Genomic DNA, 57,671 nt, shown 5'->3' on the forward strand with positions numbered 1-57,671 from the left:
AGGCCACCAACCGCGACCGGCTGGCTAGGGACGTGCGGCTCTTTCTGGACCGTTTCGCGGATCTGCTCGAGCCGGACGAGGCCGGCGCGGCGCGGGGCCGCTCGGTGAATGTGGTGGTTTCGGTGCTCGATCCCGGCGCGGATGAGCAGGAAGTATTGGCGGCGGTCAGCGAGGCGCTGCGGCAATCACAGGATTGATACTTAGTTTCTTGACTTGAAACTAAGTTCCATTACTCTTGAGTAGGAAACCAGATGATCCGAACTCAGGAGCGTTGCCCATGTCCACCACCACCGAATTCGACTTCCCGACCGGCGTCGTGGAACCCGAGTATGACCTTTGGGCCGACGAGGTCGATATCGACCCGACGCGCATCTTCGCCAACCTTTCCGAGGCCGACAGCCAGTGGCGTCAGCGCGCCCGCGATTTTGTTGTCTCCGAGGTCAAGCCGGTGGCGCACGACCTGTGGGAACGCGCCGAATACCCGTTGGAACTGGTGCGCTCCATGGGCAGCGCCGGGCTGCTGCGCGATGGACTGAACTTCGGGGAGCACCCCGAGATGAGCATGCTGGCCGCAGGGCTGGTCAACATGGAAATGGCCCGCGGCGACGGCTCGGTCGCCACCATCCTCGGCGTGCAGGCCGGGTTGGCCCTGCGATCGGTGCTGATGTGCGGCAGCGAGGAGCAGATCGCGCGCTACGCCGAACCGATGAGCGCCGGCACCCTGCCCGGCGCCTTCGCGCTGACCGAACCCACGCACGGTTCGGACTCGGTCAGCCTCGAGACCCGCGCGCACCGCGTCGCCGACGGCTATGTGCTCAACGGCGAGAAGAAGTGGATCGGCAACGGCTCGGTCGGCGGGCTGACCGTCGTCTGGGCACGCGACGACGAGGGGCAGGTCCGCGGTTTCCTGGTGGAGCAGGACTCCCCCGGCTACCAAGCCACCACCATCGGCAATAAGCTTTCGCTGCGCGCGATTTGGCAGGCGCACATTCGCCTCGAGAACGTCTTCGTGCCGGACAGCCAGGTGATGCCCGGGGCACGTAGCTTCAAGGACACCTCCAAGGTCTTATTCGCCACCCGGCTCGGGGTGGCGTGGGCCGCCGTCGGACATGCCACCGCCTGCTATGAGTCGGCGGTGCTGTACGCCAAGGCCCGCACCCAGTTTGGTCGACCGCTCGCCGCCAGCCAGATCATCCAGGAGCGTCTGGCCCGCATGCAGTCCGAGCTGGCCACCATCCAGCTGCTGGTGATGCAGTGCGGTCAGCTCGAGGCCGCGGGAGACCTGACCGGGGCGCAGGCCTCGCTGGCGAAGTTCACCGCGACGCGCACCGCACGCACCATCGCGGCCAATGCCCGCGACCTGCTCGGCGGCAACGGCATCCTGACCAATAATCGCGTGGCGCGGCACTTCGCCGACCTCGAGGCGATTCACACCTATGAGGGCACCGAAACCGTGCAGGCGTTGCTGATTGGGCGCTCGATCACCGGAATTTCGGCCTTCGCCTAAGCACTAATTACGACGATGGGCCCGCGCCTTACGGCACGGGCCCATCGCCAGCAGGTGCGCCACTTGGGGGATTGCGCACCCGCCGGATGTCCACGATCTTGGGGGACTCGTGGCCATCCCCGATTCGTCTGCGACATTGGGGGATTCGCAGGCGGATCGGACCCTTGGCTCCCGGCGCGAACGTCGAAAACCAAGAATTCTTCGCTGGGGTTCTCGCGGTGCCCAAGATCACCACAACCCACTGGTATACCGTATCGCATAATTGGCCGATTGACGAAAACGTCCCTGCCCACATCCGCGTCACGGTGCCGGCGACAAAGTTTGTCACGATCGCGTCATATCCCGCAGACGCTACCTATGGCGGGCTCTAGGGTGTTGACTAGGACGCGCAAGCCAGCAGACGAGGAGTTTGACGATGACCGAACCGTTGGGCGTAGCCCTGGTGCAATACCCGCCAAATCCCGTGCTCGGCGATCTTCTGGCCTTCCTCCGCGCGCAGGTGCCGCTGAAGCCGCATATGCGCCTGTGGGTCTTCCCCGAACTCCACCTGGGCCCGCGCGTCGAGCAGGCACCGCATCAGGCCGCACGCGCCCTGACGGATCCGGAACTCGGGCAGCTGGGCCAGGTGGCCGCCGAACTAGGGATCTGGCTGATCCCCGGCAGCATCTACGAGCGCGGGGCCAACGGGACCGTCTATAACACCGCGCTGGTGTATGCACCCGATGGTACCCGGGTCAGCAGCTACCGAAAGATCTTCCCGTGGCGGCCTCTGGAAACCTCCGTCCCGGGCACCGAATTTGAGGTGTTCGAGATCCCCGGGCACGGCACCATCGGCCTCTCGATCTGCTACGACATCTGGTTCCCGGAACACACCCGACAGCTAGCCTGGCTCGGGGCCGATATGGTCATCAACATGGTGCAGACCGGAACCTCGGAGCGCAGCCAAGAACAGGCCATCGTGACCGGCAATGCGGTGATGAACCAGCTCTGGGTGGCCTCGGTTAATACCGCGTCCCCGGTGGGCCGCGGCCGGTCGCTGATCGTCGACCCGGAAGGGGTACGACGGGCCGAACTGCCCGGGGCCGAACCTGGAATCCTGACCTGCATGGTGGATCTGGGGCAGACGCGCACGGTGCGCAACTACGGCACCGCGGGTGTGTCCAGCCCCTTCAAGCAGTTCTATGCCAACGATGTGCCGATCCACCTGCCGATGTACGACGGCTATCTCACCGGCGCCTCCATGGCCGCGGCCCTGGGCGAGCCGACCCCGCCGGCGGCACCCGGCCCGCAGACCGCCGCGGAGGCACAGTCCATGGCCATTTTCGGGGCGCCGGCCGCCGCGGCCGATCCCACCGTCTCCGAACTACCGCTGGAAGGCCCCGAGGACGGAGACTTCCTGGCCGATTACTCCCCCACCCCGAGCGGTGAACCGGGCTCTGGTCTGCCGCTGGTACCCGAGGCGGGTGCCTAGGAGCGCAGCCGGCGGTTGGTGAGTTTGGTCGGTTCGTGACTCATGGGGTCCTCGGGCCACGGATGCTTGGGATAGCGTCCACGCATTTCGGCGCGCACCTGACGGTACGGACCGGAGAAAAAGCTCGGCACGTCCTCGGTCACCGCCAGGGGACGCCCGGCCGGTGATAACAGGTGGAACTGCACCGGTAGCTGCCCGCGGACGAGCCGAACCGGCTCGGTCATCGAAAAGCATTCCTGCAGCTTGACCGCCACCACCGCCGGCCCCTGCTCGTCGACCGGCGGGTAGCTAATTTGAATGCGCGAGCCGGAGGGCACCTGCAGCTCGGTGGGCACCAACTCGTCGAAATCGTGGGCGTGTTCCCAAGGAATCAGCGCGCGCAGGGCCTCGCGCAGATCGACGTTGCCCGCCGGGGTGCCACCGGCCACCGCCTCAAGCACACCGCCGAGCCACTGGTCTGCGGCCGCGATCAACGACGACTCGTCCATCGGCCGGAAAGGCTCACCCAATAGGCGGTGAGCCACGGCCAGCCGACGACGCAAGGCCTCAAACTGCGGCTGCTCCCCGAAGAGTCCGAGCCGCTGCTCCGCCAACGCCGCCTGCACCGCCGGTACGGCCAGCTCCTTGGTCACCGGCACCGGGTGGCTGGCCAGTTCGATGGCCCCAAAACGCTCGATGCGCCGGGCGCTGAGCTTTCCGGCGCGGAAGGTGGCCGTTTCGGCGCGGGTGTGCAGTTGTGGTTCGAGGTGCAGCACCTGTTCGAGGTCGGTGGCCGCGGCGAGCCGGATCAGGGTGCGCGGCCCGCTGCGCTGGACTTCGCCGATGGCGAGGTACTCGTGTTGCTGCAGCGGGCTGCCGGGCGGAAGCTGGGCCCGGGTGCCAGAGGCCAAGAGGTACTCCCCCGGTGCCATCCGGCGGGCGACCCACTGCGGGTACGCCAGAATCATCACCGTTGCCAGCGCCTCGTTCAGCGAGCCAGCGTGGGTGGATTCGGCCGACCCCGGGGAAGATGCCGGGCCATGGGACGCGTTGAGCAAGGCTTCGAAACGGCGTACGTCGGCGGCGTAGCTTTTCTTCTCGCGATGTTCTCCACGCTCGAGGGCCTGCGCGAGCGCCAACGCGTCCGCGCCCTCGGCCCGGTACCCTCCGGTCAGCACGGCGGTGGCCCGCGCGATCCGGTCCGCGCTGCAGTGTGCTGCCCCGTCGAGCAAGGCCCGCGCCGTGCGTGGATCGGCCGGAATCTGCAGCATTCGCCGACCGGCGGCGGTGATCTTGCCTTCTGCGTCTACGGCTCCCAGGGAACGCAGCACCTGCTCGTCGCCGCGCATGGCCTCGGCCGGGGGCTGTTGCCACAGTTCAAGACCCTCGCCGCGCGGGGTCCCCCACGCGGCCAGATAGAGCCCGGCCTGCACGAGGTCCGCGGTGCGGATCTCGGCGGTGGTCGCCGGGTCGGCGGCGGCGAAGGAGCGTTCATCGAGGGTACGCACCACGGTGCCGGGCACCAGACGTCCGGCACGCCCGGCGCGTTGCGTAGCCGCCGCCCGGCTGGCCACGACGGTCATTAGCCCGCTCACCCCACGCACCGTGTCGCGGCGCGGTTCGCGGGCATAACCTGCGTCGATTACTAGGTTCACGCGCGGAACGGTCAGCGACGATTCGGCGATAGACGTGGCCACGATGATCCGCGGCGGCGTGCCAACCGCGGGCACACTGAGAATCTCATCTTGGGCGCGGGGCGGAATTTGGCCGTGGAGCACCAGCGCCTGACCGCCCAAGGTGCCGATGCGACCGGCGACGGTTTCGGCTTCGCGCACCCCGGGCACAAATACGAGGGTGTCATAGACATCGTCCTGCGCATTATTGGCCCGTGTTTCCTGCACCGCGACCTTCGCTACGTGCTCTAGGTAGTCGGTGCGCAACCCATAGTCATTGGTTCTGGCACCACTGAAGCTCTCGAAGCGTTCTTGGACCGGGTGCTGGGCCGTATGCCCGTGCACCTCACGCACCGGACCGGCCGCTTGGAGCAGTCGCCGAAGATCACCCGCCTCGAGCGTCGCGCTCATCACCACGAGGGTGAGGTCGCCGCGCAGTTCGGCCACCTGGACAAGCATGGCCAGCAGCAGATCCGTGTCGATCGAGCGCTCATGCACCTCATCGAGCACCACGGCCGATACCCCGCTCATTTCCGGGTCTGCGAGCAGTCGGCGCAAGAGCAGTCCCGCGGTGACAAACTCGATGCGCGTCTCGCCCGAGACTTTCCGTTCCCCGCGCACCGCGTACCCCACACGCTGGCCGAGCGGCTCACCGATCAGCGAGCTGAGCCGCCGGGCCGCGGCTCGGGCGGCCACCCGGCGCGGCTGGGTCACGATCACTTTGCCCGCACCCACCGCATTGGCGGTCACCGGCGGCACGATGGTGGTCTTGCCCGAGCCCGGTGGGGCCTGCACAATTACCGGTGCCCCCGGCCGCTGGCTCAGGTAGTCGGCAAGCTCTTCGCGGCTGCCACCAAAAGCCAGCGCGGCGGCGATCGGTTCGAGATCGAAGTCTTCGCTCATGCCCTCGAGCTCCAGAAATTCGTGACGGCCTCGACCACCGGCTCAATGGGAAAGAGCGTCGACCCATGGGTACGTCCGGGCAGCGCGACCAGTCGGGCCTGCGGCATGATGCGGGCCATGGTTTTGTTGTGCTCGAAGCGCGGCATGTCGCGGGTGCCGACCATGAGCAAGGTCGGGACCTGGATGCGCGCGAGGTCGGCCTCGTCCAGATTCTGCAATCCCTCGGCCGCTTCATAGTAGGCGGCGAGCGCCAGCGGGTCGTTGTGCATGAAGGCCAACCGTGTGGCCGGGTCGAGCCGCCCGTTGCGTACTTGCCCCCGCACGAAACCTTCGATATCACCATCGCGCAGCACCTGCAGGTACCCGGGGAAGAACAGCTGGTCGATCTCCCCTTCTTCGATGCGATAGGTGCCGCCGAGCATGATCAGGCTGAGTAGGCGCTCGGGGTGCACGCTGGCCAAATGTAGACCGGCCCGCGCACCGAAGGAGTACCCCATGAGATGTACCCGCTCGAGCTGTAGGTGATCGAGCACCGCGCGGATATCGGATCCGACCTTGGCCATGGTGTAGTCGTCGACGCTGTGCAATTTTCCCGAACGGCCGTGGCCACGCAGGTCTAGGCGAATATTGCGGTGCCCCGCCCCAAGTGTTTTGGTGTAGCCCAGACCGCGCCAGATGGAACGCGACAGGGCCGAACCATGGAGGTACAGAATGGGCTCGCCTGTGGCTTCGTCGTCGTCGAAGAAGATTTCGGTGCCATCGTGGGGATTGACGATCTGGGGCATGGAACGATTATTTCGCGTGGGGTCACGGATGCCGAAATCCGCGAGTGCTCGACAAAGCTCGAGGACCCGGGCAGACTGAAACTACGGGCCTGCCGGGCTCACTGCATCTATGGAAGGGAGCGGTCATGAGCGAACAACCCGAACATGGCGAAGCCACCGAAGAAGAGATCGCCGAAGCCAAGCAACATCAGCATGACGATGAGAAGGTCGATGAGTGGGAGGAAGAATCCTTCCCCGCCTCTGACCCTCCGGCTAACTACTAAAAGCACGGATATCATGCACGTAGCTTCCAGCTAATCATCAGACTCGACTCTTAGAGTGGAACTACCTTCTCAAGGTGCGAGTGATCTAGAAAACCGGTCCCGCAGGCGTTACCTCCTTGGCCCTGCGAGACCGGTTTTTCAATGCCCGGCGGCGGGGGTCACCAGCGCGAGCGGTAGCCCGGTCAGCACGTTGATATCCACCCGCTGCTGCGTGCCATCGGGATTCGGCAGCTGATGCCCGTGCAGGTTTTCGCCCTCCCAGCCGCGCACCAACCGGGCGCCACAGGCTAGTTGGGCGCTGGCCGAGGCCAGCACCTTGCCATGCGCGTTGATGACCGTCGCCCGCGGGTTGATCTGCGCAAGCACCCGTGACATCGGCTCTTCAAAGTCGGCCACGAGCAAGTCAAAGCCGACCACGCCCACGACCTGCCCAGCGATTTCCACCGGCGCGGTGAAGGTCAATGTGAAGTCATCGGTACATAGGAAGTCAACGTAGGGTCCGGCGATGTGCACCCGGTGCTCGGTGATGGGAATCGAGAACCATTCACGGCGGGTGTAAATATCGCCCGCGGTTTCCATGGCCACAAGCAGGCGTCGGGCCAACTCGGGCCCTTGCCACCACGCCATATGCCAGCGGGCGTCCGCTAGATAATCTTCGACGGCCACGAATCCGGCACCGCTGAGGGGCAGTCGAATACGCTGGCGTAGTTGTTGAATACTCTCCTGCACCAGCTCATCGAGGGGCTCCGACTCAGGATGTTCGCCCAGCGCAGGCAAGTGCCCCTCGAGACGGCCACGGAGCGTTTCGAGGTGCTCAAGGAGTTCGCCAAAATATGATTCGACGGCGCGTTGCTCATTCGAGCCGGGCGCCGACGCGGTGCTCTGATTCATGGAAGGCCCTTCGTGGATAGCGAGTGCGATGATGAACTTCCCGAGGCATGGTAGTCGACCAGCCAGGCCACCGCGGCGCGCACATAGCGCATCACTGCGGCCCGCGCGGCCTCGGCATCCGCAGCGCGCAACGCGGCCAGTAGTTCGGCACAGCGACGCAGCCCCTCGTCATCGAAGGCGGCGTCCTCGTGGGCCAGGGACATCAACGCTCCGAAACCGCTATGCAGCCTGACGTACTCACGGGTCAGTGCCGCCGACTGGCTGAGCGCCGCCACTTCGAGCAGGAAGTTGGCCACCTTGGCCCCGGGAAGTTGGGTCGAAGTGCTCTCTTCGTCGAGCAGGCGTTGCAGAATGTCGATTTCCTCGTCGTCGGCCCCCTCGGCGGCCAGTTCGGCGGCGGCTGCAAGGATCGCGGCATAGTGGATGCCGAGGTCTCGTAGTTGCACGCGGGAGAGTGCGGCGAGTTTTTCTCGTAACAGCTGGCGGCGTCCACCCACCGGCAAGGTCAGGAAGGTGCCCCCTTCGCGCCCCCTGCGCGTGGCCACTAGCCCCATGCCGCGTAACTGCGAGAGCGCGTCACGACAGGTCATGGTGGACGCTCCCATGCTGGCCGCCATTTCGGCTTCGCTGGGTAGCCGGTCACCGTCGGTAAGCACGCCCATGCTGATACCGGAAAGAATGCGCTCCATCACTTGTTCGGCGCGGGTGGCGTCGTTCAGAGGGGCAAAGACGCTACTGAGTTGGCGTTGATGGGCCGCAGGGTTTCGTGCCATAACTTTCATCTTGCCTCCTTTCCCGACATATTGCCGCTTTAGACCAGCCCACTCGAGCAATTTTTTTCGGCCCGACTCTAGCTATAACCTCTAACATCTGTTTTCATATGTTAAGCGAAAACAAAGTTGTTGGCTAGATCACACTTCGGCGAGAGGACGTGCAGCACCATGACCGGCACACGCAGCCAAACCCTAGAACCGCCCGAGCAGTCGCTACAGGCGCGACCCGCCATCTCGTTGCGCGGTATCGAAAAATCTTTCGGCACCTTCACCGCCGTACGGAACTTAGACCTCGACATCGCCAGCGGAGAATTCTTCTCCCTCCTGGGCCCCTCCGGCTCCGGGAAGACCACGGTGCTACGCATGATCGCAGGCTTTGAACGCCCCACCGCCGGCAGTATCGAGCTTGACGGCGAAATGGTGACCGACAAGGCCCCCTTCGAACGCAAGGTCAACACCGTCTTTCAGGACTACGCGCTCTTCCCGCACCTGAACGTGGCGCAGAATGTGGAATACGGGCTGAAACTACGCAAGGTCCCCCGGGCACAGCGCCAGCAGATGGTCAACGAGGCGCTGGAAATGATTCGGCTCCCCCAGGTAGCCCGGCGCCTGCCCTCCCAGTTATCTGGTGGTCAACGCCAACGAGTGGCCTTAGCCCGCGCGCTGATCCTCAAGCCGCAGGTGCTCCTGCTCGACGAACCGCTCGGGGCGCTGGATAAGCAACTGCGTGAGCAAATGCAGATTGAACTCAAACAGATTCAACGAGAGGTCGGCATCACCTTCGTCTTCGTCACCCACGATCAGGAAGAGGCCCTTTCGCTCTCCGACCGCGTCGCGGTATTCAACGACGGTCGCATCGACCAGGTAGGCTCCCCCGCCGACCTCTACGAACGTCCGGCAACCCGTTTTGTGGCCTCCTTCTTGGGACACACCAACCTCATCGAAGGCGACCTGGCCCGCCAACTGCTTGGCGCCCCAGGTCCCTTCTCGCTACGACCCGAGCATGTGCGCGTGGCCCCCTCCGCACGCGCGGCACACGACCAGCAGGCAACTTTGACCGCAACCATTCGCGAAGTGGTCTACACCGGTTCCTGCACCCGTTTCGTCGCTTCCACCCCCAGCGGCGCAGACATCATCTTCCAAGAACTCAACGGTGCATCCACGCAGCCACCGCAGCGCGGCGCCGAGGTAGTCCTCGAGTTCGACCGGCGCCATGCCGTCGCCATCTAATCATCAGCACTCAATCCGAAAGGTCTCCATCATGAAACGCACGAAACGACTCTCCCTGGCTGCCGCGGGCGCCAGCCTCGCCCTGGTTCTCGCGGGCTGTGGAAGCTCCGGCGGCGATGCCGGCGCCCAGTCCTCGGGTATCGAGGTTCCCGATTTCCCCGTGGCCGAAAGCGTCGGAGACTCCGAAGGCCAGGTCAACATCGTTGCTTGGGCCGGATTCGTCGAGGACGGTTCGACCAACCCCGACGCGGATTGGGTCACCGACTTTGAGCAACAGACCAAATGTCAGGTCAACCGCAAAGTGGGCGCCACCAGCGACGAGATGGTGCAACTGATGCGCACCGGTGAGTACGACGTGGTCTCAGCATCCGGCGATGCGTCGCTACGGCTGATCGCAGGCGGCGATGTGCAACCCCTGAACACGGACCTGATCCCCAACTTTGGCAACTTGGTCGAGGGACTCAAGGGCCAGCTCTACGACAACCTCAACGGCAAGACCTACGGTGTCCCAATCGGCCGTGGCGCCAACGTGCTGATGTATAACACCGAGAGCGTGAAGCAGGCGCCAGATTCTTGGGCCGACACATGGGAGTCCGACAGTCCCTTCAAGGGGAAGATCATGGCGTACGATTCCCCGATTTTCATTGCCGACGCGGCGTTATACCTGATGAGCACGCGGCCAGAGCTTGGCATCACCAATCCCTACGCGCTCGATGAATCTCAGCTGGCCGCCGCGGTCGAGCTGTTGAAGCAACAGAATGAAATTGCCGGCGAATACTGGAACGATGCGCTCAAGGCCGTATCGTCGATCTCGACCGGCACCGCCTCGCTTGGCACCGGCTGGCAGGTAGTGGTCAATCTGGCCACGGCGGATGGCGGCAAAGTTGCTTCGGTGCTACCCAAGGAAGGTGCCACCGGCTGGTCCGATACCTGGATGATCTCGTCGAAAACCAAGAACCAGAACTGTGCCTACAAGTGGATCGACTGGGCTTCGTCGGCTGAAGTCAACGCGCAGATCGCGCAAAACTTCGGCATGGCTCCGGCAAACAAGGAAGCCTGCGAAGGGACTAAAGAAAACGAAGCACACTGCGAGACGTTCCACGCCACAGACGAGGAGTACTACAAGCAGGTGTGGATGTGGACTACCCCGGTTGAGCAGTGCATCGACGGCCGCACTGACGTGAAGTGCACCAACTACCAGCAGTGGACCAAGGCCTGGACCGAGGTCAAGGGCTGACGCACCGTCAACGGCTGTGGCGTGGGCGGCGTTCCGCCCGCGCCACAGCCCTCGAGCCATCGCGAAGGAGGCAGCGGATCGCTCCGCGACTTAGACCCATGACTACCATCGACCAACGCCCAGCACCCACGGCAGCCCCACCGGATCCGACTCGATCGAATACGGCAACCAACCGTATTTCGCGCTACCTATATCTGCATCCGAAGGTCCGCCTAGCAAGCCTCTTGAGCCTGCCCATGGCGTGGCTCGGCGTACTGTATATCGGTTCACTGCTCCTGCTATTCGCCACCGCGTTCTGGCACACAGACCCTTTCACATCCAAGGTCATCCCCGGATTTACGCTGGAGAATTTTCAAGAGCTGGTTCTCCAAGAGGCGTATCGCAACACCGCCGTGCGCACCATTGGCATCGCGTTGGCGGTCACGATACTCTGCGCCGCGCTCGCGCTGCCGCTGGGGTTGTTCATGGCGAAGGTCGCTGGCCCGAAGCTGCGTGCCATACTCGCCATCGGAATCACCCTGCCACTGTGGGCCGGGTACCTGGTCAAGGTATTTTCCTGGCGCATCACCTTTTCACAGGGCGGGCCGTTGGACTGGTTACTGGCCCCGTTGGGCGTGGACGGAATGGGCTATGGGCAGCCGGCCGTGGTCATCACCCTCGCCTATCTCTGGTTCCCCTATATGGCAGTACCGGTGTACACGGCATTCCGGCAGATTCCGGACAATCTTTTCAATGCCTCTGCCGACCTTGGCGCGAAATCTTGGGGCACGATCCGAACCGTGGCGCTTCCCCTGTTGAAACCGGCACTGATCGCTGGATCGATTTTTACGTTCTCGTTGTCGCTCGGTGACTATATCGCGGCGCAGTTCGTGGGCGGCAAGACCCAAATGATCGGCACGGTCATCGCGCAGAACATCAACCTGAATCCGCCACTGGCCGCTGCCTTTGGTCTCGTGCCGATTCTGGTGGTGGTTGCGTATCTGTTCTTGGCCCGCAAATCCGGGGCTCTGGACGCCCTTTAAATTTTCAGGAGCACATTATGCAGCTTTCACGCACCGCCAAATTCTCGCTGGGCGCCTTCGCCATCGTGGCAATGGCCGGAATCTACCTGCCATTGCTCTTGGTAATCACCAACTCCTTCAACGCCACGACCTCGGGCGCTTTCCCGATTCAGGACTGGACCACCAAATGGTGGGTCGCAGCCTGGCATAACGAGGGCGTGCGCGAGGCGTTATGGACCTCGATCAAGGTCGCATCAATCGCCACCGTCATCGCCCTAGTGCTCGGCACGATGATCTCCTTCGCGCTGGCCCGCTATGAATTCTTCGGCAAGCACACGGTTAACCTGCTGGTCGTGTTGCCCATCGCCTTACCGGGCATTGTCACAGGCGTGGCCTTTTCGAATACCTTCAAGCATGTCTTTGAACCCCTGGGGATCGGACTTGGCATGCTCTCGGTGATCGTTGGTCATGCCACCTTCTGTGTGGTGATGGTGTTCAACAATGTTCAAGCCCGTCTCGGCCGGGTAAACCGCGGCCTGGAGGAAGCCGCCATGGATATGGGTGCCAACCTGTTTACGACGTTCTCTCAGGTGACCTTTCCCGCAATTCGCTCCGCGCTGATCGCGGGCGGACTTTTAGCCTTTGCGCTGAGTTTCGACGAGATTGTGGTGACAACCTTTACCACCGCCCCGGGCACCGAAACCCTGCCTATCTGGATCTTCAACAACATGTCCCGCCCGAATCAAGCACCGGTGGTCAATGTGATCGCAGCTGTGCTGATTGTGTTCTCGATGATTCCGGTATACCTAAGCCAAAAATTGACCGGTGATGATCGAGACTAGGCATGTCGACGCCGATCCTTACTCGGCTGACATAGGCTGGATGTAGCACGTTAGAAGCAATCGCAGAAAGGCCATTCGTGGACTACGAGCGCGTCAATTCTCTTCCCGAACTGCATCGACCATATACGGCGGCAGCCGACCGCTATGAGCACTTTGGCTATCGCCGCGTAGGAAACTCCGGACTGTTACTACCTCCGCTGTCGCTGGGCCTGTGGTGGAACTTTGGGGACAACCGTCCGTTCGATGCACAGCGCGAAGTACTACGTCACGCTTTCGACAGCGGTATCAACCATTTCGACTTGGCCAATAACTACGGTCCGCCGGCCGGCTCGGCAGAAGAGAACTTTGGGCGCATGATGCGCAAGGACTTCAAGGGCTACCGAAACGAGCTCGTGATCTCCTCAAAGGCCGGTTACGACATGTGGCCGGGCCCGTTCGGTAGCTTTGGCTCGCGCAAGTACCTGATTTCCTCGGCCGAGGCCTCCTTGCAGAAACTCGGCGTGAACTACGTGGATATCTTCTACTCGCACCGCTTCGATCCGAAGACTCCGCTGGAAGAAACCATCGGCGCACTGGACACCTTGGTGCGTCAAGGTAAGGCGCTCTACGCCGGTATTTCTTCGTACTCCGCGGAGCGCACCGCCCAAGCGGCGCAGATCGCGCGTGATTTGGGCACCCCACTGGTGATTCATCAGCCGTCGTACAACATCCTCAACCCTTGGGTTGAGCACGGCCTGCTCGACACTCTGCGTGACGAGCAGATGGGCGCCATCGCTTTCACCCCGTTGGCCCAAGGCTTGCTCACCGACAAGTACCTAAACACCACCGAGGTTCAGCGTCAGGGCGGACGTCGCTCGCTCGAGGCTCATCTGACCGAGGAGAACTTGACCAAGGTCCGCCGGTTGAACGAGGTTGCCCAGTCCCGTGGGCAGTCGTTGGCTCAAATGTCCATCGCCTGGCTGTTGCGTGACGGTGCCGCTACCTCGGTACTCATCGGTGCCTCCTCCACGGCTCAGCTCGATGAGAACCTCGGTGCACTACAAAACCTGGAATTTAGCTCGGAAGAACTTGCGCAGATCGCTGAGATTGCGCAAGGTGATGCCGGGATCGACTGGTGGAAAGCCTCAGCGATTGGCTAAAGACTTGCCCCTTGATGAAGTTGCATGGTGAGCACCTTAGACTTCATCAACCACGGCCGGTTTCGGGACTCACAAACAACGTTGTATGGGGCTCCGGACGCCGGTTTTTGCAGGAAATAGCTTCCAAGGCAGCGAGTCAGAATACTGGTTAGCTTAGGGAGCAAAGTGACGGTATGCTCATACAAGGCATTCCGTGAAGTGATTCACATTCATTTTATGGTTTCGTCGGCTACTATCTACGGATAAAGCCCACGGATACGTTAATTACAGACTCAAATAGGAGCATTGATGAGCGCCCCAACCTATAAGGTTCTGAATCCGGCCACCGGCGAGGTCGTCGAAGAGTTTGCCACGGCCACCGACGCCCAGATCGAAGAAGCGCTGGCCGGAGCCCAGAGCTCGTTCGAAGCATGGCGCGAGGTCGACATCAACGAACGTGCAAAGATCGTGAACCGCGTCGCCGAATTGTTCGCCGAGCGCGCCCAAGAGCTCGGCGAGATCATGACCATCGAAATGGGCAAGCCGCTGTCTGAAGCCATCGGCGAAGCCGAATACTGCAAGGACATCTTCGCCTACTTCGCCACCGAAGGACCGGAACTCGCAGCCGACCGCGAGATCAAGTCCTTCTCAGGCGGCAAGGCCTTTGTGCAGCACCTGCCGGTTGGCCCGCTGCTGGGCATCATGCCGTGGAACTTCCCGCTGTACCAGGTGGCACGTTTCGCCGCGCCGAACCTGATGCTGGGCAACACCATCGTGCTCAAGCACGCCGAGTCCTGCCCTCGCTCGGCTCTGGCCATCCAGTCCATCATGGACGAAGCTGGCGTGCCGGCCGGTGTCTACAACAATGTCTTCGCTACTCACGATCAGATTTCGACGATCATCGCCGATCCTCGCATTCAGGGTGTGTCCCTTACCGGTTCCGAGCGTGCCGGCGCCATCATCGGCGAGCAGGCTGGTCGCAATCTCAAGAAGGCCGTGCTGGAGCTTGGCGGTTCGGATCCGTTCGTTGTCTTGGACTCGGACAATGTTGCCGAGATCGCGCAGACCGCGTGGGGTTTCCGCATCGACAACACCGGTCAGGCTTGCAACTCCAACAAGCGCATGATCGTCATGGACAATATCTTCGACGAGTTCGTCGCTGAACTGACGAAGAAGGCCGAGGGTCTCGTACCGGGCAACCCGCTGGAAGAACAAGAAGGCACCTTCGCCCCGATGTCTTCGCGCCGCGCAGCCGAAGACCTGCACGCGCAGGTACAGGACGCAGTTTCGAAGGGTGCTACCTTGCACGCCGGCGGTGTCCTGCACGACGGTCCGTCGGCCTACTACGCACCGGCAGTACTCTCCGGCGTAACTAAGGAAATGCGCGCGTACTACGAAGAACTGTTCGGGCCGGTTGCCGTGGTCTACAAGGTCTCGAGCGATGAAGAAGCTCTCGCACTGGCCAACGACACCATCTACGGTTTGGGTGGCTCGGTGCACTCCACCGACGTGGATCGTGCCGGAAAGGTCGCGGCCGGGCTGAACGTCGGCATGGCCAACGTCAACACCGTCGCAGCTGAGGGCGCTGAAATGCCGTTTGGTGGCGTCAAGCGTTCGGGCTTCGGCCGTGAGCTCGGCCCGCTGGGCATGGACGAGTTCGTGAACAAGCGCCTGTACTACGTAGCCGACTAACGGCACGTTGAAACTACGAAAAGGTCGGGCTGCTCTTCCAACGAAGAGCAGCCCGACCTTTTCGTAGTCGTATGCGGGTGGCTAGTGGTTTATGAGGGTCACTGTTTCCTCGCTCGTACGCGGGCGATTGGGCGGTGACGGATTTCCGCGCTTACCAAACTTAGCGACGAGAGCGTCCCAACAGCCTTTCAACCAACGTTGAATCACGAGCCACGTGGCCCCAGATACAAGCACCGCATCAGCTGAGGCCATGATGCCGGAGAAGAAGGGCAACCCCATGACGATGGCAATGCCTAGATGCATCCCCAAAATAGTAATCAGAGCGATGCGGCGCGTGACGCGGTGGAACAACATAAACGGGAAAGCGATCTGCGCTATGACTGTCACGTAGGTGATCAGCACAACAACCCAGGAATTGTAGCTAATCAGCTCGCTAAGCCACGGAAATACCCCATAGTACTCGGAAGAAATGGGGTAGTACATCGCGGTGCCGGCCTGCCAAAGCGAACCCTGCACCTTGTACATACCCGCCTCGAAGTAGACGAGGCACAGTTGAGCGACCACAAGACAAAGTGCCACGTTATGCAATACGGTAACGATCTCGAATTGCCGACGCACATGCCCCTTACGGTTGCGCCGCCACGCATCAATCGACCAGACGCGGGAAAGGTCGGCAAAGATCAAATAGATCAACATGATTCTAATGAAATAGTTGCCACCGTCCGACACAGGCGTGTTCTGAGCATTAATGGCTGTATAGAAAACGAAAAGCAGCGGTGTGACGAATCGGGTTTTCCAGCCCACGGTGAACAGTATTGCCAGCAAGATAGCAACTACATACCAGAATACGAAGAAAGCCGTCCCCGTACCTTCGAGAACATTCAGTGGCCACTTGTATCCGAGTACACTCCTGTACGGCTCGAGATAGGCGGAGCCTGGTCCCCAAATCTTGTCCGCAACTGGCGCATTGAACACTAGCCAGCCTAAAATCAGCAAACCTGAAGCCATGCGCATAACGGCTAGCCCATATACAGCGTGCCGCTCTACGGTGAACCAATCGTAGAGACTGGACGCGTACTGTTGGGGAAGGCCTCTGAGATTCTTGAGCCATCGACGCACTGACGGAGCCGTTTGTAGTTCGTTCTTTAGCTCCATGATGCCACCGTGTCCTCACCGAATGCCTTGACGTCTCGCCATCCAATCAAGCGCTCCGAGCTGCTCAGTTCCTTTTCTGGTTTGTGCCGCTGGGCAAACGGAGTCACGGCGTCACGGCGCAACTTCAGTTGGACCATACTCGCAGATCCCCACTGTTCTTTGGCATACAAAGTGGCAAAACCTACGGCCACGTCTTCCATTCGCTTATAGCTTCGCATGTCTTGCAGTTCAGACGCCGGGATAGACTCCGCTGCCTCTTTCGAATCCAGGTCGTAGCCGAAGACGGGGTTCCCGAGAACGAACGGCTTAGCGATCTCATTGGCATGCTCATCGCTAAGATCATTAATCGTTGGCCATAAACGTCCATGAATGACCTTCGACTGTTTTGATCCTCGGTTGGCAAAGATGTTCCCCGACAGATGAAGCATCTCTTCCTCAGTTACATTGCGCCACTCCGAGAACTTGGCACCGCCCTTCGAACCTTTGGCGCACACGTCTGCTGTAGATAGGCAAGCTTGCACCAACAAGTATTCATCTTGCGAATAGGGACCCGGAGCAAAAAGACTCCATCCTTGGTCCAGCGGCCCCAAAAAGTAGTTACTTAATTGCGGCTCGAGAGAAGTTTTGATTGGGGTGGACGGACCGGTGAAAACAAGCGTTGCAAAAATGTGAACTGCCGCAAGCACGCCAGAAATTAAAAGCACTGCGACCGTCAAAGGTCTTGCACTCTTTCGTGATCTACTCATGAGTCTTCCTTAAAACACTGACAACACATGCTGGCTGACAATGGTGTCCTTAAATCGAAGGATGAGGGGCACCACGAAAAGTGGTGCCCCTCTCCCTAACGCAAACGCGTGTCGTTAGCTGACGCGACGCTTACGTGCAACCAACGCGCTGGCAATACCGGCTGCGATCAACAAGATCGCGCCAATTCCGATCACCATCGCACCGTTGCTACCAGTTTCGGCCAGCGAGTTTGGCTTCTTACTGCCGTTCGCGCCGTTATTGGCAGAACCATCCGAGCCATTTGCACCGTTGTTCGAATTGGTGTTGTCACCAGTGTTCGCGTCGGTGTTATCGCCCGAGTTATCAGCGGTGTTCGCGTCAGTGTTCTCTGCAGTGTTCACGTCAGTGTTCTCCGCCGAGTTATCAGCAGTGTTTTCCGCAGTGTTCACATCGGTGTTCTCCGCCGAGTTATCAGCAGTGTTTTCCGCAGTGTTCACATCGGTGTTCTCCGCCGAGTTATCAGCAGTGTTCTCGTCAGTATTCTCTGCAGTGTTTACATCGGTGTTATCAGCAGTGTTCACGTCGGTGTTATCAGCAGTGTTCACGTCGGTGTTATCACCAGTGTTCTCAGCAGTGTTTACATCGGTGTTCTCAGCAGTGTTTACATCGGTGTTCTCAGCAGTGTTTACATCGGTGTTCTCAGCAGTGTTTACATCGGTGTTCTCAGCAGTGTTTACATCGGTGTTATCAGCAGTGTTCACATCGGTGTTATCACCAGTGTTCTCAGCCGAGTTATCAGCAGTGTTCACATCGGTGTTATCACCAGTGTTCTCGGCCGAGTTATCAGCCGTGTTGTCTGCGGTCGGGTCTTCCTTCGCAACGACGGTGAAAGTGGTGAAGTCGTAGTCACCCGACTGATCTGTCGCAACGACGATGTAGTTGCCAAGCTCGAGATCAGTCGAGTCAACTTCAAAGCTGATCTCACCGTCACCATTGGCACTGACAGAGGCAGGAATGCCCTGGGCAGCAACCTGTGCGTCATTTGACGGCTGCGCGCCCAAGTACGTCATGGAAATTTGAGCTTCACTATCTGCAGTGAATTTCTTTCCGGTTACAACGCCAACCTCACCCTTTACTAGACGGTTTGGGGTGATATCAATTGCAACGTGACGCTTGGTAGCTTCCTTCTTGACCTCGAAGTACTCAGTGAACGTCTTGCCGGTCTCGTTGTCGGTTACTTCTACAACGTAGATACCTTCGTCTAGACCGTCAGTCTTGATGACTTCCTTGAAGTGTCCGTTCTCGTCCACAACAACTTCGAAGCTCGGCACCATTTCTTCGCCATCTGAGTTCTTCACCACGACTTCGACCGTGCCGTTTGGAGTGAACTTGTCACCGATTACATTGACGTCTTCGCCTGGCTCGACGCTACCGGGGACGACGGTCACCTGAGGATGTGCCGAATTATCTGCAGTATTGTCTGCAGAGTTATCAGCAGTGTTCACATCGGTGTTGTCCGCAGTGTTCACATCAGTGTTGTCGGCAGTGTTCACATCGGTGTTGTCCGCAGTGTTCGCTTCGGTGTTCTCAGCCGAGTTATCAGCAGTGTTCACGTCAGTGTTGTCCGCAGTGTTCACATCAGTGTTGTCGGCAGTGTTCACATCGGTGTTGTCCGCAGTGTTCGCTTCGGTGTTCTCAGCCGAGTTATCAGCAGTGTTCACGTCAGTGTTCTCAGCCGAGTTATCAGCAGTGTTCACCTCAGTGTTCTCACCGGTGTTGTCCGCAGTGTTCACCTCAGTGTTCTCACCGGTGTTGTCCGCAGTGTTCACCTCAGTGTTCTCACCGGTGTTGTCCGCAGTGTTCACCTCAGTGTTCTCACCGGTGTTGTCCGCAGTGTTCACCTCAGTGTTCTCACCGGTGTTATCAGCAGTGTTCACCTCAGTGTTCTCACCGGTGTTATCAGCAGTGTTCACCTCAGTGTTCTCACCGGTGTTGTCCGCAGTGTTCACCTCAGTGTTCTCACCGGTTATCAGCAGTGTTCACCTCAGTGTTGTCACCGGTGTTGTCCGCAGTGTTCACATCAGTGTTCACCGGTGTTCACCGGTGTTGTCCGCAGTGTTCACATCAGTGTTCAGTGTTGTCCGCAGTGTTCACCTCAGTGTTCTCACCGGTGTTATCAGCAGTGTTCACCTCAGTGTTCTCACCGGTGTTATCAGCAGTGTTCACCTCAGTGTTCTCACCGGTGTTGTCCGCAGTGTTCACCTCAGTGTTCTCAGCCGAGTTATCAGCAGTGTTCACCTCAGTGTTGTCACCGGTGTTGTCCGCAGTGTTCACATCAGTGTTGTCACCGGTGTTCACATCGGTGTTGTCCGCAGTGTTCACATCAGTGTTCTCAGCCGAGTTATCAGCGGTGTTCACCTCAGTGTTGTCACCGGTGTTCACATCGGTGTTGTCCGCAGTGTTCACATCGGTGTTGTCCGCAGTGTTCACGTCAGTGTTCTCTGCCGAGTTATCAGCGGTGTTCACCTCAGTGTTGTCACCGGTGTTCACCTCAGTGTTGTCACCGGTGTTCACATCGGTGTTGTCCGCAGTGTTCACGTCAGTGTTCTCTGCCGAGTTATCAGCGGTGTTCACCTCAGTGTTGTCACCGGTGTTCTCTGCAGTGTTCACATCGGTGTTCACCTCAGTGTTGTCACCGGTGTTCTCTGCAGTGTTCACATCGGTGTTCACCTCAGTGTTGTCACCGGTGTTCACATCGGTGTTGTCCGCAGTGTTCACCTCAGTGTTGTCACCGGTGTTCTCTGCAGTGTTGTCCGCAGTGTTCACATCGGTGTTGTCCGCAGTGTTCACCTCAGTGTTGTCACCGGTGTTCTCTGCAGTGTTGTCCGCAGTGTTCACATCGGTGTTCACCTCAGTGTTGTCCGCAGTGTTCACGTCGGTGTTATCACCGGTGTTGTCGGCAGTGTTCACTTCGGTGTTGTCAGCAGTGTTGTCCGCGGTGCTTTCATCGGCCACCGTGAAGTTCACTTCATCGGACGTATTACCGTCCGTTGCGGTGACGGTATGTGGGCCTGGTGCCACGTCGACAAACTCGGTGCTCCACTTGCCTTCTCCGTCTACCTGGACGGTCTGCGGCGTACCACCGTCGATTGACACCTCAATTTCGGTGTTGGGCTCGGCGGTGCCAGTTACCGGAACCGTGCTGCCGATTACCTCTTCACCCTCACCTGGGGTCAGGATATCCACTGGTGCAATGACTGGATCTTCATCCAATGCACGTACTGCCGACGTTGCTAGCGAGATCTTTGCCGCCTGCGCCGAAGGCAACAAGGTCAGAGTCAGTGCTGAGACAAAAACTCCCTCGGTGCCGGAAAGATCCTTCGCACCTTGCTCGTTCAAGGTAATCGAGAGCAACTGCGCAATGACATCATCAAGCACCGGCGCCAGCGGAGTGACCACCGAAGTCACAATGCCATCGACCGCAGGCTTCACCGCTCCAACAGCATCAGTCAGTAGCGTCCCTACAACCGGGCGCACAATATCCACTACTGCGCTAAGCAATGGTGCAACCAACGAACCGAGCCCGGATCCAATTACCTGGGGCGAGTTGCCAGTGGTTCCTGCGAAATCACCCAAGCTACCCACAACTTGGACGCCAACATTGGTAACCACGAGGCTGACATCCAAGTCAACGACCAGTTGAACCTCGTTAATGGCTGCGACAAGTTTGTCATTCAGGTCGGTAGCAACATTGCTCAGTACGGTCGTTAACTCAGTGGTGATAGCTTCGATCATCGACTGGCTCAGTAGCTGTGTATTTGGTGCTTGACCGTTGAGGTCTCCACCCACGAGCTTGGCTAGGTCGACCGACACCACACCTGTTCCCAGGTCCACGGAGACCAATCCGGTGTCCGAGGTAACGACCCCCTCCAGAACTTCAGTCTTGACGACGTTGAGAGCGTCATTCAAACCATCGATATGGATCTGCGCGGTGTCTACACCCAGGCCGACCAAATTGATGGCTTCAAGCGACCCAATCAACGAGCTAAGGACGCCACCATCACCGACTGCGGCATTAAGAGTGGTGCCAGCAACATCAACAACGTTGCCGAGTTGCGAGGTCAGTTCGCCCACAGCCGGACTGGTCAAGTTAAGCTTTGCGTCTGCAATCGTGTAGTCCCGAGTAACGGTCGTTCCGTTCTTTTCGGCACGCGATGCTAGTGCACCCAGTTCCAAGTTTGCTTCGCTCAGAATCTGATCGGTCAGCCCACTTACGTTCAGCTGGTCGAAGAGCTGAGTCAAATCCACACGAGCTGGACCGTTTCCGGAGTCCGGGCTGACGCTGATCGCACCATCCTCAGCAACCGCGCCCGCAGAGCCAATAGCATTAGTCGCGCTTGGAGTGCTCGCGAAACTATGTGCGACACCAAGCTCACCGAGTTCCAGCAGGCCACCGTTCCCGGCGTCGCTGATCAACGGCAGGTTAAGTCCTCCCCCAAGGTCAAGACTCACCGACGAATCAAGCAAGGAGAGATTCAGTGGGTTGCGAACGGGACCCGTTGCGCTCGGGTTGCCTGCCGTGCTCGAAGCAGCATCGGCGAGGTCGATATTAAGCAAGTTAGCGTCAAGGATCTGCCCAAGTGCTTCCGAGTTATCCGTAGGCGCTGCGTTTGCAGCACCTACCGCCGGCAAGGCGAAGAGACTTGTTGCCAGCGCGCCAGCAAGCACGCGGGCGCCGCGCCGTCTCTTTCTGACCTTCACGGGTGATGTTTCTACATGCACCGCTACCTCCAGAGTTCGAGTTTAAGAAGAGAGATAGACGGATTTCACAAAATCCGCCAATCCTAATTTATTGACACTGAATGCTCATTCACAGGTTTCTTTCAGCCAATTAGTTGAGATTCAGGCTAACTTTTTTAGCCGACAGGCTAGTTTGCTTAGCTGAATAGATACCTTCAATTTTTTGGCATGCTTGCGGTTGATTGAAACATTGACCAACCTGTAGTGATCACTGCGTTGCTCAATTGTTATGTCTTAATTTCCAAGAAAGTCGATGTTTCGGCGAACTCGCCACTCAGTGCGACATAAACTACGTATATAGGGCTGACCATCTCATCACTCGATTTCATCCGCCCACACGTAATCACCACCAGATCGGCGAAGAGATTAGGAAGTAACAGTTCATGGTTCGAGTCGTTCTCGCTGACAGCGACCACTTCTCGCTTGCCGCAATCAACAGATTCCTCGAGTCTGCCCTAGATATCGAGATTATCGAAACTTGTCAGACGGTAGCTGATGCCAGTAAGTGCACGGTTAAACATAAACCGGAGATACTCTTAGTTGAAGCCACCATCCTCGAACCGGACAGTGCCGAAGCCTTAGAATTAGTTCGCCATTCTTCTCCCCAAACTAAAACCGTGCTTTTGACCTCTGAAGACGTTCGAAGCCTTGCGTTTAGGGCCTACCATGCCGGGTTTTCAGGACTTTTGTCGAAGCGAACCATTAGTAAAGAACTTCCTGGGGCACTCCGCGTGATTGCAGCCGGATATAAGATCTACGCTCAACCACACAACGATCAAGAGCCAACGCCGCGTGCACAACACCGGACGATTCATAATAACTACTTCGAAGCCTTGGCCGAACGTGACCGCCAGCTGGTCACTGCGGTTGCGTCGGGATTGACTAATTCGCAAGTCGCTCGCTCCCTGCACATTAGTGAAGGTCTCGTGAAACTCAAGTTGGCCACGATTATGGATCAACTAAGAATCACTAATCGTGTACAGCTCGCGGTCATCGCAACCGAATACGGTCTCATCACGTCAGCTGAGCTCCGCTCCCACTGACGAGAGTTCTTAGACTTCTAGTACACCGTACGTAGTTGGCTAGCTGGCACCCACATCGTCTCCCCAGATCTTTCGATCTGGCGCCAAGCCCCTTGGCGAGCAATGACCACGACTGCGGTATCTGCTTGAAGGATTCGAATCAACGAATGATGATCCCCGGGTCCCCGTCTGGCATTGAGTCGAATTGTTGTCAGCGCCCGTTGGTTTGGGATGGGTATCAGGTCACCCGCTACCGGACGTTTGGGTAACTCGAGGAGATACGTGCTGGCAACCCAGCCTAGCCGTTGTCCAACCTGAACCTTGGCCCAGGCGCCATCCTGCTCTAGCAGCTTCACACCGGTCCCCTGTTCAAGGTGACACAGCACCTGGTGGGCCGTGCCTCGCCCACTGCGAAGCTTCAGGCGTGCCGTTGTCTGGTGTGTGGGTTGTTGCTGGACGAATCGTGAAGACGGTGCAACCGGGCGTTTCGCCGTAGCTTCATCAGTCTCTGCTTCTTCAACAGCCTGCGTCGGTAACGGTTCGAGGTAAATTGCCACGACCCACCCAAGGCGTCCGTCCACGTTTACATGCGCCCAGGAGCCACGAACCTCGAGCAAGACAAGCCGCTGATGCATTTCCAGCGTCGTTTGCACGAGATAGTGCGAACCGGCACCCTTGCGAAGCTTCAGTGGGGCGGTGGTGCGGTGCGTATGCGACGCTACGGAACCATCGCTCCTTGCTGGCCGCTGCCTTGCCCGATACACATCCACCTCTGACATACGAAAACTTGGAGAAGCGGTTTACCGCTTCTCCAAGTTTATTTCATATTCCGTTTGCGGTTCTCCGCAGTGTCGCTAGGCTTCCTGCGACTGACGAGCACCGAGCTCAGCATCAAGACGCAGCAAGCCGGCGCCGTTGTCACCGATCATGCGTACGCGATCGAGAATCTCTCCCACGGTTGCTTCTTCTTCAACCTGCTCATCGATGAACCAGTGCAGCAATGGCATCGAGTCGATGTCGCTCTCGGTCTGTGCCAGTCGGTACAGTTCGCGGATGGCTTCGGAGACTTTTTGCTCATGGGCCAAGGAAGCCTCGAACGCATCCGCCACGGACTTCACGTTGAGAGCCGGGGCCTGCTGCTCGCCAATCCGAGGATGCGCCGCCCGGTCCGTCATGTGGTTCATGAACTTCTCGGCATGTACGATCTCTTCGGCGGCCTGCGCCCGGAACCAACCGGCAATGCCCGGTAGGCTCTGGACATCCATCTCAACGGCCAGCTGACGGTAGACCGTCGCAGCGCTCAGTTCGAGGGTTACCTGATTATTGAAGGCTTCTGCCAACTTTCCTGTAAGTTCCATGTACTTACAGTACGACCGATCTAACACCTTGTCATCCAAGTTTGCCCATACTTAGCACGCCAAATATTAGCCGACACTAAGGCGCTGACAAGGCCTTAGTAAAGCCGATACTTACTTTGGTTAGGGTAACCGACCTACCGGCTAGCCCAGCCCGGCACGCTTGAGCGCCTCAGCCATTGCGGTGTTCGCAGTGCCTTCGCGGCGTGGCGCTTTGGGCCGAGATCGGCCGGATTTATCTGCTCCGGACCCCGTCTGTTCGCGTGTTGGACGGCCGGTGCTTGGAGCGGAGCGTGTAGGGGTCTCGGTGCCGGGCAGTTCGTCGTCCAAGCGCAGGGTGAGGGAAATACGTTTGCGCACCGGATCAACTTCGAGCACTTTGACCTTTACGATCTGCCCCGAGGTCACCACCTCGCGCGGATCTGAGATGAACTTCCTACTCATCGCCGAGACATGGATTAGCCCATCCTGATGCACCCCGAGGTCTACGAAGGCACCGAATGCCGCCACGTTGGACACCGTGCCTTCCATGATCATCCCCGGTTTCACATCTGCGAGGGTTTCCACACCGTCCTTGAGCGTAGCGGTGACGAACTCGCCGCGTGGGTCTCGTCCTGGGCGCTGCAACTCGGCAATGACGTCCCGGATCGTGGGCTCGCCAAAATTATCGGTAATGAACTCGCGAGGGTCCAACTCGTCGAGCCGTCGTCCAGAATCCGCCGAAGCATGCTGGAGCTGCTTGGCTAGCGTGTAGGCCTCGGGGTGCACGGCGGAAGCATCCAGTGGTTCGCTACCACCGGTGATGCGCAAGAATCCCGCGCACTGCTCGAATGCCTTGGCGCCAAGCCGTGGAACTTTGAGCAGGTCTTTGCGGCAAGCGAATCGCCCGTGCGCGTTGCGGTGCTCAACGATATTCCGCGACAGGAGCGGTCCTACGCCGGCGACACGGGAGAGCAAGGCTGCGGAGGCGGTGTTCACATCCACCCCCACCGCGTTGACGCAGTCTTCAACCACCGCGTCTAGCGCCCGGTCGAGCTTCGAACCCGTGACGTCGTGCTGGTACTGCCCCACTCCGATCGACTTCGGATCGATTTTCACGAGTTCAGCCAGCGGATCTTGGAGGCGTCGGGCAATCGATACCGCTCCGCGAAGGGAGACGTCGAGGTCGGGCAGTTCTTCGCTGGCGAGTTCGGAGGCTGAGTAGACCGAGGCCCCGGCCTCGGAAACGATCACCTTGCGTGCCGATGCGCCGGTCAGGGCACGGATCACCTCTGCGGCCAAACGATCGGTTTCACGTCCGGCTGTTCCATTACCCACGGCAATGAGCTCAGTGCCATAGGTTGTGGCCAGACGCGTGAGTACCGCAATGGATTCGTCCCATTTACGAGCGGGTGCGTGCGGGTAGATGGTGGCAGTTTCCACGACCTTGCCGGTCGTATCGACCACGGCAACCTTAACGCCGGTACGTAGCCCCGGGTCCAGGCCGAGCACGGCCTTGTTTCCGGCCGGCGCCGCGAGCAATACATCGCGTAGATTGGCTGCAAAAATCTTCACCGCCGCGTCTTCGGCGGCCTCGAATAAACGAGTTCGCAGGTCAGATTCGAGGCGAGTCAGCAAGCGTGCCTTCCACGCCACACGAATGGACTGGTTCAACCATTTGCCGGCTGGCTTACTCGGATCTGCCGCCACGCCCAAGGCTGAGGCAATCGCCCGCTCGTAGCCAGCGCGGGCTTCGGCCACAGCAGCCTCATCGCGCGGATCGGCCTCAGCCAACTGCAAGTTCAGCACGCCTTCACGCTCACCGCGTAGCAGCGCCAGCACCCGGTGGGATGGAAGCGAATCGAGGTCCGCGGCATAGTCCAGGTAATCCGCGTACTTTCCTTGGCCCTCGGCCGTGGCGCCCGCGCTGGCGGTAGCCCCAATCTTTCCCGAAGTCCACAAACGCTCCCGGAGCTCTCCGGCGAGAGTTACATCTTGAGCTACACGCTCGGTGAGAATCGAACGCGCACCGGAGAGTGCATCCATCGTTGTTGCAAACCCGGCGTCGGCGTTCAAGTACTGGGCGGCCAGCTGCTCCGGGTCGAGGTTCTCATCGCCCAACAGACTATCGGTCAGTGGTTCGAGCCCGGCTTCGCGTGCAATCTGCGCCTTGGTGCGACGCTTGGATTTGAAGGGAAGGTAAAGGTCTTCCAGCTCGGCCTTGCTGCCGGCGGCGGCAATGGAAGCCGCGAGGGTCTCGTCGAGTTTCCCTGCCTGTTCAATGGCCTGACGGATGGTGGCACGACGGTCCTCCAGCTCACGCAGGTAACGCAGCCGGTCCTCGAGCAAACGAAGCTGGCTATCGCTCAGTCCGCCGGTCACTTCCTTGCGATAGCGGGCGATAAAGGGCACGGTGGATCCGGAATCCAGAAGCTCTACGGCCGCGCTGACCTGCCAAGGGGCCACTGGCGACTCGACGGACAGTTCCTCGGCTAGCTGCCGGATCATTCGTTGTTCTGCACTGCTCACCGCACCATTGTGCCCCACCGAGGCCGACGCATTCATGATCAACTCGGCCGATATACAGCACATCCCAAACCTCCAGTCGTAGACTTTATTGCCATGGGGAAACTACTTCGACGCACCTGTCTTACCGCGGGATGCGTGGTGACGCTGGGGATACTGGTCACGGGATGTTCTGTGGTGGAAGATACCGCCAGCTCGGCCGCGCAGCAGCTTTCGCAAGCCGCGAGCGAGGAGCTTTTACGACAGGCCTGCGCACCAATTCAAGATGGCACAATTGATGCTAACGAGCTGAAGGTTCTAGGATCGATCGTGCAAAGTGTCAATGGAGGCGGATTGCCCGAGCCGCTGGTCGATGTGCTCCGCGAACTGGCCGAACAGGGTGATCAGGCTCCGCGCGCCCTGCAAGATAAGCTCATCAATGCGTGCGCCGATGCGGGGGTCGGAAACGGAGAATAATGCAGGACATCCCCACTAGTGGCAAGATCCGCCTCGATGCGTGGCTCTGGGCAGTGCGCATCTACAAGACTCGCTCCGCTGCCACCACCGCGTGCCGTGCAGGACACGTCAAACTCAACGGCGCCCCGGTTAAGGCATCACAACCGGTCGTGGTCGGCGACCGGTTGCGTGTACGCAAGGACGGGTTCGATCGTGAGCTTGAAGTAACGGGATTACTCGCTAAACGTGTCGGTGCCTCGGTTGCCGTCCGTTGCTATCTGGACCATAGTGAACCGCGGCAGAAACCGATCATCCCCAATGTGCCGATACGTGAACGTGGCGCAGGGCGACCCACCAAGAAAGACCGGCGCGAACTCGACCGGTTACGCGCCAGCTGGCAGGATTTGGAGCTCTAGCTCCCTGTCAACGTCAGGCTCGGCACGTCGGCGTGGAATCCAAAAATCTGTGCATAGAATGCCAGTGACGTCTCCAGCGCGGCGATAATGTTCTGTGCCTTGCGGAATCCGTGTTGTTCCCCCTCAAACAATACATATGCATACGGGATACCTCGCTCGGCGAGCGCGTCTGCCACCACCTGGGATTGGGCCGGCGGTACCACCTTGTCCTCATCTCCCTGCAACAACAGCACCGGGCACCCGATCTGCGCGACGTGGTTAATTGGTGCACGTTGCGCATATAGGTCGGCGGCTTCGGGGTAAGGGCCCACGAGCGAGTACATATAGTGCGACTCAAAGTCGTGAGTATCCTCGACAAGTCCTACCAGATCGGAGACCCCATAGCGGCTGATCCCGGCGGTGAAACGCTGCGTATTGGTCAACGCGCTCAGCACGGTCCAGCCGCCGGCGCTGCCACCTTCGATGCCGACGCGGTTGGGGTCTGCAATCCCTTGTTCAACCAGCGCGTCGATGACGGCTACGGTGTCGTCGACGTCCACCACACCCCATTGGCCACGTAAGCGATTGCGATAGGCCCGCCCATAGCCAGTGGAACCGCCGTAGTTCACATCAACCACCCCGATACCGCGCGAGGTGTAGTAGGCGATCGCAGTGGAGAGCTTGGCTTGAGCTTGAGCGGTAGGCCCACCGTGAACCATGGTGACGAAGGGCGGTAACTCGCCGTCGAGGCCGGTATACCCGGCATTACGCGGCCGGTAGAGCAGTGCGTGTACGGGCTGGCCATGGGCGTTTCGGCACTCGAACTCTTCCACGGCGGGCAGCAAGGAAGGCTCAGGCAACCGCTCAATGCTGTGCGCCAGCGGTCGGTGCTCAAGGTTTTCGAGATTGAGCAGGGTGATTTGCTCGCCAGCTGACATCGATGAGGCAGCCGCTAATAACCAATTGTCGCGAACATCTAAGGGGCGAAGGCCGGTGAACGGCAGCGGCAGTTCGTGCAGTCCGCCGGTGTCCACATGCAACCTGGCCAGTGCTCCGGTGCCGCGCCCATAGGTACACAGCAGTTCATGACGAGACTCCACCAGATACCAGCGTGTGCCGACCTGCCACAGCGGTCCGGCGAATTCGCTGTCGCGAGCAATGAGTCGCGTGGTTCGCCCGCTGGAAACATGATAGAGGTACGGGTTCCACCAGCCGGACGCGTCGGAGATGAAGCCGATTCGATCTGCGTCGACCCACTCGGGTTGCATAATCGATTCGGCCGGGCCTCCGGCGATCACGGTATCGGGAAGCACTCCCCCATCCGCCCACTCCGCTAGGTGTAGCTCGGTGCCGTCCCAGGGCATGTTCGGGTGCTCCCAGCTGATCCAGCAAATCTTTTCACCGGTGGGGTTCAGGCGTGGATAGGCTACAAATCGCGCCGGGGCGCTGAGCCTGCGTATTTGCTCGACCTGATCGGAGGCACTCCCATCCAGTGGTAGCTGAACGATATGGCGCACTGGTTCGGAAGATTGATCCTCCATGATGGCCAGCACGCTTCCGCTGGGGCCAATACTGAAGTCGGCGAATCGCAACAGTGGTTCCCCGTCGCGTCGACTCTCGGGAGTGAGCACCTGTGTGGTTCCATCGGCCAGAGAGAGACGGTAAACCCGCTGGTCAGCGAAATTACTGAAGATAACCGCGTTGGCCTCGTCAATCAGCAACCAGCTGGCGCCGCCATATTCGTGGACCCGGCTACGTACGTTGAATGGTGCGGGCACCAGTTCTTTTTCGGTGCCGCCTTCGGCCAAGGGCTGCTGCACCAGGGTGACACGCCCGCCCTCGCTGGGGCGCCCTTGTTGGATGATGGCGGAGTCTTGGTAGAAGCATGCGCCACCGAGCGGGATGGTCCCGGCAGCTACGTCGGCGGCGGTGATGGTCGATGGCCATGAGCCATATGGGCGCTGAGTGAGCATAGTCCCGATCCTAGCGAGTCTTCGGACCGTCATGGAATCTCGACAAACCCCGGGGCATCGGCTTCGATGGGACTCATGGAAAGCTATGTGGTGTTTTTGCGCGGTATTAATGTCGGTGGAGTGAAGGTTCTCATGAAAGAGCTGGCACAGCTTCTGAGCGACGGTGGTTTCCACTCGGTACGTACCGTGTTGGCCACTGGCAACGTGCTACTCGAGAGTTCACTAGCCACGGCGGCCGAGGTACAGGATCGCTGCGACCAGCTGCTGGCCGAGAAGTACGGGCGCCCGCTGGAAACTCTCGTTTTCGCAAGCTCGCAGGTGTTGGACTTGGCGTCGGACTTTCCGCTGTCGGCCGACGGCACAGAACACCGGTACTTAACCTTGTGCGCAGAAGATGCCGAAGTACTAGGCGAGTTTCTGCCCGCCGACAATAGCTGGCAGGCGAACGGACCATACTTGTACTGGCTGGCGCCCAAGGGCGGCACCACCGATGCCCCGGTGTCCAAGGCACTGACAAAGGCCGCCCGGCGTCACCTCGTCACCACCCGCAATTTCAACACTATTGAGAAACTCGCCGAACTGATCCGTCAGCAATAGGCGCAGCCACTGTCCATACATTTTCTCTTACGCCAGGATATTCAAGCATGATGATCACCATGGAACTCGTGGGCATTTTCTTCTTTGCCGTCGCGGGTTCGTTGATGGCTGCACGCCGCGGTTTCGACATTCTCGGTTCGGTATTTCTTGGAGGGGTATGCGGTCTCGGAGGCGGTGTAGTGCGCGACCTGATCCTGAATCAGGCACCGGCAACGTTTCAGAATCCGGTGTATTTCACCCCTGCTATATTGGCTGCGCTCTGCGTTTACGCACTGACACCGTCGGTACAACGGCTCCACCGTCTTATCCTCGTCTTCGATGCCGGAGGCCTGGCGCTATTCAGCATGACCGGCACCCTCAAGGCCTTAGACAATGGCGTCAATCCAGTCACGGCAATTTTGCTCGGAGTGATCACCGCCGTGGGCGGTGGACTGTTGCGAGATGTGATTTCCAATGTGACACCGGATCTTTTCAATCCCGGTGATATCTATGCGATTCCCGCGATTCTCGGAGCCGCACTCTCGGCGCTGGCTTGGCACCTTGAAATTTTTCAGCCTGCGGTGGCGATTGCCATCGGCAGCACCACATTCCTGTTGCGCCTCTGTGCCCTGCGCTTTAACTGGCGCATTCCGATGGCAGCCGGGCACTGGTATCGCCAGCAATCACCACCACCGATGGGTGGGCCGCAGCGGCACTTTTAGTCAATCTCCTGCAGGCTGGGTTCGCGCTGAGCACCCTCTGCGACATCCTCAATGGTGCGCGGCGCGTTGATCATGAGAGCCCCGGTCAGCATGACAATAATGCACAGCCCCATCATGGCAAACGCTACCGCCCAGGACCCAGTCGCCTGCTGCACAATACCGAAGAGCAGGGGGACGATTCCGGCCCCGGCGTAGCCGATACCCTGCGCGAAACCAGAAAGTACGCCGGAGCCGTAGGTGGTACGCGAGCGAAGGTTCATCATCAACAACGCAATAGCGAAAGTTCCCTGCCCAAGCCCCGCCATCACTACCCACAGCGCAGTGCCTTGTGTCGGTGAAAGGTAAATCCCAAAATGCCCGATGATCCAGCAACAGGTGAAGATCAGCACCGCAGCAAGCGGTCGCTTAAGCCGTGGTACCCACAGCGGCACGAGCAGGCTTACCGGGAGTCCAAGGATTGCGAAAAGAGCCAGCATGTTCCCGGCGGTCGCTTCGCCCACGCCCATGGTGTGCAGGTAGGGAGGTAGCCAGGTGAAATACACGTAAGTCTGTGCAGAGTTTCCCGCTAAGTAGATAGCCAGCCCCCAAGCAACCTTGTTGGTCCAGGGATTTATGCGGCGTTCCGGTGCTACCACTTGGGCGGTGCCAGCTGCTGGATTCGCGACGCGCGCGTGCTGTCGATTGGCGGCGAGTTGAATGATCCAGGGCACCAACACCATGGTCGAAAGCAACGCCCATGCTCCCACCGAATACCGCCAGTTACTGGCATCGGCCATCGGCACGGAAAATTGCGGCGCTACCCATGTCCCCACCGCAATCAGCGTGACATACCCGCTCGTGACGAGCCCAATATGGTCGGGAAAGTACTTCTTAACCAACGGTGGTAAGACGACATTGCCAATACCGTAGCCGCAGAGAGTCACAATCGACAGCGCCAGAAATGAGTACACGTCGGCCATGAATGCGCGAGCAACCTGCCCGAATACTGCTAACGCCACGGAGAGCAGCAGCGTGCGCTCAAGCCCCAGTGCCCGGATCAAACGTGGAGTCAAAAGGCCAAAGACGGCAAAGGTTAGTGGGGCCAGCATGGCCAGTAACCCGGTTGTGAACTCGGTGAATTCTAGGTCTACACCGATCCTGCCGAGCAACGGGGGAACCGAAACGACGGCCGCACGAAGGGACAGGGCCATGAGCAAGATTCCCAACAGTGCTCCGATACGCCCACGCATCTGCCCGGAAGATCTAACTGCGCTCACGTGCCACGGTCCCTTAACTAGTTGCCACGACCCAACTTTTTGAGTTCTGGGATCAACTCTAGTAACTCCCCTAGCTGCCCTTCCAAATTCTTTTGGTACCAGCCGCCCGGCATCGCGCAATGCGTATAGAGACCTTCACCAATCAGCATGACCATATTGGCAATACGCTCATCCCCGAGATGCTTGGTCAGCATTTCGTACCAGCGTTGCTGGACCGTACCCAAGTGAGCGATGGCCGCCTCATTGCCGTCCTGCGCCAGACGCTGGACAGCAATGAACTGACGATCGAATTCGCCATTCACGGTCGCGGAGGTTCTTACGTAGTATGTGGCCGCACCTTCAGGCGCCTCGTCCATAAGCCGCAAATCTTCTTGGATGACTTCTTCACTGAAGTCGATGACGGCTTGGGCTAGCGATTCCTTCGAAGAAAAGTGATAGAGCAGGCCGCCTTTGGAGACACCAGCTCGGGCCGCCGTGGCCTCCATGGTGGCCGAACCTACCCCGTCCGTGCACAGCAGATCAATGTAGGCTTCCAAAACTTTCCTGCGGGCTAGCGCCGGGCGTGCCATGCGGGCTCCTAAGCAAACGAGTATCAGTGATCAACTGAACAATACTTCAATTGTAACTGTACCGTCCGGACGGTATAGTTATGATCGTTCCTACAACACTAAAGGCTGATATCCATCATGAGTTCCCCTACCATCGACGCAATCCCCACCCTGGGCCGTGCCCGTCGCTGGGCGGCCTTGGCCGTTCTCATGTTCCCGGTCCTCTTGGTTTCCGTGGACAACACGGTCCTGTCCTTCGCCGTCCCCGCCATTTCCGCTGCGCTGGCACCCACCGGCACACAATTGTTGTGGATTATTGATATTTATCCACTAATCCTTGCTGGTCTATTGGTTCCCATGGGCTTCTTCGGGGACCGTATCGGCCGCCGAACTGTCCTGCTCATCGGCGCCATTGGGTTCGCCGCAGTTTCAGCGCTGGCAGCATTTGCCACGGATCCAAATCAATTAGTGATCGCACGAGCCCTTCTGGGTATTTTTGGCGCCATGCTCATGCCGGCCACGCTCTCTTTGATCCGCAATATCTTCCTCGACGACCGGGAGCGTCGCGTAGCCATTGCCATCTGGGCTGCCGCGTTCTCTGGCGGCGCGGTCCTCGGCCCCATCATTGGCGGTCTACTGCTTGAGCATTTCTGGTGGGGTTCGATCTTCCTCATGGCCGTGCCGATGTTGTTGCCCCTGCTCATCGGCGGGCTACTGCTACTCCCGAATTCCAAAGACCCAAAGCCAGGCCGTGTCGACCCGGCGTCTATTGCCCTCGTGGTGCTGACGCTGCTGCCGTTCGTCTTTGCGATCAAGTCCTTCTCGAGCGACGGGTGGTACGTTTCCGTCGCCGCCATCGCCGTGGCGGTACTTTCGGGCACTGCATTCGTTCGACGCCAGCTGGCCACAGAGAATCCAATGTTCGATGTTCGACTTTTCACCAATGGCGCCTTTTCCGGCGCACTGTTGGTGAACCTCATCGGAGTTTTCTCCCTAGTTGGATTCATTTATTTCGTCTCTCAACACCTGCAGCTAATCGCCGGATATAGCCCGTTGGAAGCCGGCCTGATGATGACTCCTGGCTTGGTGTTGACCATGGCCTTCGGCCTGATCTCGGTGTACTTCTCAAACCGCTTTGGGTCGCCGAACGTCATGATCTGTGGGCTCTTGCTCTCGGCGACCGCTTATGCACTCGTGATGTTTGCCGGCTCCAACGGTAACGTCGCCTGGATTATGGTCGCATTCTGCGTTCTTGGTTCCGGCGTGGGTATGACCGAGACGCTGTCTAACGACATGGCCCTCGGGGCAGTTCCACCAAGCAAGGCCGGTGCCGCATCTGCCATCAGCGAGACCGCTTATGAAGTCGGCTCCGTACTTGGCGTTGCAGTGCTCGGCACGATCTTGAACTCGGTCTACGCAGCCCGCGTGGTCATTCCGCAAGGTGTCAATCCGGACCAGCTTTCCGCCGCTCGTGAAACCCTGAGCGGCGCGCAGGCACTCGCCGAACAGCTCCCGGAAGCTCAAGCTCTATCCCTGATGGAGTCGGCGGCACACGCGTTCGATTTTGGGGTACTTATCACATCGTCGATCGCCGCCACACTCGCCGTGCTCGCCGCGCTCCTAGTGGTGCGTGTAATCAAGCCTTCACTGCGGTAAACGCGCCCCAACCCTTTACCAAAATTTAGATTAACTAGGGAAAAGTTATTCCCAAGTGGCTTGGGAGCAAGTAAGCTAGAGACTGTAGTTCCTAAGTAATTCGCGAAGTACCCGTTAGAAGTTTGTGAATGTCCAACCTTTCCGGTTGACGCTAGCCCCTTCTATGACGTGAAGTGAATGACTTGGCTGCTTCTCCAGTTCGTCAAGATTTCTTGAGGAGCTGAAACAGAGTCAACCAAGATCACCGTCAGGTGGCAGTACGTCTGAAAGGACACCCTATAAAAATGGCAACCGGAATCGTCAAGTGGTTTAACGCTGAAAAGGGCTTCGGCTTCATCGCTCCGGACAGCGGCGACCCCGATGTATTCGCACACTTCTCCGCCATCCAGACCAATGGTTTCCGCACCTTGGACGAGGGCCAGAAGGTTGAGTTCGAGGTAGTCGAGGGCCCGAAGGGCCTGCAGGCTTCGGACATTCGCGCACTGTAACTTACACAGCGCTTAGCTAGGCCGGGGCAACCCTAGGGTTGCCCCGGCCTTTGCATATGCAACCGCGGGTGTGACCTGATTATCGGAATACCTCGGCGTACTTGTAGGTTGTCAAAAGCGTGAAGCTTTCGATCTTAGACCTAGCCCCCATTTCCCCCGAGTCGACGATCGCCGATTCATTTCATTCCTCGGTGCGCCTTGCTCAGCTGGCCGAACGTTCTGGTTACGAACGAGTTTGGTACGCCGAACACCACAACATGTCGACGATTGCCTCGAGCGCCACATCGCTGCTCATCGGCCACGTAGCGCACCACACCGAGCACATCAGGCTCGGTTCCGGAGGCGTCATGCTTCCAAACCACTCCCCACTGGTCATTGCCGAGCAGTTCGGAACACTCAAGGAACTCTTCGGCGACCGCATAGACCTTGGGCTGGGCCGCGCCCCCGGCACCGACATGAACACTCTGCGCGCATTACGTCGGGACCCGAGCGCCGCAGATTCATTCCCCCACGATGTTCTGGAACTTCAGGCTTACCTGGCCGGCGAATCACGCATCGCCGGCGTGCGCGCCATCCCCGGGGATGGAACGAAGGTACCTCTCTATATTCTGGGCTCGTCTCTCTTTGGCGCGAAGTTGGCCGCGCAGCTTGGCTTGCCCTACGCCTTCGCCTCTCACTTCGCCCCGGCGGCATTACATGATGCAGTCGCCACTTACCGCTCTGAGTTCCGCCCATCCGCGCAGCTGGCGGAACCATATGTCATCGCCGGAGTTGGCGTCATCGCAGCAGATACCCCAGAAGAAGCTCACCGACTACGGACAGAGGCTGAACGTCACCGAGTAGCAGCGTTCCTTAACCGCAATAAGGATCGTTCCCTGAGTGAAGCAGAAATCGACATGCTCATGCAGACGCCGCAGGCCGAGCAGATTATCGACATGATGCGGTACACCGCCGTGGGAACAGGCGAAGTCGTCGCTGACTACCTCCGACACTTTGCCACCACAGCCCAAGCCGATGAGTTGATCACCGCGCATCACCCAATTCGGGAAGAGGATCGGCTTAGGTCGGTGCATGTAACCGCTCAGGCTTGCGCTCTGGCTTAGACGTGGGACGTTGCTCGTGAAGCTTGCCGGAGCCTCCGGCAAACTTTACGAGCAACACCACGTCCTCTGCGCCGGCACGATATCTGGCCGGATTCCGGATTTCCGTGTGGACCGCGATCGTCTGCTGGTAAGTTTCGCGTCAATTAGTCCGTACTGCCCGGATGAGGCAGTGAACGTGGATGGCTTGAGCCGTGGCTCTGGCTGTCTGGGGCCGGTGCCGATCCGCACCCCAGTATTCTGCTCTTAGGGCTTAACTCTGACGCACTTTTTCGGCCGAAAGCTGACGCTTCGCTGCGATCGCCAAACCTAGCGCCAATACGGCACATGCGACAGAGAATGTCATAGTGCTGGGGACTAAACCAAAGGCGCCAGCTGCCCAGCCCAAACCGATCACTGGAACCGCACTGCCAAGATAAGTCACCACGTAAATCGTTGACACAGTGCGTGCATGCCATGAGGTTTCGACAGCGTCAACGGCGCGGGAAAAGGCCGCCCGGAAAGAAGTACCTTGTCCGACACCAATCAAGATCATCGCGAAAACAGCCAACCCTAGGATCTCGGCTTCAGCGGCAAATGCCAAGAGAATAACGCCGCCTCCGAGGATCAACAATCCGACCGGTAGTTGCCTGTCGCCACCACGGACGAAGACCTGCGTTAACGCTGCAACTCCCAACGGAAGGCCGGCAAGCAGCCCGATCGCCGGGAGCGAATGTAGCCCAAATGCCTGGGCCATGTAACCTGGGGCAAGCGACAGCACGAATCCAAACACTGCGAAGCTCAGGAAACCCACCATGCAGGCGATCACGGCACGCGGACGAGCCTCAACCGGGACACCTAAGCCTCGTGGGGCCAAGGCACGCTTACGCTCCCCTGCCGAGGCTATGGCAATCGCCGGTCGTGCCTGTAAAAGACTTAGTGGCACCAAGATAAGTAGCAGTAAAACTGCCTGCACCATAAACACTGAATGACGACCTCCAGGAAGCAACGCAAGAAGGCCGCCGAGTAGCGGTCCAACAGCTACTCCACCGGAGGATGTCAGCAGGGTAAAGCGTGAGGCCCACTGTGGCTTGGAAGGCAATAGCTCGCGGAGCGCTGCCGAGCTCGCTCCGGTTGCCAGCGCTACACCCGCTCCTTGCAGACCACGTCCTAGACACAATTCGGTCAATGAATCAGCCGAAGCAAAAACCAAGGTACCGGCCAACGAGAGCGCCACCGCGAACACAAGCGCTGCTCTACGTCCGATGTGATCCGACCAGTGTCCAACGGTGCAAAGAAAAAGGATCAGACTACATACGTAGCTGGCGAATGCGACAGTCGTGCCCATGGGCCTAAGCGACAGTTGGCTCTGCAACTGCGGATAAAGCGGCGTAGCCAGGTTGGCGCCAATAAGGAGCAACGACATAGCCGACATAGTGATCACCAGTCGGGTCGTAAAACCAGGATTCCAGGTGAGGTTACGCGGCACGGCAGGGCGCATACGCAGTTCACTGATGACGGACACAGCGGCTCTTCCATGATGGTGTGTGGAACGGGAACCCTCTGAACCGGATAGGCCAAAGGATTTGAGCGTTCTGTTTCGAATGATGGCTCGATACAGATCTTTCTCTCACTAATATGCGTGATAGCCGAGCAATGAGGCATAATCTGATGCTGTACTTGAGCACGATAGTCAAAATAGCTAGCTTGAACGGTGTGTGATTGGGCAGATGTTGCGATTGGACGCAGTCGACCGAAAGATCCTTCTGGCGCTCATCGAAGATCCGCGGATCCAAGTTTCGGAGCTTGCGGACAAGGTAGGAGTCGCTCGTAACACAGCACAAAGCCGACTTCGACGCCTTGAAAATGCGTCGGTGCTTCGCCACGGAGGCCGAGATGTTGATCTCGCCAAACTCGGCTATGACGTACTTGCCTTCGTCACCTTGGAAGTCAACCACCGCGAACTAGACTCAGTGATTACCGCACTGCGCCACATTCCCAATGTCTTAGAGATTCATGAGACCTCCGGCCAGGGAGACGTGTGGGTGCGCCTAGCGACAACCGATACACATCAGCTGCAGTCCGCGTTGCGCCACATTCTACGGATCAAGGCAGTGACTCGATCCTCAACGACCTTGGCGCTGCACACGCACCTTCCCTACCGCACAGCTCCACTCCTAGAAAATGCCCCCTGAAAATACCTCAATGTCAATGCTTTAACTTCCGCTTCGCGAGGCCTACTGTAGAGCTAACGAGAACCCGTGGGGCCTTCTCCTAGCCGGTCCCACTTGGCAAAGGAGAACGCCATGAGCAGGGAATTTGAACCATTGGACTTTGCCCCGCAGTACGGCAACGACATCTATGAGCCGGATGACGGACGCGACTCACAGGCTTATGAAGGATCCAGCGACATGCCCGAAACCATGCGCAATATCGATCCACTGTCCACGCGTAGTTACCTTCTCGATGACGAGCTAGAGAGCGAAACCGATCTAGACAATGAATTTACCGAGGAAGAGAACAACGATGTCGATGAATGATGCCTCGTTAGACTTGTACACGTGATTAATCCCGTGCACCTGCGCACACTGCTTGAAGTAGTTGCCCACCGGTCCTTCGCCACCGCCGCCACGCGGCTGGGATACACCGCCAGCGCGGTGTCCCAGCAAATGACTGCGCTAGAACGCAGTGTCGGTACCACCCTCTTCGTTAGAGGTGCGCGTTCTATTACTCCGACCCCAGGGGCCCTGCGTATGGTCCGCCATGCCAAGCGCGTTCTCACTGATCTCGACGCTCTTATGGCGGACGTGGCCACGGCCGCTCACGGATCGCAGGACCGCGAAGAGATCAAGCTCGGTATCTTTCCGTCGCTGGCGACCTATGCGCTTCCTCAAATTCTCACGGCCGACGCTTGGCCGGGCTTGGGAATCAATTTGCGCTTGTGGATCGGCGAACCCCAACAAACCGTCGCTGGCTTGGGAACCGGAGGCGATCTAGACCTCGCACTGATCTTCCAAGTTGGACCAGGCGGTTTAACCTGGCCAGCGTCGCTCGAACGCACTTGGCTGGGTGATGACAATTTCCGAGTTGTAATCCCTGCGTCATGGCCGATAGGCGACGATTCCCAACTCACGGTAGATCAGTTGGCCGAATGGCCCTGGATTCTGCATCACCCGGGAACCTCAGACGCTACGCTCATCGCGCGACTTTTCGCTTCCTATAACATTCATCCGCAAGTAGCCGCCTACTGCGATGATTTCAACGCGTCTCTACATCTTGTTTCTTCTGGTTTAGGTGCAGCACTCGTACCAGATCTAGCAATGGCTCAAGCCCCTGCCGGAATTCGTGTCGTAGACGCCCCGGAAATCCGATTGGCGCGATCGATCTTCGCGCTGAAACCCGAAAACTCCAAGAAGCCAAAGGCCAATCTGGTGCTTGACCGTTTGGCTCAAATACTGGCTAATTAACGAGGGACGAATAATGACTGACTTGGTGCGCGCTACCGTCCGTGACCGTCTCGGACACTGCGAATTGAATCGTCCACACAAACTCAATGCCTTGAACTTCGAGATGTTGCAGGCACTCGACGAAGTACTGCATCGCTGGGCTGATGACAATTCAGTCGAGATGGTTGTCCTAACTGGCGCAGGAGAACGTGGGTTCTGTGCTGGCGGGGATATCGCGGATTTTCACAGAGCTGTGACGACGGGACACCACTCGGATTTTATGGAGCTCCTGGCCCTAGAGTTCAAAGTTGATCTGCTTCTTTCAAAGTATCCAAAACCACTTGTAACGGTGGCTCACGGCATAACCATGGGCGGAGGAATCGGCCTAGCCAGCCACGCTCCAGTGCGCCTAGTGACTGCCACGGCACGAATGGGCATGCCTGAAACCAAAATCGGATACACCCCTGACGTTGGAGGAAGCCATCTTCTTGCTATGGCACCAGGTCACATGGGCGAGTACTTTGCGATGACAGCAAACTCATTTACTGGAGCCGATGCGCCCTCTCTTGGCTTTGCTGATGCGGTTGTTAGCGAATCATTTGCCGCAAATGCGCTGGACGAACTAAGTGACCTTGTGGGTCTTGGTAGCGCAGAAATTACTGCAGCCGTTGAAGTCCTCCACGGTGCTCCGGAATCACATCGCATGGCCACGGAATCGGGATGGATCGATCATGCTTTCAGTGCCGAGAGCCCTGTCGAAGTGGTTGACCGGCTGAGGGACATGGCGCATCCCAATGCCGCTAAGGCGCTGGCTATGATCGAGGCGAACTCTCCCACGAGCGTGTCATCGGCTTTCTACTCCGTCCGTGCCGCTCGCGAAGAAGCTAATCTGCAACTCACCCTGGATCGTGAACTCCGCCTAGCTGGCTACCTCATGCATCTACCTGATCTCGCCGAAGGTATTCGAGCACAAGTAATCGACAAGGACCGGAACCCAGCGTGGACTCCTAGTTCGCTGCAGGAAGTCGATCTCGAATCCCTCATGCAACCAATGTAGTCTCGAGCTGCCCCCACTAGGGATTTAATCGCAGTCGTCAACCGGCTTTTACACATCCTCTGGCGGCTTCGACTAGCCATAGCGTTGATCGTTAAAGTTAAAATGCGACAAAGCTGGCAGGCACCGAAGATGCCTGCCAGCTTTACTATCTACAGTCGTGATTTCTTACGATGACGTACTACCGTCGCAATCCCCGCGGCAAAGAGCAGAAGTCCGGCTCCGAGAATCGGCATTCCAGACATGCCTGTGTCGGCTAGGCCTCCGCTACTAATGCCATTCGAGTTCCCCGCGTTCGGGTTTCCCGAAGGTACTGGCGACTCCGAAGATTCAGGCGAACCCGTTGGCTCAGGCGAACCCGAAGGCTCAGGTGAGTCGATCGGCTCAGGCGAATCAGTCGCTTCAAGCGACTCCGACGGCTCAGGCGAATCAGTCGGTTCAAGCGACTCCGACGGCTCAGGCGAATCAGTCGGTTCAAGCGACTCCGACGGCTCAGGCGAATCAGTCGGTTCAAGCGACTCCGAAGGCTCCGGCGACACCGACGGCTCAGGCGACACCGACGGCTCAGGCGAATCAGTCGGTTCAGGCGACTCCGAAGGCTCCGGCGACACCGACGGCTCAGGCGACACCGACGGCTCAGGCGAATCAGTTGGTTCAGGCGACTCCGACGGCTCAGGCGACACCGACGGCTCAGGCGAATCAGTTGGTTCAGGCGACTCCGACGGCTCAGGCGAGTCGGTCGGCTCCGGCGACACCGAAGGCTCAGGCGAATCAGTCGGCTCCGGCGACACCGAAGGCTCAGGCGACACCGACGGCTCAGGCGAATCGGTTGGTTCCGGCGACTCCGACGGCTCAGGCGAGTCGGTCGGCTCCGGCGACACCGAAGGCTCAGGCGAATCAGTCGGCTCCGGCGACACCGAAGGCTCAGGCGAATCAGTCGGCTCCGGCGACACCGAAGGCTCAGGCGAGTCAGTCGGCTCCGGCGACACCGAAGGCTCAGGCGAATCGGTTGGTTCCGGCGACTCCGACGGCTCAGGCGAGTCGGTCGGCTCCGGCGACACCGAAGGCTCAGGCGAATCAGTCGGCTCCGGCGACACCGAAGGATCCGGCTTTTCAGTTGTTTCTGGCGTTGGAGGCTCGGTGCAGGTAGATGACGGATCGCCTATAAACGGGAAGTTGTGAAACTCGGAACCCGCACGATCCTGCACGAGATTACCCGCAACCCAGATACGGCCGTTTAGGCCAGCTGCAGCCATGGTGGTCGTAGCGGACGAATTAGGAACGATGACGCTACCGGGCACCTGTGCCCCTTCGAGTCGCACGTCCTGAGCATCGGGGAAAACCCAAAGTATCTGCGCGGCGAGTTGGCCGAAACGCTGAGAATTCTCCAAGATCATGCCATTGGCGCTGTCGAACAGGCCTTGGATATTAATGCGCGGAGACGCTCCCCGGACCTTGATAATGATCGGATCAGCTGGCTCGATGTTGTCACCGATCTGCAACGAGAACTGTGACAAATGCTCAGCATCGATGTCAAATAAGTGGCGTGCAGCGCCCGCAGAACCGTTTAGGCGTAGCGTTCCCCACGAGTTCGTGTAGGTACCCTCGGTGTTCAGCTCATGGTTGACATTGTTTTCCGCGAATTGGCGAAGCACCGAGAAGTTATTCTGTGGCCATCCAGCGAAATTCGGCGAGTCCAACGCACTATCTCGACCCAGATCTGATTCGACTGTACTGCCGGGTCCTGTCGCAGTGATATTGCCTGCGCCTTGCTGCGCACCGCCGATCGCGACATGTGTCTCAAGGAAGTCACCGCTTGAGGTAATTAGCGACGCTTCGAGCTCACCTGGTCCGCCAAATACGGCCGATCCGCCTACGCGAATGACATCTGAACCAGCGGACGGCATCATCCCCGACCCTGCTCCAACACGACCTACCGAGTAGGCGCCACTTCCGAAGTTCGCGTCGCCGTTAACAACAAGCTGCCCTTCCAATTCGGCACCTTTGACACGGGAAAAATTGCCGCCAGCATAGACGTTTACGTTCTTGTCGATTGGCTTCGGTTCAACTGTGCCGTTGCTTGCGACAATCCCTAGGCCGCCGCTGGGCATGCACTGCCCGGTCCCTCCACTAGCAGGATCTATCACGGGAACTGCATAGCTCGGGGCTACTGCTGTGACTAAGGTGCTGGCGGCCACCAATGCCGCCAAAGTGCCCCCTAGCAGTTTCTTCGGGCTCACCAATTTAACTCCTTGAGAACGCTCATCTGGGAAAACCTACTGATCGGTAGGAAAGAATGTTAGAACACTAACAGATCGGTTCTAAGGGAGCCTGAGAGGGTGCTAGTCGACCGGAATTCACTCGGGCCATTAATTAGCGCCGATCTTTAGATTCCGCGGGGCCTGGCACAAGAATTTGAGGTCACCCCGGAGGTGAAACCAAATCTTGACTAGTTGTTTTAATGACGAATGGGCCACTGATCAGCAGGCGAGCAAATCGCACTTGGACGCGAAGAATCCGACCAGTCACTATTGATGTGGCGTCGACAACGTGGCCAACTACACTCGAATCGTTCGCAGAACGATAATGAAACCAATCGGGATTAAGTCACCCTCGAAGTGCATTTTCTCGCAATTTTTAAGTGTTACTGTGACCGTATTGTTACTTTCGAACAATTCGGTATGCCGAATCATTGAGATGGAGTGATGGCCGTCGCGATTCAGCTGGCCGGGTAGGCTCACTTCGTGCCGGGTTTACTCTCCGGTCGAGTTGCATCGGAGGAGATAGGTACGACCTTCGTGGAGTCTTTTGGCTCGATTCGTGTGATTCTTGCACCTCGGTCTGGCTGCTCTGGCGGAACGATGGCCACGGACAGAGGCATGCCGTGTCGAACCGGCGGAAACTCTCCAAAGTGGTCTGGATCCGCCTCGTCCCAATCTTCCTGCCAATGAACTGGTGGATCTGTAAGCAATTGCCCCGGCGTAAGCCAGTGGAAAAGGCTCGCATACGAACGCGTGTTTTGCATATTCACGCGCCTACGCAACATACGGCTCGTCAACTGATGCGGGCTCGTCAGACCCATCGAAGCAATGATTTGCTGGGCCTCGGTGACCGTCAAGCGATGATAGTTATAGACCCGATGTCCCTTGTCGGTCACGTCCAACGCACGCATGCGACGCTTGGACTGGGTGGCCACACCCACGGGACAATGGTTCGTATGGCAGCGCTGGGCTTGAATACATCCCGTCGCCATCATCATTGAACGCGCAGCAAAGGTGAAATCCGCACCCTGAATGAGTCGCTTGACGATGTCCGATCCGGTGGCGACTTTCCCGGCGGCGGCCAGGCGCACCTCGTCACGTAAGCCAGCTCCCACTAGCGCGTTGTGCACGATCATCAGCCCTTCGGTAAGTGGCGTACCGATGTGATCTTCGTATTCGAGCGGTGCAGCTCCCGTACCTCCCTCGGCACCGTCTACCGTGATGAAGTCTAAGAGGATCCCAGTTTCGATCATTCCCTTACAGATGGCCAGAACATCGGTACGTGAGCCAACGCAGAATTTCACCCCCACGGGCTTACCACCTGACAATTCTCGAAGTCGAGCAACGAATTCCAAAAGCTCTCGAGGAGTCGAGAACTCACTATGGCTTGCGGGCGAGATACAGTCCTCGCCTATGGGCACGAGCCGGGTCTCTGCAATTTCAGCAGTCACTTTTGCGGCTGGTAGCACGCCGCCAAGACCGGGCTTGGCGCCCTGCGACATCTTGATGGTGACGCCCTTGATCTGTTCCAGCGAAGCCTTCTTGGCGAATGTCTCGGGATCAAAACGGCCCTCTTCAGTCCGGCATCCAAAGTAGCCTGACCCGATTTCCCAAAAGAGGTCGGCATCGCTGGCGAGATGATATTTACTCAGACCCCCTTCACCAGTTTCTTGCACGAAGTCGCCCATCCGAGCGCCGCGGTTCATTGCGAGTACCGCGTTGGCCGAGAGTGATCCGAAACTCATAGATGAAATGTTGAGTAGCGAAATATCGTAGGGCTCCGTGCATTGGCTAGATCCCACGCGCACCTTGAACTGACTGGAGACTGGCGCAACGGGCGCCGAAGAATGTAGTAAGTATTCGTGCCCTTCCACGTTGACCAGACGCTCGGTACCGAAAGCTTTGTGGCTGTCGACACCTTTTGCTCGCGCATAAATAAGTGAGCGTGTGTCACGATCGAAGGGGCGACCGTCAGTGTTGCGTTCGATGAAGTACTGCTGAATTTCGGGTCGGATGAACTCCAGAAAGTAGCGCGCGTGGCCCAAAATCGGGTAATTGCGCAGGATTGAGTGGCGCTTCTGGACCATGTCATAGATTCCTACGCTGGCCAGACCCACGGTCAACACCAGCAGTACCCACCATGCGGCACTTCCATATTGCGAGGCAAGCACCGCGGTTAGTATCAGGCCAGTGGCCAGGGCTGTTAGAAATAGAACTACAACTAAACGCACCATGCTGCGAGCCTAACGCGAGCACTGCGGTGAATGTAAGGGCTCACAGGTTTCCAGCTTCACGCTGAATCATGGCTCGCAGCATCGAGTCGGAACGCGCGATAAGAGTCTGTGGCGTCGCAGTTTCGACGACGCGACCGTCGTGCAGCACGAGCGCCGTGTCGACATACGGCAACACCGAAAGTCGATGGCTAATCATGATGGCCGCCATCCCGCTGTGTAGCCGGCGCTGCAGGGCTTGGAACACTAGGCTCTCGCTCTCGGCGTCAAGTGCGCTCGTAGCTTCGTCGAGGATCAGCACCTGGGGTTGGCGTAGTAGCGCCCGGGCGATGCCCAACCGTTGTCGTTGCCCGCCGGAGAGCCGGCTCCCACGCTCGCCCAAGCGCGTATCGAGTCCGGACTTTTGCGCGGCGAGCCAGGAGGCCAGTCCCAGTTCCTGTAGTACCTCTCGAAGTTGCTCATCTGGTATGTCATCCCTGCCCAGTAGCAGGTTCTCGCGTACGCTGCCGCGAATGAGCACGGGTGTCTGAGCCACAAGTAGAATTCGCTCACGTAGCCGGTCCAATGGCAGAGCTCGCAGGTCGACTCCCCCAAGCTGCATCTGTCCGTCGGATTCGATGCTACGGACCAGAGCCGCGGCAACGGTCGACTTGCCACTACCGGATCCGCCAAGAACCGCAAGCAGGCCGCCGCCTGCTACGTGAAAATCGACATCGTGCACCACCGTGCCTTGTGCGTATCCAGCGCTGAGCTGTCGCACGATAAGACTTGTACCCTCGACGGCAGGGGCTTCAGTACCCTCGCTGATAGTCACCGGCGCCGTGTCAACATCGTAGAGGCGGTGCGCACTGGCCAGTGAATCTTGAAGACTCAGCACGAATCCTTCGACGGCTCGCACCGCTTCAAACGAGGGAACGCACAACACCAGTACCAGCACCAGCTCACCGGGCTGCACGCTGCCAGATCCAACCGCCAAGACAACGATCGCGCTGAGCCACGGCACGATGGTCACCAGCGCCGATCGCACACCGCTCATCCAGGCGGCTTTGGACGCGATCAGGCTATCCGGTCCGCGTTGCATCACCCGGCGTAGCATCGCTCGCTCGGCCCCATAATCAGCGATCGTCTCGGCTCCGCGCAGCGTCTCCGCCAGCGCTTGGCTCTGCGCCGTGCGCGCACGTGCGGTATCAGCTACCGCCCGTTGCACGGTGCGTAGGCCGAGTCCGGGTACGACCAAGCCCAACATGATGTACCCGGCGGCAAGGGCCGCTGCGGGTGTGGGGCCGGCAATCGACCAAACGAACAGACTCGAACCCACACTGACCACAAGGGACGCAACGGCCGGCGGAAGCGTGTGAGCGAAGAACACCTCGACCCGGTCGATATCGCTGGTGGCTTTCGACAGCATCGCCCCCGAGCGCCGGTTACCACCAAAGGGTGCCTGCCGCTCATAGGCCCGGTACATCACCGAACGCAACCGAGAGAGCGCAAGGAAGGCAACCCGGTGACCCACGTACTGTTCGGCATAGCGCACAAGCCCTTTGAGCAGGCCCAGCCCAATCAATAGCGCCGCGGACAGAGCCAAAGTCGGTTGAGGAAGCCACGAGGCCACGGACATGCCCAGGACCCGAAGTAACCCGAGGCCCGCTACGAGATACATCGCCAGCGACACGAATCGGGTGATGCACGCCAACAGGCAGGCCAGCACCATCGCTGAGCGAAGCCCCGAAGCGACGCCGAGCAACCAACGAGTGACGCCCGGAGGCGAAGAGTGCAGTTCGGTCACTGTTCTCCTCCTTGGGTGCCGAGGGCGCGGTAGAGCTCGTTCGTCTTTCGCTGGTAGGCGTCCATTGCGGACTTCAAATACCCCGGTGTCGCCAGGAGCTCTTCGCGCCTGCCGGCTTGAATAACATGCCCGTTCTCAAGCACCACCACGTGGTCATAGTCTTGCAGAAGGCCCAGCCGGTGCGTCACGGTGACGGTGGTCAACCCGGCGGTGACCCGTCGGATCGTGTCAAGAACCTCGGCCTCGGTGCGCACGTCGAGTGCGCTGGTAGGTTCGTCGAGGAGCAGCACCGACCGGCGAGCCAACAGTGCCCGGGCCAGTGCCATGCGCTGTGCCTGGCCTCCGGATAGCCGGGCACCGGCCTCCCCGAGCTTGGTATCTAGTTTCCGAGGTTGGGCCGCGAGCCAAGGACCCATTCCCACTGCGGAGAGGACCTCGATCATCTCTTCGTCGCTCGCCTGTGGTCGGCCCAGCCCGAGGTTGTGCCGCACGCTGCTTCCAAAGAGCTCGGCGCCCTGGTCGAGTACCGCGGTGTTGGCCCGCAAGGTGGCCGGGCCAAGGGTGCGGTGTCCATCGTGGATCGTGCCCGAGGATATTTCAAGCTGCCCCTGAAGTACTCTCAACAGCGTGGTTTTTCCACTACCGGAGGGGCCGATGATCGCCGTGCGCGACCCAGCGGGGAAGCTGAGCGTGATCCCGCTGAGCGCCGGTAGCGCGTCCTCGTCCTGGGCGTAGTGGGCGCTGACCTCTTGGAGTTGTAGTGCGTGATCTCCCAAGGACGCCCGTGCGGGATGCAGCGAGGCGCGGTGGATGGGCTCACGCAGAACTTGGGTAATCTTTTCCTCCGCGGCACGCCCGGTCATCCCCACGTAGAAGAAACTGCCAACGTAGTTCACCGGTGCCAAGGTCAAGAAGCTCAGCGCGATCAATGCCACGGCCGAGCCCGGGCTGATGGCCTCGGTGGAGGCGCGCCACCAGGCCAGCAACGCCGCGCTGGACAGCAGCAGGACGGCAAAGCTGGAATCAATGACCAGAAGCACCAGCTGGTTCCGCGACAACAGCTTCATTACCTGTTGCCGCACCCGCTCCGAGGCTCTGGCGATCCGTTGCCCCATCCACTGCGAGGCGCCATTGAGTTTGAGCATATCCAGCGAGCGCAGGGCCTCGAGGAAGGTTGCGGCCAAGATCCCCTGGGACCGTCGGTATTCACCGGAGGAGGCACGGAAGCGGCGCTGGAAACCAATCACGATCAGCGGCACCAACGGGGTCAGAATCAGCAGGAGCAGGGCACTGAGCGGGTCGATAAACACGGCGATGAACCCGAGGACGAGTAGTGGCGTGGCTACCGCGGAGAGCGCCGGACCAATAAATTCGGTCCGGTAGCGTGCCGCGCGTTCCACGGAGTCCATGGCGATGGACACCAGTTCGCCTTCGCCTAAACGGCGCAGCCGCAGCGGACCGATGGCGAGATAGTGTTGCAGGAGGTTTTCGCGTTGTTCGCGGGTGGAGATGTCCTTATCGCGAGCGATCACCACCGGCATGAGCACGGTACTGAGCACGATCACGAGGGTTTCGGCAGCCACCGGCCAGTACCAGTTGCTGGGCAGGCTACCGCCGGACAAGAGCAGGTCGAGGCCCCGGCCAAGCATGATCGCTAATCCCGCGGTGGCGGAGGCGGCCGCAAGGCTCAGTACGATCACTAGCGTCGTCGCTACCGAGAACAAGCCGAAGAGTTTACCCACGGTATACATCGTAGTCATCAGGGTGCCCCTTGCCAGCCGGGTGTACGTCGCAAAGTTTGTTTGACCTCGCCCGCTGGCGGAGACTAGCACCATGAGCACTAGCACCCGACACGATTCGATCACCCTGCGATTTCTTGCCGCCCCCACCGATGTAGGCGTTTCCGGCACGGTTGAGGCCGGCACCGTCTTGGAGTGGGTGGATAAGGCGGCCTATGCCGCAGCGGTGGGCTGGGCCGGGAGCTACTGCGTCACCGCCTACGTTGGCAACATCCATTTTGCCGACCCGGTGCACTCCGGGGATCTCGTGGAAGTCACCGCCTCGGTCGTATACACCGGCACCTCCTCGATGCACATCCGAACCGAGGTGACCTTCAGCGATCCGCGCGAGCGTCGCTCGGTCACCTCGACAACCTGTTTGGTGATTTTCGTGGCCGTCGACGAGCAGGGTAAACCCACGAAAGTGCCCTCCTTCGAGCCGCGCACGGCATGGCAGCTGGAAATGCGCGAACGTGCCATTGCGCGCATCGGCATCCGCGAGAAGATCGTGGCGGCGATGAAGGATCAGGAATATACCGATGCGGGAACCGCCGAGCGCGTGGTGTTGCGATTCCTCGCCGCACCCACGGACGTGAACTGGGGCGGCAAGGTGCACGGCGGCATCGTGATGAAGTGGATTGACGAGGCCGCCGCACTTTGCGCCGCACGCTATTGCCAGCGTGAGACGGTCGCGGTGTTCTCTGGCGGAGTGCGCTTCTACCGGCCCCTGTTTATCGGGGATCTGGTCGAGGTCGAGGCCCGCCTGGTCTACACCGGCGCCAAGGGCATGCATGTGGCCGTGCATGTGCGCTCGGGTAACCCCAAGGGAACCGAAATGAACCTGACCACCTACTGTCTGACGGTGATGGTGGCACGCGATGAAACGGGCACCGCGGTACCGGTACCGCCATGGGTACCGGTAAGTGCCGAGGATCAGCGGCTCAGCGAACACGCTCGGGAACTGCTGGCCATCCGCGCCGACGCCCCGGGGGGCTACCAGCCGAAACACCTGCGTAGCCCGTTTGCCAAGATTTGCGGACTGAGCACCGAGGCCGAGGTGCAGGTGGCCGTCGACCACGGTGCCCGAGCCGTGGGATTTGTGCTCACCGAAAGCCCCCGCCAGGTGAGCGTCGAACGTGCCCGGCAGCTGGCCCAGGGCCTGCCGGAGCAGGTTCCCGGGGTTGCAGTCTTTCGGCATGAGGAGGTTCGGCAAGCCATTGAGCAGACCAAGGCGGCGGGGCTGACCTGGATTCAGTTGCACGGCGAGCGCACCTCCACCGAGGTAGCGCAGGCACAGCGAGCCGGGTTGACGGTGGTGCGTGCGGTGCGGATCTCCGATGCCGCCCAGGCGTTTGAAGATCGTGGCGAGGATTGGCTTCTGGTCGATGCCTCGGTGCCCGGCAGTGGTGAGGTGTGGGACTACGCTGCGGCGCGCAAGTTGACCGCGGGGCGTTCGAATATTCTGCTGGCCGGCGGTTTGGATCCCGAGAATGTGGTGCAGGCTTTGGAGCTATCGGGTGCTGCGGGCGCCGATGTGTCCTCGGGGGTCGAACGCAGCCGTGGGGTAAAGGATCCGCAGAAGATCGTGGCCTTCCTCGACGCGGTTCATGCCTTAGAGGTCTAGCGTCCGAGCCAGGTGTGCGGGGCGGGTTTGCGAGCTCCGGGGAGGGCACTGGCTTCGCGCCATTGACTCACCCATTCGGGTACCACCCGATCCTCGGGGACCGTTAGGCCCACGGCCTGCATAATCTCCTCATTGGATACCGCGCCCTTGCGTCCGCGCATCCGCGTGGCGATATAGCCCTGTGCGTAGATTTCCCCGTTGCAGACGATGCGCTGTTCAAAGTAGATGCACTTTTCGTCCAGGCCAAGTACGCGGGTCTCTTGGGTGAATTTGGCGCCTAGTTTGACCGACTTGCGGCAGGTGATGGTCTCGGCCTGTACCACCGGAGTCCACTTGTTCTTGCGAATCACGTCCCAGACTCCGGAGCGGAACATCAGGTCGAAGCGCCCGAGGTCGAAGATGGAAAAGTACATGCCATTGTTGATGTGACCGGCGAAGTCGATATCCGTCAGCGTGGCGCGCATGGGTAGCGAGCCGGTGTCGAACATGGAGAGCTTCGAGGCTTTCTTGCTCCTCAGGTAGGTGAGCAGAATTCGGAAAATCATGTGCATGCCATCACATTACCGGCTAGTAACTTGTGCTGCCAAGCACGGCGCCGCGCACCCACAGCGATCGCGCAGCCACCGGTCACCGTCGAGCGGGTACAGTCGAAGACACCGAGCGTGCACCGCCGAGAAAGGACCTGCCCATGAGCCGCATCGTGGACCTCGCGCACCGGCATATGCCCTCGTTGCCGCCCAAGGACTGGGAACGACCGGTCCCTAGCCGCGTCGGACTGCGCCGCGATATTGTCGCTGCCTTGGGGTTCTTGGTGCTGGCCCTGGCCCTGCAGGAGCTCGTGCTCTCGATGGTCGAGCGCGACGAGATGGCCGATCGGCCGGTAGCCTTTGCGCTCATCGTCGCCCTGATCGTGCCGCTGATGTTTCGCCGTCGCTGGCCGGTGAGCATGATGCTGATCGGTTCGGCGGTCTTCATGCTCGGTGGGAGTCAGCCCACCGCATCGGTGCTGATGCAGTTCTGCCCGCAGGTGGCCTATTTCCTAGGCCTCTATACGGCGGTGGCTTGGGCCCGGGACCGCCGGGCGTTGTGGACCGCCATGACCCTGGTACTGCTTGCCATGGCCGTATGGCTGATCGTCTCCTTCTTCACCAGCGACCTGCTTGAAAGCATGGACGTACCCATGGTGGAGAACTCGCTGGGTTCGGTGGAGCCGCGGGTAGCCTTTCCGCTCTATACCTTCGCCATTAATATTCTCTATTTTGGCGGGGCGATCTTCCTCGGGCTAACCAGCTGGTCCAACGCCTATGCCGGCGAGCTGGTGCGAAGCCAGGCACGGCGCATCGCCGACCAAGTCGACCAATTGGCCTCCCAAGCGGTCAGCGAGGAGCGTCTGCGAATTGCCCGCGAACTACATGATGTGATCGCCCACCATATCGCCTCGGTGGGCGTGCAAGCCTCAGCTGCCCGGATGGTTCAGGGCAGAGATCCCGATAAGGCCAGCGAGTTGATGCGTGGCATCGAGTCTTCGGCACGCAGCGCCGTTTCCGAAACCCGTGCCCTACTCGGGGTGCTACGCTCCACGCAGCATGGCCAGGACGCCAATCCGACGGACGGTGATCGGCATCCCGAACCCTCGCTCCAACAGCTCGATCGCCTGATAGAGCAGAATGCAGATCTTGGGTTGCGCGTTGAGCTGTCCACCGCAGAACACCGTGCGCAGTATTTCTCTGGGCTACCTTCTGGACTGTCGCTGGCGCTCTACCGTATTTGTTCGGAGGCTCTGGCCAATGTGCGCCGGCACTCCACGGCACGTAGCGCACGTCTATCTCTGCGCTCTGGCACCGATGAAGGTGGCACTTGGGTAGAGGTCGAAGTCACCGACGAAGGAACGGCACGTCCCGACAGCGCCGGTGGCGGCTATGGGTTACGCGGCATCCGCGAGCGTGCGGCATTGCACCACGGTCTGGTCGAGATTGGGCCACGCACTCCGCGCGGTTGGCGCACCCGAGCGCGACTACGCGACGTTTCTGACAGCACACCAGATAAAGTTCAGACATGACCCCAATAACCGTGGTGATCTGCGATGACCAACCATTGATTCGTTCGTCATTGCAATTGATTCTGGAAACCGACCCGCAAATTCGGGTGCTGGGGACCGCCGCCGATGGAGCCGAAGCGCTGGAGCTGGTCGAACGGCTCGATCCCTCCGTCGTACTCATGGACATCCAAATGCCGCGCCTCGATGGCATCGCGGCCACCGCCCGGCTGACCGCACAGAGCCCACGCAAGATCATCGTGCTCACCACCTTTGATCGCGACGACTACCTCTTCGAGGCGCTCGACGCCGGGGCCAGCGGATTCCTGCTGAAAAATACGGACCCCGAAACACTGATCGCCGCCGTCCATCAGGTGGCCGCGGGGTACGGGTTGCTCTCTCCAGAAGTCACGCTGCCACTGATTCGTCGTCATGTCGCCGAGCAGAGTACCCGCCCACGCGCCGAACAGCAGCGGCTCCTCGACGGCTTCTCCGAACGAGAACTGCAAGTGCTGCAGGAGCTCGCCACGGGGAAGAATAATCAGGAAATCGCCGTTGCGCTCGGCCTGAGCGAACCGACGGTGAAGACGCACCTATCGAATCTGATGGCCAAGGCCGGACTTCGCGACCGGGTGCAGGCGGTGTTGTATGCCCACCGCGCCGGGCTCATCCAATAGTTTCACTCTTAAGAGCGAGCCCACCGGGGAAAAAGCTCCCTAAGCTGGTGCACAGAACATGCGACCGTCACCGGAAAGGACCTCGAGATGCTTGAACTTGAGAACATCACGCGTGCCTTCGGTGACCGCACGGTGCTCGACGAGGTCAGTTTTTCGGTGCCCGCTGGAACCCTCACCGGATTCGTCGGAGCCAACGGTGCGGGAAAAACCACGACCATGCGCATCATCATGGGCCTGTTGGCAGCACATGGTGGCTCGGTGCGCCTAGATGGGCGCAGCTTGCCGGTATCGACCCGGCCTGAGTTCGGCTACATGCCCGAAGAACGTGGGCTGTACCCAAAACAACCGGTGTTGCGTCAGTTGATGTATCTGGGCCAACTCCATGGTCTGTCGCGCGCCGACTGCCGCGCGCGAGCCTTGGAGCTGCTGGACCGCTTTGGGCTGGCCGAACGTGCCGCAGCGAAACTCGAATCGCTGTCATTAGGGAATCAGCAACGCGTGCAGGTGGTCGCCGCCTTGCTACACCGCCCTAAGGTATTGGTCCTCGACGAACCGTTTAGCGGACTCGACCCCTTGGCGGTGGACGCCATGAGCTCGATCCTGCGCGACTACGCAGCGCAGGGCGTTCCGGTGCTTTTCTCCTCGCACCAGCTGGATCTACTCGACGCGCTGGTCGACCACTTGGTGATTATCCAGGAGGGCCGCATCCTGGCCGACGCCCCGGCCGAGCAACTGCGCGCCGAACAAGCGCATCGCCACCGGCTACGTTTGGGGTCCGATGCCGGGTGGTTGCGCGAAGAGCCCGGGGTCGAGGTTATCGACCTCTCCGGCCCCGAGGCACTGGTAAGTTTTGCCAACCCCCAAGAAGCTCAACGAGTACTCGGCTGCGCGGTGCGGCGCGGGGCCGTGCACGAATTCGCCGTGTACCGGCCGTCGCTGGCCGATATCTACCGAGAGGTGATCCAGTGAACCCACGCACCGGGTGGCGCATCGTGGCGCTTCGCGAAATCGAAACCAAGGTACGAGATAAGGCCTTCGTGCTCACCACACTGGGCACCCTCGCGCTGATTATCGGCTCGATCGTAGTCGCCGGGGTGCTATCGTCCCGGACCGCAAGCTATTCGGTGATCGCCACCGACGAAACCAGTTTCCAGGTGCTCACCGAAGCCCGCGATACTCAGCCGGAGGGGATTGACCTCTCCATTCTTCGCATGGCGCAGTCAGCCGCCGAGCTGCGACTCGAGCAGGAGCAGGTCACGGCGTTACTCGGCACTGATGACCAAGGGCGCTACACGCTCACGGGCAAGGACGCGGTACCCGGCGAGCTACGCACACTCATTGGCGACTCGCTGAGCACCGTACTGACCGAGCAACTACTCCAGCAGCAGGGGGTTGCGGATGCCGAGTTGCCGCGCGCCTCGGACCTACGCGTTGCGCAACTGCATGGTGATGCCGACCGTAGCTCGATGGTGCGAGCCATGGCGCTCATATTCTCCTTTCTGTTCTACATGGCCTCACTGATGTTTGGTATGCCCATCGCCAACTCGGTGATCGAAGAGAAACAGAACCGTGTGGTGGAAATCCTCGCCAGCGCGATCCCGTTACGACAGCTATTGGCCGGGAAAATCCTTGGCAACGTGGTCCTGGCGTTGCTGCAACTATTGTTGTTCCTCGCGATCGGACTCGCGGCGGCCTACCTCTCCCCCATCGAGCTACCATTCCTTGGCGTGGTCTCGCAGGTAGCCGGCTGGTTCGTGGTGTTCTTCCTTGGTGGGTTCCTGTTGCTGGCCGGTGTGTGGGCCGCCCTGGGATCCTTGGCCACACGCACCGAGGATCTTCAGCAGTCCTCCGGCCCGATCATTGCGGTGCTCATGGCGGTGCTGTTCCTTGGACTGTACGCCTCGGGGCAATTGTTGGTGGTCGCCTCCTATATCCCCATTGCCTCGTCGGTGGCCATGCCTATTCGCTTGCTCTCCGGAGAGGTTCCGTGGTGGGAACCGGCCCTCTCCTTGGGAATCATGGCGCTAAGTTGCTGGGTCGTTTTGCGTTTCGCCGAGCGCATCTACCGCCGCGCGGTAATGCATACCGAAGGCACCCTGTCGATTAAGAAGGCCCTGCAAATACAGCTCTAAGGAATACTGGCTAAACTTCTGTGGTGACCGAAAGCCGTAACCGCATTCACCTGCCCGCAGCGACCGTCATCGTCTGGCTCGCGACATTGGTTGGGTTAGCTGGCTCAACCATGCTCGCCATGGCCCACATCGTCTTTGGCCCGAGCCCACTGATCATCGCTTCCCTCTGGACGGTGCGCTGTCTAACCTTGGCCGCCATGTGGCTCTTACCTGCCAGCCGCACCCAGAAAATCGCCGGTACGGGTCTGATCCTGCTGTCGTTGCTACTCGATATCGCGTTGAAGGCACCGGTGCTTGGCACTGTGGAATACGGCGACTGGTTTGTGGCCGCGGCCTTGGATCTGTCGGGGGCCTATGGCGGCTACTTCACCACCTGGGGCCTGTTGCTTCCACTACTGAGCTTGACCGGATGGTTCATTGTGCGCGGACGATCGCTGGCCGGGTGGCTCACGGGCCTGGCCAGTGGACTGGGCATGGGGTTCGTTGTTCTGGCGCTGACCGCTTCGGCCGGAATGTCCTTGAGCACCTTCACGCTGATCACGATGGCTCGTTACATCCTGCCGGCGCTACTGGCCGGGTTGGCTGACGCGCTGGTACGTCGCCGGAGCGCCGTGCAAGAGTAGCCCGCCGGTTACCGTCCGACCCGGTTCTCCGGTCCTAGGTTGGGTTCATTGGCGCTGTAGGCAACCTTTTTCCATCCGCAGGTCGGGCAGCTCCACAGCATCTCACGCATCGTTACACGCAGATCTTGACGCTGTTCGGCGTCGTGCTGAGCATGTTGATCCCAGCGCTGGTCTTGGTTCTCGTCGTCAATATAGCGTCGGGTTTCGGTTTCAACGATTGGCTGTCGGTAACAGCGCGGGCACTGGGTGGGCTTGTCCATGGTTCCTTCTTCATCGCGGCGGCGTTCACCGTGGCCACGCGAGTGACGGACTCATCGGTGCCCGGCGTGCGCCGCTGGCCCAACAGATCATCCAGTCGCCAGCCGTCGAATACGGTTCACGGAACGAAAATAGTGGTCGGTGTGGTCGGTCCAGCACGACCTTCCCTTCTTCAAGGCCGGTGGAACCACCTAGTCGAAGTGTACGCCCGTTACCCGCTAAAAGATGTAGGGCGTGGGCAGAAGACAAAAGCCGATCTCCGGCCGGTTCGTAACCGGCCGGAGATCGGCTTTTTGAGTTTGCGCGCGATGCGCAGTAAGGGAACCTAGATCAGCTCATCGCTAAGGTGGTTCGGGGTACCGAAGCGGTGCGCGGTGATGGATACGGCCTGCTCATGCAGGAACGGAAGCATTTCCACGCGGCCCGACCCGGTGACCGGCGAAGCGTAGACGGCCACATCTGGCTTGCCGTCGGTCGCCTCGGCCACCGCCGCGGCGGAGCCACCGATGAGACGGATCCGGGCGGCGGAGTCCGGTCCGGTCTTCGCGGCAAGGCCGGCGGCGCGGGCGGCGAATGCCTCGGCATCCTCGATCACCACGGTCACCGAATGCTCACTCAACAGGTTACGTACCGTGCCCGGTAGCTCGGTGGAGCTGGAGAGCACGACCTGGGAACCTGCCTGCACACCGGCGGCGGTAACACGCAGAGCCTCGGCGATACCGTGCTCGCTGCTGGCCTGTTCGTAACGCACGGTGACGTCCATCGGGCGGTAGCGGAAGACGTTGCGTTCGGCCAATAGTCCGGAACGGTCCTTCGCGGTATTGAACTCTTCGGCCCACCACTTGGCATCGCTGCCCATAGCGGCACGCAGCCAGGCTTCGTCCTCGGCCGGCAGTGCGGCGACCTCGAGCAGACGCTGGGCGAAGCCGGAGAGGGCGGCGGTTTCGGTCACCTCGGCATCGCGCCAGCTACCCAAACCGATCAGGTAGTTCGGGCCACCGGCCTTGGTACCGGCGCCAATGGCCGACTTCTTCCAGCCACCGAAGGGCTGACGCTGCACGATGGCCCCGGTGATTCCGCGGTTCACGTAGAGGTTACCGGCGTGGATGTGCTCCAGCCAGTAGCCGATCTCATCGGCGTCCAGCGAGTGCAGGCCACTGGTCAGGCCGAAGTCGACCTCGTTGACCATCTCCACGGCTTCTTCCAGGGTCTCGGCGGTCATCACACCAAGGATCGGTCCGAAGTACTCGGTCAGGTGGTATTCGCTACCGCGCTTGACTCCATAGCGCACGCCCGGGGAGTACAACTTGCCCGAATCATCCAGGGCGCGAGGCTTCAGTTCCCAGCGCTCCCCCTCACCGAGGGTAGTCAGCCCGCGCATCAGCTTCTCGCCCGGCTTGTCGATAACCGGGCCCATCTGGGTTTCCGGATTCCACGGGTAACCGACCTTCAGCGACTTGACCGCGTCGATGAGCTGGCTGTTGAAACGGCGCGATTCGGCCACGGAGCCAACGAGGATTACCAGCGAGGCAGCCGAGCACTTCTGTCCGGCGTGGCCGAAGGCAGATTGCACCACGTCCTTGGCGGCGAGATCCAGGTCGGCGTTCGGGGTCACGATCAGCGCGTTCTTGCCTGAGGTTTCCGCCAACAGCGGCAGATCCTTGCGGAAGGAGCGGAAGAGTTCCGCGGTCTCGTAGCCACCGGTGAGGA

General features: G+C 59.7%; 49 protein-coding genes and 3 pseudogenes (2 of these 52 running past the window's edge). 30 read left to right on the forward strand and 22 right to left on the reverse strand.

What is annotated here, in order from left to right; genetic code table 11:
* From ACJD00_RS13060 to ACJD00_RS13070, 3 genes are all read left to right on the forward strand, one after another.
* A protein-coding gene (locus ACJD00_RS13060) for a TetR family transcriptional regulator (protein WP_418907365.1) crosses the window boundary here: on the forward strand, positions 1 to 197 show its 3' end. 490 nt of this gene lie to the left of the window's left edge; only the last 197 of its 687 coding nucleotides appear in the window; the start codon falls outside the window, past its left edge; it ends in the stop codon at positions 195 to 197.
* 80 nt (positions 198 to 277) lie between these two features.
* A complete protein-coding gene (locus ACJD00_RS13065) occupies positions 278 to 1,507 on the forward strand; it encodes an acyl-CoA dehydrogenase family protein (protein ID WP_418907366.1) in 1,230 nt (409 codons plus the stop codon).
* Positions 1,508 to 1,922: 415 nt separating this feature from the next.
* Positions 1,923 to 2,978, forward strand: a complete 1,056-nt coding sequence (locus ACJD00_RS13070; protein WP_418907367.1) for a carbon-nitrogen hydrolase family protein — start codon at positions 1,923 to 1,925, stop codon at positions 2,976 to 2,978.
* On the opposite strand, the gene hrpB is transcribed toward ACJD00_RS13070, so the two are convergent.
* Positions 2,975 to 5,533, reverse strand: coding sequence for an ATP-dependent helicase HrpB (hrpB, locus tag ACJD00_RS13075; protein WP_418907368.1), 2,559 nt, complete (start codon positions 5,531 to 5,533; stop codon positions 2,975 to 2,977). The two genes, ACJD00_RS13070 and hrpB, sit on opposite strands and share 4 nt — an antisense overlap.
* Entirely contained in the window at positions 5,530 to 6,318 is a 789-nt protein-coding gene (locus tag ACJD00_RS13080; protein WP_418907369.1) for an alpha/beta fold hydrolase, read from the reverse strand. Before ACJD00_RS13080 ends, hrpB begins: the two co-directional genes overlap by 4 nt.
* A gap of 125 nt (positions 6,319 to 6,443) precedes the next feature.
* Between ACJD00_RS13080 and ACJD00_RS13085 the strand changes: the two genes are divergently transcribed.
* Positions 6,444 to 6,581 (forward strand): hypothetical protein, encoded by a 138-nt coding sequence (locus ACJD00_RS13085; RefSeq protein WP_418907370.1) that lies wholly within the window; start codon positions 6,444 to 6,446, stop codon positions 6,579 to 6,581.
* Positions 6,582 to 6,719: 138 nt separating this feature from the next.
* Here the strand turns inward: ACJD00_RS13085 and ACJD00_RS13090 are convergent, their stop codons facing one another.
* Positions 6,720 to 7,472, reverse strand: a complete 753-nt coding sequence (locus ACJD00_RS13090; protein ID WP_418907371.1) for a cache domain-containing protein — start codon at positions 7,470 to 7,472, stop codon at positions 6,720 to 6,722.
* Positions 7,469 to 8,245: a GntR family transcriptional regulator gene (locus tag ACJD00_RS13095; protein WP_418907372.1), complete on the reverse strand. Its 777-nt coding sequence runs from the start codon at positions 8,243 to 8,245 to the stop codon at positions 7,469 to 7,471. Before ACJD00_RS13095 ends, ACJD00_RS13090 begins: the two co-directional genes overlap by 4 nt.
* Before the next feature lie 168 nt (positions 8,246 to 8,413).
* On the opposite strand from ACJD00_RS13095, the gene ACJD00_RS13100 reads away from it, so the two are divergent.
* From ACJD00_RS13100 to ACJD00_RS13125, 6 genes are all read left to right on the forward strand, one after another.
* Positions 8,414 to 9,475, forward strand: coding sequence for an ABC transporter ATP-binding protein (locus tag ACJD00_RS13100; protein WP_418907373.1), 1,062 nt, complete (start codon positions 8,414 to 8,416; stop codon positions 9,473 to 9,475).
* A gap of 31 nt (positions 9,476 to 9,506) precedes the next feature.
* Complete coding sequence (locus tag ACJD00_RS13105; protein ID WP_418907374.1) at positions 9,507 to 10,712, forward strand: extracellular solute-binding protein; 1,206 nt, start codon at positions 9,507 to 9,509, stop codon at positions 10,710 to 10,712.
* 98 nt (positions 10,713 to 10,810) lie between these two features.
* A complete protein-coding gene (locus ACJD00_RS13110) occupies positions 10,811 to 11,734 on the forward strand; it encodes an ABC transporter permease (protein WP_418907375.1) in 924 nt (307 codons plus the stop codon).
* Between the two features lie 17 nt (positions 11,735 to 11,751).
* A complete protein-coding gene (locus ACJD00_RS13115) occupies positions 11,752 to 12,555 on the forward strand; it encodes an ABC transporter permease (protein ID WP_309405660.1) in 804 nt (267 codons plus the stop codon).
* Positions 12,556 to 12,632: 77 nt separating this feature from the next.
* On the forward strand, positions 12,633 to 13,694 hold the full coding sequence (gene mgrA, locus ACJD00_RS13120) for an L-glyceraldehyde 3-phosphate reductase (RefSeq protein ID WP_418907376.1): 1,062 nt from the start codon (positions 12,633 to 12,635) through the stop codon (positions 13,692 to 13,694).
* Positions 13,695 to 13,982: 288 nt separating this feature from the next.
* Positions 13,983 to 15,365: an NAD-dependent succinate-semialdehyde dehydrogenase gene (locus tag ACJD00_RS13125; RefSeq protein WP_309405656.1), complete on the forward strand. Its 1,383-nt coding sequence runs from the start codon at positions 13,983 to 13,985 to the stop codon at positions 15,363 to 15,365.
* Between the two features lie 81 nt (positions 15,366 to 15,446).
* On the opposite strand, the gene ACJD00_RS13130 is transcribed toward ACJD00_RS13125, so the two are convergent.
* The 4 genes from ACJD00_RS13130 to ACJD00_RS13145 all read right to left on the reverse strand — a co-directional run bounded on the left by ACJD00_RS13130 (position 15,447) and on the right by ACJD00_RS13145 (position 22,007).
* Complete coding sequence (locus tag ACJD00_RS13130) at positions 15,447 to 16,520, reverse strand: HTTM domain-containing protein (protein WP_418907377.1); 1,074 nt, start codon at positions 16,518 to 16,520, stop codon at positions 15,447 to 15,449.
* Positions 16,511 to 17,266: a DUF5819 family protein gene (locus ACJD00_RS13135; protein WP_418907378.1), complete on the reverse strand. Its 756-nt coding sequence runs from the start codon at positions 17,264 to 17,266 to the stop codon at positions 16,511 to 16,513. The genes ACJD00_RS13130 and ACJD00_RS13135 overlap by 10 nt, the downstream gene beginning before the upstream one ends.
* A gap of 114 nt (positions 17,267 to 17,380) precedes the next feature.
* Positions 17,381 to 19,255, reverse strand: a complete 1,875-nt coding sequence (locus ACJD00_RS13140) for a hypothetical protein (RefSeq protein WP_418907379.1) — start codon at positions 19,253 to 19,255, stop codon at positions 17,381 to 17,383.
* A gap of 115 nt (positions 19,256 to 19,370) precedes the next feature.
* Positions 19,371 to 22,007: a choice-of-anchor G family protein gene (locus ACJD00_RS13145; protein ID WP_418907380.1), complete on the reverse strand. Its 2,637-nt coding sequence runs from the start codon at positions 22,005 to 22,007 to the stop codon at positions 19,371 to 19,373.
* A 422-nt stretch (positions 22,008 to 22,429) separates the two neighbouring features.
* Between ACJD00_RS13145 and ACJD00_RS13150 the strand changes: the two genes are divergently transcribed.
* Positions 22,430 to 23,089, forward strand: coding sequence for a LuxR C-terminal-related transcriptional regulator (locus tag ACJD00_RS13150; protein ID WP_418907381.1), 660 nt, complete (start codon positions 22,430 to 22,432; stop codon positions 23,087 to 23,089).
* Positions 23,090 to 23,106: 17 nt separating this feature from the next.
* On the opposite strand, the gene ACJD00_RS13155 is transcribed toward ACJD00_RS13150, so the two are convergent.
* The 3 genes from ACJD00_RS13155 to ACJD00_RS13165 all read right to left on the reverse strand — a co-directional run bounded on the left by ACJD00_RS13155 (position 23,107) and on the right by ACJD00_RS13165 (position 26,967).
* Positions 23,107 to 23,847 (reverse strand): SH3 domain-containing protein, encoded by a 741-nt coding sequence (locus ACJD00_RS13155; RefSeq protein ID WP_418907382.1) that lies wholly within the window; start codon positions 23,845 to 23,847, stop codon positions 23,107 to 23,109.
* 75 nt (positions 23,848 to 23,922) lie between these two features.
* On the reverse strand, positions 23,923 to 24,426 hold the full coding sequence (locus tag ACJD00_RS13160) for a ferritin (RefSeq protein WP_418907383.1): 504 nt from the start codon (positions 24,424 to 24,426) through the stop codon (positions 23,923 to 23,925).
* A 141-nt stretch (positions 24,427 to 24,567) separates the two neighbouring features.
* Entirely contained in the window at positions 24,568 to 26,967 is a 2,400-nt protein-coding gene (locus ACJD00_RS13165; RefSeq protein ID WP_418907384.1) for a Tex family protein, read from the reverse strand.
* Between the two features lie 57 nt (positions 26,968 to 27,024).
* On the opposite strand from ACJD00_RS13165, the gene ACJD00_RS13170 reads away from it, so the two are divergent.
* Both ACJD00_RS13170 and ACJD00_RS13175 read left to right on the forward strand, forming a co-directional pair.
* Positions 27,025 to 27,384, forward strand: coding sequence for a hypothetical protein (locus tag ACJD00_RS13170; protein WP_309410519.1), 360 nt, complete (start codon positions 27,025 to 27,027; stop codon positions 27,382 to 27,384).
* On the forward strand, positions 27,384 to 27,779 hold the full coding sequence (locus tag ACJD00_RS13175) for an RNA-binding S4 domain-containing protein (protein ID WP_309410518.1): 396 nt from the start codon (positions 27,384 to 27,386) through the stop codon (positions 27,777 to 27,779). The genes ACJD00_RS13170 and ACJD00_RS13175 overlap by 1 nt, the downstream gene beginning before the upstream one ends.
* Here the strand turns inward: ACJD00_RS13175 and ACJD00_RS13180 are convergent.
* Complete coding sequence (locus tag ACJD00_RS13180; RefSeq protein ID WP_418907385.1) at positions 27,776 to 29,731, reverse strand: S9 family peptidase; 1,956 nt, start codon at positions 29,729 to 29,731, stop codon at positions 27,776 to 27,778. The genes ACJD00_RS13175 and ACJD00_RS13180 overlap by 4 nt on opposite strands.
* A gap of 75 nt (positions 29,732 to 29,806) precedes the next feature.
* Between ACJD00_RS13180 and ACJD00_RS13185 the strand changes: the two genes are divergently transcribed.
* Together ACJD00_RS13185 and ACJD00_RS13190 are read left to right on the forward strand one after the other, a co-directional pair.
* The gene (locus ACJD00_RS13185; RefSeq protein ID WP_418907386.1) at positions 29,807 to 30,328 is read left to right on the forward strand and encodes a DUF1697 domain-containing protein; all 522 of its coding nucleotides are present in this window, start codon (positions 29,807 to 29,809) and stop codon (positions 30,326 to 30,328) included.
* 47 nt (positions 30,329 to 30,375) lie between these two features.
* Positions 30,376 to 31,029: a trimeric intracellular cation channel family protein gene (locus ACJD00_RS13190; protein ID WP_309410515.1), complete on the forward strand. Its 654-nt coding sequence runs from the start codon at positions 30,376 to 30,378 to the stop codon at positions 31,027 to 31,029.
* On the opposite strand, the gene ACJD00_RS13195 is transcribed toward ACJD00_RS13190, so the two are convergent.
* Together ACJD00_RS13195 and ACJD00_RS13200 are read right to left on the reverse strand one after the other, a co-directional pair.
* Positions 31,026 to 32,285 (reverse strand): CynX/NimT family MFS transporter, encoded by a 1,260-nt coding sequence (locus tag ACJD00_RS13195; RefSeq protein WP_418907387.1) that lies wholly within the window; start codon positions 32,283 to 32,285, stop codon positions 31,026 to 31,028. The two genes, ACJD00_RS13190 and ACJD00_RS13195, sit on opposite strands and share 4 nt — an antisense overlap.
* 17 nt (positions 32,286 to 32,302) lie before the next feature.
* Positions 32,303 to 32,854 (reverse strand): TetR/AcrR family transcriptional regulator, encoded by a 552-nt coding sequence (locus ACJD00_RS13200; protein ID WP_418907388.1) that lies wholly within the window; start codon positions 32,852 to 32,854, stop codon positions 32,303 to 32,305.
* A gap of 117 nt (positions 32,855 to 32,971) precedes the next feature.
* Here ACJD00_RS13200 and ACJD00_RS13205 point away from each other — a divergent pair, with 117 nt between their 5' ends.
* The 3 genes from ACJD00_RS13205 (at position 32,972) to ACJD00_RS13215 (ending at position 36,080) form a co-directional block, all read left to right on the forward strand.
* On the forward strand, positions 32,972 to 34,489 hold the full coding sequence (locus tag ACJD00_RS13205) for an MFS transporter (RefSeq protein WP_418907389.1): 1,518 nt from the start codon (positions 32,972 to 32,974) through the stop codon (positions 34,487 to 34,489).
* Between the two features lie 284 nt (positions 34,490 to 34,773).
* A complete protein-coding gene (locus ACJD00_RS13210; RefSeq protein ID WP_309410511.1) occupies positions 34,774 to 34,977 on the forward strand; it encodes a cold-shock protein in 204 nt (67 codons plus the stop codon).
* Between the two features lie 119 nt (positions 34,978 to 35,096).
* A complete protein-coding gene (locus ACJD00_RS13215; protein ID WP_418907390.1) occupies positions 35,097 to 36,080 on the forward strand; it encodes an LLM class flavin-dependent oxidoreductase in 984 nt (327 codons plus the stop codon).
* 250 nt (positions 36,081 to 36,330) lie between these two features.
* Here the strand turns inward: ACJD00_RS13215 and ACJD00_RS13220 are convergent, their stop codons facing one another.
* Positions 36,331 to 37,545, reverse strand: a complete 1,215-nt coding sequence (locus ACJD00_RS13220; RefSeq protein ID WP_418907391.1) for an MFS transporter — start codon at positions 37,543 to 37,545, stop codon at positions 36,331 to 36,333.
* A 241-nt stretch (positions 37,546 to 37,786) separates the two neighbouring features.
* Here ACJD00_RS13220 and ACJD00_RS13225 point away from each other — a divergent pair, with 241 nt between their 5' ends.
* From ACJD00_RS13225 to ACJD00_RS13245, 5 genes and pseudogenes are all read left to right on the forward strand, one after another.
* A complete protein-coding gene (locus ACJD00_RS13225) occupies positions 37,787 to 38,251 on the forward strand; it encodes an Lrp/AsnC family transcriptional regulator (RefSeq protein WP_309410508.1) in 465 nt (154 codons plus the stop codon).
* 111 nt (positions 38,252 to 38,362) lie between these two features.
* Positions 38,363 to 38,596: a hypothetical protein gene (locus ACJD00_RS13230; protein WP_418907392.1), complete on the forward strand. Its 234-nt coding sequence runs from the start codon at positions 38,363 to 38,365 to the stop codon at positions 38,594 to 38,596.
* A gap of 33 nt (positions 38,597 to 38,629) precedes the next feature.
* A pseudogene (locus ACJD00_RS13235) lies at positions 38,630 to 38,785 on the forward strand (helix-turn-helix domain-containing protein); the annotation flags it as partial.
* A 24-nt stretch (positions 38,786 to 38,809) separates the two neighbouring features.
* Positions 38,810 to 39,523, forward strand: coding sequence for a LysR substrate-binding domain-containing protein (locus tag ACJD00_RS13240; protein WP_418909337.1), 714 nt, complete (start codon positions 38,810 to 38,812; stop codon positions 39,521 to 39,523).
* 13 nt (positions 39,524 to 39,536) lie between these two features.
* A complete protein-coding gene (locus ACJD00_RS13245; RefSeq protein WP_418907393.1) occupies positions 39,537 to 40,559 on the forward strand; it encodes an enoyl-CoA hydratase/isomerase family protein in 1,023 nt (340 codons plus the stop codon).
* 149 nt (positions 40,560 to 40,708) lie between these two features.
* Here the strand turns inward: ACJD00_RS13245 and ACJD00_RS13250 are convergent, their stop codons facing one another.
* The 4 genes from ACJD00_RS13250 to ACJD00_RS13265 all read right to left on the reverse strand — a co-directional run bounded on the left by ACJD00_RS13250 (position 40,709) and on the right by ACJD00_RS13265 (position 48,594).
* Positions 40,709 to 42,667, reverse strand: coding sequence for a choice-of-anchor A family protein (locus ACJD00_RS13250; protein WP_418909338.1), 1,959 nt, complete (start codon positions 42,665 to 42,667; stop codon positions 40,709 to 40,711).
* A 626-nt stretch (positions 42,668 to 43,293) separates the two neighbouring features.
* Positions 43,294 to 45,051 (reverse strand): FMN-binding glutamate synthase family protein, encoded by a 1,758-nt coding sequence (locus ACJD00_RS13255; RefSeq protein ID WP_418907394.1) that lies wholly within the window; start codon positions 45,049 to 45,051, stop codon positions 43,294 to 43,296.
* 40 nt (positions 45,052 to 45,091) lie between these two features.
* Positions 45,092 to 46,834, reverse strand: coding sequence for an amino acid ABC transporter ATP-binding/permease protein (locus ACJD00_RS13260; RefSeq protein WP_418907395.1), 1,743 nt, complete (start codon positions 46,832 to 46,834; stop codon positions 45,092 to 45,094).
* Positions 46,831 to 48,594: an ATP-binding cassette domain-containing protein gene (locus ACJD00_RS13265; protein ID WP_418907396.1), complete on the reverse strand. Its 1,764-nt coding sequence runs from the start codon at positions 48,592 to 48,594 to the stop codon at positions 46,831 to 46,833. The genes ACJD00_RS13260 and ACJD00_RS13265 overlap by 4 nt, the downstream gene beginning before the upstream one ends.
* A gap of 73 nt (positions 48,595 to 48,667) precedes the next feature.
* Here ACJD00_RS13265 and ACJD00_RS13270 point away from each other — a divergent pair.
* Positions 48,668 to 49,624: pseudogene (locus ACJD00_RS13270) on the forward strand (acyl-CoA thioesterase); the annotation flags it as partial.
* A gap of 24 nt (positions 49,625 to 49,648) precedes the next feature.
* A pseudogene (locus ACJD00_RS13275) lies at positions 49,649 to 50,236 on the forward strand (phosphoribosylanthranilate isomerase); the annotation flags it as partial.
* Here the strand turns inward: ACJD00_RS13275 and ACJD00_RS13280 are convergent.
* Positions 50,233 to 50,781, reverse strand: coding sequence for an acyl-CoA thioesterase (locus tag ACJD00_RS13280; RefSeq protein WP_418907397.1), 549 nt, complete (start codon positions 50,779 to 50,781; stop codon positions 50,233 to 50,235). The pseudogene ACJD00_RS13275 and the gene ACJD00_RS13280 overlap by 4 nt on opposite strands.
* Positions 50,782 to 50,924: 143 nt before the next feature.
* On the opposite strand from ACJD00_RS13280, the gene ACJD00_RS13285 reads away from it, so the two are divergent.
* The 5 genes from ACJD00_RS13285 to ACJD00_RS13305 all read left to right on the forward strand — a co-directional run bounded on the left by ACJD00_RS13285 (position 50,925) and on the right by ACJD00_RS13305 (position 55,703).
* On the forward strand, positions 50,925 to 52,295 hold the full coding sequence (locus ACJD00_RS13285; protein WP_418907398.1) for a sensor histidine kinase: 1,371 nt from the start codon (positions 50,925 to 50,927) through the stop codon (positions 52,293 to 52,295).
* Positions 52,292 to 52,948 carry a response regulator gene (locus ACJD00_RS13290; RefSeq protein WP_418907399.1) on the forward strand — a complete coding sequence of 219 codons (657 nt, stop codon included), beginning with the start codon at positions 52,292 to 52,294 and terminating at the stop codon, positions 52,946 to 52,948. The genes ACJD00_RS13285 and ACJD00_RS13290 overlap by 4 nt, the downstream gene beginning before the upstream one ends.
* An 87-nt stretch (positions 52,949 to 53,035) precedes the next feature.
* The gene (locus ACJD00_RS13295) at positions 53,036 to 53,917 is read left to right on the forward strand and encodes an ABC transporter ATP-binding protein (protein WP_418907400.1); all 882 of its coding nucleotides are present in this window, start codon (positions 53,036 to 53,038) and stop codon (positions 53,915 to 53,917) included.
* The gene (locus tag ACJD00_RS13300; protein ID WP_418907401.1) at positions 53,914 to 55,080 is read left to right on the forward strand and encodes an ABC transporter permease; all 1,167 of its coding nucleotides are present in this window, start codon (positions 53,914 to 53,916) and stop codon (positions 55,078 to 55,080) included. Before ACJD00_RS13295 ends, ACJD00_RS13300 begins: the two co-directional genes overlap by 4 nt.
* Before the next feature lie 23 nt (positions 55,081 to 55,103).
* Complete coding sequence (locus tag ACJD00_RS13305; RefSeq protein ID WP_418907402.1) at positions 55,104 to 55,703, forward strand: hypothetical protein; 600 nt, start codon at positions 55,104 to 55,106, stop codon at positions 55,701 to 55,703.
* Positions 55,704 to 55,711: 8 nt separating this feature from the next.
* On the opposite strand, the gene ACJD00_RS13310 is transcribed toward ACJD00_RS13305, so the two are convergent.
* Together ACJD00_RS13310 and ACJD00_RS13315 are read right to left on the reverse strand one after the other, a co-directional pair.
* Positions 55,712 to 55,963: a hypothetical protein gene (locus tag ACJD00_RS13310; protein ID WP_309409229.1), complete on the reverse strand. Its 252-nt coding sequence runs from the start codon at positions 55,961 to 55,963 to the stop codon at positions 55,712 to 55,714.
* A gap of 323 nt (positions 55,964 to 56,286) precedes the next feature.
* A protein-coding gene (locus ACJD00_RS13315; RefSeq protein ID WP_418907403.1) for a bifunctional proline dehydrogenase/L-glutamate gamma-semialdehyde dehydrogenase crosses the window boundary here: on the reverse strand, positions 56,287 to 57,671 show its 3' end. The gene runs 2,137 nt beyond the window's last position; the window shows 1,385 of its 3,522 coding nt (coding positions 2,138-3,522); the start codon falls outside the window, past its right edge — the gene reads right to left on this strand; it ends in the stop codon at positions 56,287 to 56,289.

The organism is Glutamicibacter endophyticus (assembly GCF_048457885.1).
Taxonomy (GTDB): Bacteria; Actinomycetota; Actinomycetes; order Actinomycetales; family Micrococcaceae; genus Glutamicibacter; species Glutamicibacter endophyticus.

Coding starts and splice junctions, on each gene's coding strand:
- ACJD00_RS13090 (WP_418907371.1), bottom strand. CDS start 7,472: ATGAATCAGAGCACCGCGTCGGCGCCCGGCTCGAATGAGCAACGCGCC.
- ACJD00_RS13205 (WP_418907389.1), top strand. CDS start 32,972: ATGAGTTCCCCTACCATCGACGCAATCCCCACCCTGGGCCGTGCCCGT.
- ACJD00_RS13080 (WP_418907369.1), bottom strand. CDS start 6,318: ATGCCCCAGATCGTCAATCCCCACGATGGCACCGAAATCTTCTTCGAC.
- ACJD00_RS13105 (WP_418907374.1), top strand. CDS start 9,507: ATGAAACGCACGAAACGACTCTCCCTGGCTGCCGCGGGCGCCAGCCTC.
- ACJD00_RS13150 (WP_418907381.1), top strand. CDS start 22,430: ATGGTTCGAGTCGTTCTCGCTGACAGCGACCACTTCTCGCTTGCCGCA.
- ACJD00_RS13135 (WP_418907378.1), bottom strand. CDS start 17,266: ATGAGTAGATCACGAAAGAGTGCAAGACCTTTGACGGTCGCAGTGCTT.
- ACJD00_RS13095 (WP_418907372.1), bottom strand. CDS start 8,245: ATGGCACGAAACCCTGCGGCCCATCAACGCCAACTCAGTAGCGTCTTT.
- ACJD00_RS13175 (WP_309410518.1), top strand. CDS start 27,384: ATGCAGGACATCCCCACTAGTGGCAAGATCCGCCTCGATGCGTGGCTC.
- hrpB (WP_418907368.1), bottom strand. CDS start 5,533: ATGAGCGAAGACTTCGATCTCGAACCGATCGCCGCCGCGCTGGCTTTT.
- ACJD00_RS13210 (WP_309410511.1), top strand. CDS start 34,774: ATGGCAACCGGAATCGTCAAGTGGTTTAACGCTGAAAAGGGCTTCGGC.
- ACJD00_RS13165 (WP_418907384.1), bottom strand. CDS start 26,967: ATGAATGCGTCGGCCTCGGTGGGGCACAATGGTGCGGTGAGCAGTGCA.
- ACJD00_RS13190 (WP_309410515.1), top strand. CDS start 30,376: ATGATGATCACCATGGAACTCGTGGGCATTTTCTTCTTTGCCGTCGCG.
- ACJD00_RS13110 (WP_418907375.1), top strand. CDS start 10,811: ATGACTACCATCGACCAACGCCCAGCACCCACGGCAGCCCCACCGGAT.
- ACJD00_RS13230 (WP_418907392.1), top strand. CDS start 38,363: ATGAGCAGGGAATTTGAACCATTGGACTTTGCCCCGCAGTACGGCAAC.
- ACJD00_RS13245 (WP_418907393.1), top strand. CDS start 39,537: ATGACTGACTTGGTGCGCGCTACCGTCCGTGACCGTCTCGGACACTGC.
- ACJD00_RS13285 (WP_418907398.1), top strand. CDS start 50,925: ATGAGCCGCATCGTGGACCTCGCGCACCGGCATATGCCCTCGTTGCCG.
- ACJD00_RS13065 (WP_418907366.1), top strand. CDS start 278: ATGTCCACCACCACCGAATTCGACTTCCCGACCGGCGTCGTGGAACCC.
- ACJD00_RS13070 (WP_418907367.1), top strand. CDS start 1,923: ATGACCGAACCGTTGGGCGTAGCCCTGGTGCAATACCCGCCAAATCCC.
- ACJD00_RS13310 (WP_309409229.1), bottom strand. CDS start 55,963: ATGGACAAGCCCACCCAGTGCCCGCGCTGTTACCGACAGCCAATCGTT.
- ACJD00_RS13125 (WP_309405656.1), top strand. CDS start 13,983: ATGAGCGCCCCAACCTATAAGGTTCTGAATCCGGCCACCGGCGAGGTC.
- ACJD00_RS13085 (WP_418907370.1), top strand. CDS start 6,444: ATGAGCGAACAACCCGAACATGGCGAAGCCACCGAAGAAGAGATCGCC.
- ACJD00_RS13265 (WP_418907396.1), bottom strand. CDS start 48,594: ATGACTACGATGTATACCGTGGGTAAACTCTTCGGCTTGTTCTCGGTA.
- ACJD00_RS13100 (WP_418907373.1), top strand. CDS start 8,414: ATGACCGGCACACGCAGCCAAACCCTAGAACCGCCCGAGCAGTCGCTA.
- ACJD00_RS13185 (WP_418907386.1), top strand. CDS start 29,807: ATGGAAAGCTATGTGGTGTTTTTGCGCGGTATTAATGTCGGTGGAGTG.
- ACJD00_RS13115 (WP_309405660.1), top strand. CDS start 11,752: ATGCAGCTTTCACGCACCGCCAAATTCTCGCTGGGCGCCTTCGCCATC.
- ACJD00_RS13200 (WP_418907388.1), bottom strand. CDS start 32,854: ATGGCACGCCCGGCGCTAGCCCGCAGGAAAGTTTTGGAAGCCTACATT.
- ACJD00_RS13295 (WP_418907400.1), top strand. CDS start 53,036: ATGCTTGAACTTGAGAACATCACGCGTGCCTTCGGTGACCGCACGGTG.
- ACJD00_RS13160 (WP_418907383.1), bottom strand. CDS start 24,426: ATGGAACTTACAGGAAAGTTGGCAGAAGCCTTCAATAATCAGGTAACC.
- ACJD00_RS13180 (WP_418907385.1), bottom strand. CDS start 29,731: ATGCTCACTCAGCGCCCATATGGCTCATGGCCATCGACCATCACCGCC.
- ACJD00_RS13170 (WP_309410519.1), top strand. CDS start 27,025: ATGGGGAAACTACTTCGACGCACCTGTCTTACCGCGGGATGCGTGGTG.
- ACJD00_RS13250 (WP_418909338.1), bottom strand. CDS start 42,667: ATGCCCAGCGGCGGCCTAGGGATTGTCGCAAGCAACGGCACAGTTGAA.
- ACJD00_RS13130 (WP_418907377.1), bottom strand. CDS start 16,520: ATGGAGCTAAAGAACGAACTACAAACGGCTCCGTCAGTGCGTCGATGG.
- ACJD00_RS13290 (WP_418907399.1), top strand. CDS start 52,292: ATGACCCCAATAACCGTGGTGATCTGCGATGACCAACCATTGATTCGT.
- ACJD00_RS13155 (WP_418907382.1), bottom strand. CDS start 23,847: ATGTCAGAGGTGGATGTGTATCGGGCAAGGCAGCGGCCAGCAAGGAGC.
- ACJD00_RS13255 (WP_418907394.1), bottom strand. CDS start 45,051: ATGGTGCGTTTAGTTGTAGTTCTATTTCTAACAGCCCTGGCCACTGGC.
- ACJD00_RS13280 (WP_418907397.1), bottom strand. CDS start 50,781: ATGATTTTCCGAATTCTGCTCACCTACCTGAGGAGCAAGAAAGCCTCG.
- ACJD00_RS13240 (WP_418909337.1), top strand. CDS start 38,810: ATGGTCCGCCATGCCAAGCGCGTTCTCACTGATCTCGACGCTCTTATG.
- ACJD00_RS13225 (WP_309410508.1), top strand. CDS start 37,787: ATGTTGCGATTGGACGCAGTCGACCGAAAGATCCTTCTGGCGCTCATC.